Origin of the sequence: Streptomyces griseus, from assembly GCF_001715295.1 — a bacterium.
GTDB lineage: Bacteria > Actinomycetota > Actinomycetes > Streptomycetales > Streptomycetaceae > Streptomyces > Streptomyces griseus_G.
The window spans coordinates 1-57,671 of the sequence record NZ_MDKB01000004.1 but is presented as its reverse complement, the minus strand read 5'-3'; the positions used below and the strand labels follow the sequence as shown (position 1 = coordinate 57,671).

47 protein-coding genes (1 of these 47 running past the window's edge) are annotated in these 57,671 nt (G+C 73.1%); 31 read left to right on the top strand and 16 right to left on the bottom strand.

Annotated elements, in window-relative coordinates; translation table 11 throughout:
- From ribD to BA175_RS21815, 10 genes are all read left to right on the top strand, one after another.
- A protein-coding gene (gene ribD, locus BA175_RS21860) for a bifunctional diaminohydroxyphosphoribosylaminopyrimidine deaminase/5-amino-6-(5-phosphoribosylamino)uracil reductase RibD (RefSeq protein WP_069173206.1) crosses the window boundary here: on the top strand, positions 1-384 show its end. The gene continues 717 nt to the left of window position 1, outside the view; 384 of the gene's 1,101 nt are visible here — the last part of the coding sequence; its start codon lies off the left edge, out of view; it ends in the stop codon at positions 382-384.
- Positions 385-1,080, top strand: a complete 696-nt coding sequence (locus BA175_RS21855) for a riboflavin synthase (RefSeq protein WP_069173205.1) — start codon at positions 385-387, stop codon at positions 1,078-1,080.
- Positions 1,077-1,721: a nicotinamide mononucleotide transporter family protein gene (locus BA175_RS21850; protein WP_069173204.1), complete on the top strand. Its 645-nt coding sequence runs from the start codon at positions 1,077-1,079 to the stop codon at positions 1,719-1,721. The genes BA175_RS21855 and BA175_RS21850 overlap by 4 nt, the downstream gene beginning before the upstream one ends.
- The gene (locus BA175_RS21845) at positions 1,718-3,007 is read left to right on the top strand and encodes a bifunctional 3,4-dihydroxy-2-butanone-4-phosphate synthase/GTP cyclohydrolase II (protein ID WP_069173203.1); all 1,290 of its coding nucleotides are present in this window, start codon (positions 1,718-1,720) and stop codon (positions 3,005-3,007) included. The genes BA175_RS21850 and BA175_RS21845 overlap by 4 nt, the downstream gene beginning before the upstream one ends.
- Before the next feature lie 72 nt (positions 3,008-3,079).
- Complete coding sequence (gene ribH, locus BA175_RS21840; protein WP_069173202.1) at positions 3,080-3,565, top strand: 6,7-dimethyl-8-ribityllumazine synthase; 486 nt, start codon at positions 3,080-3,082, stop codon at positions 3,563-3,565.
- 35 nt (positions 3,566-3,600) lie between these two features.
- Positions 3,601-3,873 (top strand): phosphoribosyl-ATP diphosphatase, encoded by a 273-nt coding sequence (locus tag BA175_RS21835; protein WP_031097852.1) that lies wholly within the window; start codon positions 3,601-3,603, stop codon positions 3,871-3,873.
- A gap of 83 nt (positions 3,874-3,956) precedes the next feature.
- On the top strand, positions 3,957-4,805 hold the full coding sequence (hisG, locus tag BA175_RS21830; RefSeq protein WP_069173201.1) for an ATP phosphoribosyltransferase: 849 nt from the start codon (positions 3,957-3,959) through the stop codon (positions 4,803-4,805).
- Positions 4,806-4,875: 70 nt separating this feature from the next.
- Positions 4,876-5,355, top strand: coding sequence for a PH domain-containing protein (locus tag BA175_RS21825; RefSeq protein WP_069173200.1), 480 nt, complete (start codon positions 4,876-4,878; stop codon positions 5,353-5,355).
- A gap of 185 nt (positions 5,356-5,540) precedes the next feature.
- Positions 5,541-6,929, top strand: coding sequence for a hemolysin family protein (locus BA175_RS21820; protein ID WP_069173199.1), 1,389 nt, complete (start codon positions 5,541-5,543; stop codon positions 6,927-6,929).
- Positions 6,926-8,011 carry a hemolysin family protein gene (locus tag BA175_RS21815; RefSeq protein WP_069173198.1) on the top strand — a complete coding sequence of 362 codons (1,086 nt, stop codon included), beginning with the start codon at positions 6,926-6,928 and terminating at the stop codon, positions 8,009-8,011. Before BA175_RS21820 ends, BA175_RS21815 begins: the two co-directional genes overlap by 4 nt.
- A 274-nt stretch (positions 8,012-8,285) precedes the next feature.
- On the opposite strand, the gene BA175_RS21810 is transcribed toward BA175_RS21815, so the two are convergent.
- Entirely contained in the window at positions 8,286-10,196 is a 1,911-nt protein-coding gene (locus BA175_RS21810; RefSeq protein ID WP_069173197.1) for an AAA family ATPase, read from the bottom strand.
- Positions 10,197-10,570: 374 nt separating this feature from the next.
- Positions 10,571-11,185: a uridine kinase family protein gene (locus BA175_RS21805; protein ID WP_069173196.1), complete on the bottom strand. Its 615-nt coding sequence runs from the start codon at positions 11,183-11,185 to the stop codon at positions 10,571-10,573.
- A gap of 203 nt (positions 11,186-11,388) precedes the next feature.
- On the opposite strand from BA175_RS21805, the gene BA175_RS21800 reads away from it, so the two are divergent.
- Positions 11,389-12,759, top strand: coding sequence for a peptidase C39 family protein (locus BA175_RS21800; RefSeq protein WP_069173195.1), 1,371 nt, complete (start codon positions 11,389-11,391; stop codon positions 12,757-12,759).
- Positions 12,760-12,839: 80 nt separating this feature from the next.
- Here BA175_RS21800 and BA175_RS21795 read toward each other — a convergent pair whose 3' ends face one another.
- A complete protein-coding gene (locus BA175_RS21795; RefSeq protein WP_069173194.1) occupies positions 12,840-13,463 on the bottom strand; it encodes a TetR/AcrR family transcriptional regulator in 624 nt (207 codons plus the stop codon).
- A 133-nt stretch (positions 13,464-13,596) separates the two neighbouring features.
- Here BA175_RS21795 and BA175_RS21790 point away from each other — a divergent pair, with 133 nt between their 5' ends.
- The gene (locus tag BA175_RS21790; protein WP_069173193.1) at positions 13,597-14,442 is read left to right on the top strand and encodes a class I SAM-dependent methyltransferase; all 846 of its coding nucleotides are present in this window, start codon (positions 13,597-13,599) and stop codon (positions 14,440-14,442) included.
- Between the two features lie 514 nt (positions 14,443-14,956).
- Positions 14,957-16,129 carry an acyl-CoA dehydrogenase family protein gene (locus BA175_RS21785; protein ID WP_069173192.1) on the top strand — a complete coding sequence of 391 codons (1,173 nt, stop codon included), beginning with the start codon at positions 14,957-14,959 and terminating at the stop codon, positions 16,127-16,129.
- Between the two features lie 351 nt (positions 16,130-16,480).
- Here the strand turns inward: BA175_RS21785 and BA175_RS21780 are convergent, their stop codons facing one another.
- On the bottom strand, positions 16,481-16,876 hold the full coding sequence (locus tag BA175_RS21780; protein ID WP_069173191.1) for a hypothetical protein: 396 nt from the start codon (positions 16,874-16,876) through the stop codon (positions 16,481-16,483).
- Positions 16,877-17,080: 204 nt separating this feature from the next.
- Between BA175_RS21780 and BA175_RS21775 the strand changes: the two genes are divergently transcribed.
- The 4 genes from BA175_RS21775 to fxsA all read left to right on the top strand — a co-directional run bounded on the left by BA175_RS21775 (position 17,081) and on the right by fxsA (position 21,239).
- On the top strand, positions 17,081-17,521 hold the full coding sequence (locus tag BA175_RS21775) for an Lrp/AsnC family transcriptional regulator (RefSeq protein WP_069173190.1): 441 nt from the start codon (positions 17,081-17,083) through the stop codon (positions 17,519-17,521).
- A gap of 67 nt (positions 17,522-17,588) precedes the next feature.
- The gene (locus BA175_RS21770; protein ID WP_069173189.1) at positions 17,589-19,229 is read left to right on the top strand and encodes an amidohydrolase; all 1,641 of its coding nucleotides are present in this window, start codon (positions 17,589-17,591) and stop codon (positions 19,227-19,229) included.
- A gap of 537 nt (positions 19,230-19,766) precedes the next feature.
- On the top strand, positions 19,767-20,534 hold the full coding sequence (locus tag BA175_RS21765) for a polyprenol monophosphomannose synthase (RefSeq protein ID WP_069173188.1): 768 nt from the start codon (positions 19,767-19,769) through the stop codon (positions 20,532-20,534).
- A 102-nt stretch (positions 20,535-20,636) separates the two neighbouring features.
- Positions 20,637-21,239 carry an FxsA family membrane protein gene (gene fxsA, locus BA175_RS21760; RefSeq protein WP_069173187.1) on the top strand — a complete coding sequence of 201 codons (603 nt, stop codon included), beginning with the start codon at positions 20,637-20,639 and terminating at the stop codon, positions 21,237-21,239.
- A gap of 134 nt (positions 21,240-21,373) precedes the next feature.
- Here fxsA and BA175_RS21755 read toward each other — a convergent pair whose 3' ends face one another.
- From BA175_RS21755 to BA175_RS21740, 4 genes are all read right to left on the bottom strand, one after another.
- A complete protein-coding gene (locus BA175_RS21755; RefSeq protein WP_014044757.1) occupies positions 21,374-21,748 on the bottom strand; it encodes an RNA polymerase-binding protein RbpA in 375 nt (124 codons plus the stop codon).
- Between the two features lie 265 nt (positions 21,749-22,013).
- Positions 22,014-23,378 carry an MFS transporter gene (locus tag BA175_RS21750; RefSeq protein WP_069173186.1) on the bottom strand — a complete coding sequence of 455 codons (1,365 nt, stop codon included), beginning with the start codon at positions 23,376-23,378 and terminating at the stop codon, positions 22,014-22,016.
- Between the two features lie 43 nt (positions 23,379-23,421).
- Positions 23,422-24,186: a glycerophosphodiester phosphodiesterase family protein gene (locus tag BA175_RS21745; RefSeq protein ID WP_069173185.1), complete on the bottom strand. Its 765-nt coding sequence runs from the start codon at positions 24,184-24,186 to the stop codon at positions 23,422-23,424.
- A gap of 39 nt (positions 24,187-24,225) precedes the next feature.
- Positions 24,226-24,897, bottom strand: coding sequence for a YczE/YyaS/YitT family protein (locus BA175_RS21740; RefSeq protein ID WP_069173184.1), 672 nt, complete (start codon positions 24,895-24,897; stop codon positions 24,226-24,228).
- 101 nt (positions 24,898-24,998) lie between these two features.
- On the opposite strand from BA175_RS21740, the gene BA175_RS21735 reads away from it, so the two are divergent.
- Positions 24,999-26,498 (top strand): PLP-dependent aminotransferase family protein, encoded by a 1,500-nt coding sequence (locus BA175_RS21735; RefSeq protein ID WP_069173183.1) that lies wholly within the window; start codon positions 24,999-25,001, stop codon positions 26,496-26,498.
- A 12-nt stretch (positions 26,499-26,510) separates the two neighbouring features.
- Here BA175_RS21735 and BA175_RS21730 read toward each other — a convergent pair whose 3' ends face one another.
- Together BA175_RS21730 and BA175_RS21725 are read right to left on the bottom strand one after the other, a co-directional pair.
- Positions 26,511-28,118, bottom strand: a complete 1,608-nt coding sequence (locus tag BA175_RS21730; RefSeq protein ID WP_069173182.1) for a hypothetical protein — start codon at positions 28,116-28,118, stop codon at positions 26,511-26,513.
- Between the two features lie 37 nt (positions 28,119-28,155).
- Positions 28,156-28,350, bottom strand: coding sequence for a hypothetical protein (locus BA175_RS21725; RefSeq protein WP_014044751.1), 195 nt, complete (start codon positions 28,348-28,350; stop codon positions 28,156-28,158).
- A gap of 357 nt (positions 28,351-28,707) precedes the next feature.
- Between BA175_RS21725 and BA175_RS21720 the strand changes: the two genes are divergently transcribed.
- The 6 genes from BA175_RS21720 to BA175_RS21695 all read left to right on the top strand — a co-directional run bounded on the left by BA175_RS21720 (position 28,708) and on the right by BA175_RS21695 (position 41,981).
- The gene (locus BA175_RS21720) at positions 28,708-29,100 is read left to right on the top strand and encodes an ankyrin repeat domain-containing protein (RefSeq protein WP_069173698.1); all 393 of its coding nucleotides are present in this window, start codon (positions 28,708-28,710) and stop codon (positions 29,098-29,100) included.
- Positions 29,101-29,338: 238 nt separating this feature from the next.
- Complete coding sequence (locus tag BA175_RS21715) at positions 29,339-30,757, top strand: hypothetical protein (protein ID WP_069173181.1); 1,419 nt, start codon at positions 29,339-29,341, stop codon at positions 30,755-30,757.
- 251 nt (positions 30,758-31,008) lie between these two features.
- A complete protein-coding gene (locus BA175_RS21710; RefSeq protein ID WP_069173180.1) occupies positions 31,009-34,620 on the top strand; it encodes a hydantoinase B/oxoprolinase family protein in 3,612 nt (1,203 codons plus the stop codon).
- Between the two features lie 57 nt (positions 34,621-34,677).
- Positions 34,678-36,204: a hypothetical protein gene (locus BA175_RS21705; protein WP_069173179.1), complete on the top strand. Its 1,527-nt coding sequence runs from the start codon at positions 34,678-34,680 to the stop codon at positions 36,202-36,204.
- 70 nt (positions 36,205-36,274) lie between these two features.
- Entirely contained in the window at positions 36,275-37,186 is a 912-nt protein-coding gene (locus BA175_RS21700; protein WP_069173178.1) for a hypothetical protein, read from the top strand.
- A gap of 64 nt (positions 37,187-37,250) precedes the next feature.
- Positions 37,251-41,981, top strand: coding sequence for a hypothetical protein (locus BA175_RS21695; protein WP_069173177.1), 4,731 nt, complete (start codon positions 37,251-37,253; stop codon positions 41,979-41,981).
- Positions 41,982-42,102: 121 nt separating this feature from the next.
- On the opposite strand, the gene BA175_RS21690 is transcribed toward BA175_RS21695, so the two are convergent.
- Entirely contained in the window at positions 42,103-42,564 is a 462-nt protein-coding gene (locus BA175_RS21690; protein ID WP_069173176.1) for a hypothetical protein, read from the bottom strand.
- 461 nt (positions 42,565-43,025) lie between these two features.
- Between BA175_RS21690 and BA175_RS21685 the strand changes: the two genes are divergently transcribed.
- From BA175_RS21685 to BA175_RS21670, 4 genes are read left to right on the top strand one after another with little or no spacing between them, the layout of a single operon-like run.
- The gene (locus BA175_RS21685; protein WP_069173175.1) at positions 43,026-45,842 is read left to right on the top strand and encodes a nitrate- and nitrite sensing domain-containing protein; all 2,817 of its coding nucleotides are present in this window, start codon (positions 43,026-43,028) and stop codon (positions 45,840-45,842) included.
- Positions 45,839-46,279: a roadblock/LC7 domain-containing protein gene (locus tag BA175_RS21680; protein ID WP_069173174.1), complete on the top strand. Its 441-nt coding sequence runs from the start codon at positions 45,839-45,841 to the stop codon at positions 46,277-46,279. Before BA175_RS21685 ends, BA175_RS21680 begins: the two co-directional genes overlap by 4 nt.
- Before the next feature lie 9 nt (positions 46,280-46,288).
- Positions 46,289-46,726 (top strand): DUF742 domain-containing protein, encoded by a 438-nt coding sequence (locus BA175_RS21675; protein WP_069173173.1) that lies wholly within the window; start codon positions 46,289-46,291, stop codon positions 46,724-46,726.
- Positions 46,707-47,312, top strand: a complete 606-nt coding sequence (locus BA175_RS21670) for a GTP-binding protein (protein WP_069173172.1) — start codon at positions 46,707-46,709, stop codon at positions 47,310-47,312. Before BA175_RS21675 ends, BA175_RS21670 begins: the two co-directional genes overlap by 20 nt.
- Before the next feature lie 138 nt (positions 47,313-47,450).
- Here the strand turns inward: BA175_RS21670 and BA175_RS21665 are convergent, their stop codons facing one another.
- Complete coding sequence (locus tag BA175_RS21665) at positions 47,451-47,798, bottom strand: DUF962 domain-containing protein (protein WP_069173171.1); 348 nt, start codon at positions 47,796-47,798, stop codon at positions 47,451-47,453.
- Between the two features lie 149 nt (positions 47,799-47,947).
- Positions 47,948-48,754, bottom strand: coding sequence for a M15 family metallopeptidase (locus BA175_RS21660; protein WP_079159727.1), 807 nt, complete (start codon positions 48,752-48,754; stop codon positions 47,948-47,950).
- Between the two features lie 75 nt (positions 48,755-48,829).
- On the opposite strand from BA175_RS21660, the gene BA175_RS21655 reads away from it, so the two are divergent.
- Positions 48,830-49,327: an NUDIX domain-containing protein gene (locus tag BA175_RS21655; protein WP_079159775.1), complete on the top strand. Its 498-nt coding sequence runs from the start codon at positions 48,830-48,832 to the stop codon at positions 49,325-49,327.
- On the opposite strand, the gene BA175_RS21650 is transcribed toward BA175_RS21655, so the two are convergent.
- Positions 49,318-51,681: a glycoside hydrolase family 31 protein gene (locus tag BA175_RS21650; RefSeq protein WP_069173169.1), complete on the bottom strand. Its 2,364-nt coding sequence runs from the start codon at positions 51,679-51,681 to the stop codon at positions 49,318-49,320. The two genes, BA175_RS21655 and BA175_RS21650, sit on opposite strands and share 10 nt — an antisense overlap.
- 240 nt (positions 51,682-51,921) lie before the next feature.
- Between BA175_RS21650 and BA175_RS21645 the strand changes: the two genes are divergently transcribed.
- Positions 51,922-53,898, top strand: coding sequence for an acetoacetate--CoA ligase (locus BA175_RS21645; RefSeq protein WP_069173168.1), 1,977 nt, complete (start codon positions 51,922-51,924; stop codon positions 53,896-53,898).
- Positions 53,899-53,970: 72 nt separating this feature from the next.
- Positions 53,971-54,933, top strand: coding sequence for a hypothetical protein (locus BA175_RS21640; RefSeq protein ID WP_069173167.1), 963 nt, complete (start codon positions 53,971-53,973; stop codon positions 54,931-54,933).
- A gap of 89 nt (positions 54,934-55,022) precedes the next feature.
- On the opposite strand, the gene ptsP is transcribed toward BA175_RS21640, so the two are convergent.
- Positions 55,023-56,693: a phosphoenolpyruvate--protein phosphotransferase gene (gene ptsP / locus BA175_RS21635; RefSeq protein ID WP_069173696.1), complete on the bottom strand. Its 1,671-nt coding sequence runs from the start codon at positions 56,691-56,693 to the stop codon at positions 55,023-55,025.
- A 100-nt stretch (positions 56,694-56,793) separates the two neighbouring features.
- A complete protein-coding gene (locus tag BA175_RS21630) occupies positions 56,794-57,243 on the bottom strand; it encodes a PTS sugar transporter subunit IIA (RefSeq protein WP_069173166.1) in 450 nt (149 codons plus the stop codon).
- Between the last annotated feature and the right edge of the window lie 428 nt (positions 57,244-57,671).

Below are 57,671 nucleotides of genomic sequence, written 5' to 3'. Positions count from 1 at the left end.
ACCGCGCCCACGCTGATCGCCGTCGCGCAGGACGCGGACACCGCGCACCTCCCCGAGGACGCGGTGCTGCGGCTCCCGCGCGCCGCCACCGGCCCCGGACTGGACATCACCGCCCTGCTCGCCGCCCTGCACACGCGCGGCGTCCGCTCCGTACTCCTCGAAGGCGGCCCGGTCCTGGCCGGCTCCTTCGTCGCCGCGGGAGTGGTCGACACCGTCGTCGGCTACCTCGCCCCGGTCCTTCTCGGTGCGGGCCCCGCGGCCCTGGCCGACGCCGGAATCTCCACCCTCTCGCAGGCGTTGCGCCTGGATGTGACCGAGACCGCCCGTTTCGGCCCGGATCTGCGCATCACCGCCGTCCCCGTTCCTCCTCGGAAGGGAAACTGAGTGTTCACCGGAATCGTCGAAGAACTGGGTGAGGTCACCGCCGTCGAGAAACTCGGCGACGCCTCCCGCTTCCGCCTGCGCGGCCCCGTGGTCACCGAAGGTGCCAAGCACGGTGACTCCATCGCCGTCAACGGCGTCTGCCTCACCGTCGTGGACCTCGGCGACCACGAGTTCACCGCCGACGTGATGGCCGAGACGCTGAAGCGCTCCAGCCTCGGCGCGCTGGAGACCGGCTCCCGGGTCAACCTGGAGCGGCCCATGGCGCTCGGCGGGCGGCTCGGCGGGCACATCGTCCAGGGGCACGTGGACGGCACGGGCCGCATCCTCGCGCGCACGGTCTCCGAGAACTGGGAGATCGTGAAGATCTCCCTCCCCGCGGAGCTGACCCGCTACGTGGTGGAGAAGGGATCGATCACCGTGGACGGCGTGAGCCTGACCGTCGTCGACGCCGGGCCCGACCACTTCACCATCAGCCTCATCCCGACCACCCTCGCGCTGACGACGCTCGGCATCAAGCAGCCCGGCGACCCCGTCAACCTCGAGGTGGACGTGCTCGCGAAGTACGTCGAGCGGCTGCTCGGCCCGAACGCCGGCACACCGGCCGCCGCGGCCCCGGTCCCGGACGCCGGGACCGCGACTGCCGCGTCCTCGAGCCCGGCGGCCTCCGCCGCAGAGCCCGGGGAGCCGGTCGCATGAGCACCCTCGACTGGCTGAACGCGGAGGCCTTCACCGCCTTCGGGCAGCACATCATCTGGTCGGACATGATCGGCAACACCGTCGGCCTGATCGCCCTGGCCCTCGGCTGGCTGCGCTCCGTGTGGACCTGGCCCGCCCAGCTCCTGTCCGGCCTCGTCCTCATCGCCGCCAACGTCTCCGTGCAGCAGGCGGGCAGCGTCGGCAAGCAGCTGATCGTCGTCGCCGTCGCCGTGTGGGGCTGGCAGCAGTGGACCCGCGGCAGGCAGCGGGCCCAGGACGGCTCCATCGCCGTACGCTTCGCCACCTGGCGCGAACGGGCGTACCTGGTGGGCGGCGCCGCGCTCGGCACCCTCGCCGTGGGCGGCCTGTTCACCGCCTTCCCGTCGCTCTCCTGGAGCCCCTGGGCGGACGCGTACATCTTCGCCGGCACGCTCGTGGCGATGCTCGCCCAGGCCCGCGGCATGGTCGAGTTCTGGTTCGCCTGGCTGCTCGTCGACGTCGTCGGCGTCCCGCTCAACTTCCACAGCGGGCTCGCCTTCTCCGGTCTCATCTACGTCGTCTACGGCGCCCTCGTCCTGTGGGGCATGCGCGACTGGTGGCTGCGTACCCGGACACCCGCTCTGGAAGGAGCCACGGCATGACTGCCCAGCCCAGCTGGTTGCACGGCCTCGCCTCCGAGGACCTCTCCCTCGACCCCGTCGAGCAGGCGATCAGGGACATCGCCGCCGGACGGCCCGTCGTCGTCGTCGACGACGAGGACCGGGAGAACGAGGGCGACCTCGTCATCGCCGCCGAGAAGGCCACCCCCGAGATCGTCGCCTTCATGATGAGCGAGTGCCGCGGCCTGATCTGCGCCCCCATGGAGGACGACGAGCTCAACCGCCTCCAGCTCCCGCAGATGGTCGAGCACAACACCGAGTCGATGAAGACCGCCTTCACCGTCTCCGTGGACGCCTCGGCCGCCCACGGGGTGACCACCGGCATCTCCGCCGCCGACCGGGCCACCACCCTGCGGATGCTGGCGGGCGGTGTCGCGGGCCCCGGTGACTTCGTGCGCCCCGGCCACGTCTTCCCGCTCCGCGCCCGCACGGGCGGCGTCCTCGTCCGCAACGGCCACACCGAGGCAGCCGTCGACCTGGCCCGGCTCGCCGGACTGCGCCCGGCCGGCGCCATCGTCGAGATCGCGGGCGAGGACGGCGTGATGCTGCGCCTGCCCGAACTCGTCCCCTTCGCCCGCAAGCACGGCCTCACGATCATCTCCATCGAGGACCTCATCGCCTACCGGCGCAGCGCCGAGCCGACCGTCCGCCGGGAGGCCGAGGTCCGACTCCCCACCGCCTTCGGCCTGTTCACCGCGTACGGCTACCGCTCCACCGTCGACGGCGTCGAACACGTCGCGCTCGTCCACGGCGACATCGGCGACGGCGAGGACGTCCTCGTACGCGTCCACTCCGAGTGCCTGACCGGCGACATCTTCCAGTCCCAGCGCTGCGACTGCGGACCGCAGCTGCACGCCTCCATGGAACGCGTCACGGCGGAGGGCCGCGGCGTCATCGTCTACCTGCGCGGCCACGAGGGGCGCGGCATCGGGCTGCTGTCCAAACTGCGGGCGTACGAGCTCCAGGAGCGCGGGGCCGACACCCTCGACGCCAACCTCGAACTCGGCCTGCCCGCCGACGCGCGGGACTACGCGGCCGGCGCCCGGATCCTCGGCGACCTCGGCGTCCGCACCCTCCGGCTGATGACCAACAACCCGGAGAAGACGGCCGCCCTCGTCCGGTACGGCCTCGGGATCACCGGACGCGAACCCATGCCCGTCCAGGCCGGCGAGCACAACCTCCGCTACCTGCGCACCAAGCGCGACCGCATGGGCCACGACCTGCCCTGGCTCGACGCCACCACCGCGTCGACCTGCGGCAACCAGTGACCACCGGCGGAACGACCCACCGGCGACACACCTCACCGGCGCGACACTCATCGACGAGACACCAGGAGAGACATGAGCGGCAAGGGCGCACCCGAACTGTCCGTACGCAACTGCGGTGACCTGCGGGTGGCCGTCATCGCGGCCCAGTGGCACGAGAAGGTCATGGACGGCCTCGTCGACGGCGCGCTGCGCGCCCTGCACGACCTGGGCATCGACGAGCCGACGCTGCTCAGGGTCCCCGGCAGCTTCGAGCTCCCGGTGGTCGCCAAGGTCCTCGCCGGCCGCGGGTACGACGCGATCGTCGCCCTCGGCGTGATCATCCGCGGCGGCACCCCGCACTTCGAGTACGTGTCCCAGGGCGTCACCAGCGGCCTCACCCAGGTCACCGTCGACACCGGAGTCCCCGTCGGCTTCGGCGTCCTCACCTGTGACACCGAGGAGCAGGCACTGGACCGGGCCGGGCTCGAGGGGTCCCACGAGGACAAGGGGCACGAAGCGGTCACCGCGGCCGTCGCCACCGCCGCCACCCTGCGCACCGTCAGCGAACCCTGGCGCTGAGCGGCGGCCCGGGACCCCGTATTCTAAGGACCATCATGGCGAACAAAACCTTCGAAGAGCTCTTCGCCGAGCTCCAGCTCAAGGCCGCCGACGGCGACCCCTCCACCTCCCGCACCGCCGAACTGGTGGACAAGGGCGTGCATGCCATCGGCAAGAAGGTCGTCGAGGAGGCCGCCGAGGTCTGGATGGCCGCCGAGTACGAGGGCAAGGAAGCCGCCGCCGAGGAGATCTCGCAGCTGCTCTACCACGTCCAGGTGATGATGGTCGCCCGCGGCATCTCCCTCGACGACGTCTACGCCCACCTCTGAGCCTCCGGTATCCGCACCGCGGCCCCTCCCGGGCCGGATTCCGCACGTTCCCGCACATCACTCCGCACAAAGGACACCGCCCTATGCTGCGCATCGCCGTCCCCAACAAGGGTTCACTCTCCGGGCCTGCGATGGCGATGCTCCATGAGGCCGGCTACCAGCAGCGCAAGGAGTCGAAGGAGCTCGTCCTCGTCGACCCCGCCAACGAGGTCGAGTTCTTCTACCTCCGGCCGCGCGACATCGCGATCTACGTGAGCTCCGGCCGGCTCGACATCGGCATCACCGGCCGCGACCTGCTGCTGGACTCCGGCGCCGAGGCCGAGGAGATCCTCCAGCTCGGCTTCGCACGCTCCACCTTCCGCTACGCCACCAAGCCCGGCACGGCCGACGGTCCCCAGGACTTCGGCGGCATGACGATCGCCACCTCCTACGAGGGCATCGTCGCCAAGCACCTCGCCGACGTCGGCGTCGACGCCTCCGTCGTCCACCTCGACGGCGCGGTCGAGACGGCCGTCGAGCTCGGCGTCGCCCAGGTCATCGCCGACGTCGTCGAGACCGGCACCAGCCTGCGCAACGCCGGACTGGAGGTCATCGGCGAACCGATCATGACCTCGGAAGCCGTCGTGATCCGCCGCAAGGGAGCCCCGGCCGACGAGCCCAAGGTGCAGCAGTTCCTGCGCCGCCTGCAGGGCGTCCTCGTCGCCCGCAGCTACGTGATGATGGACTACGACTGCCGCGTCGAGCACCTGGAGCGTGCCGTGGCCCTCACCCCGGGCCTGGAGTCGCCGACCATCTCCCCCCTGCACCACGAGGGCTGGGTCGCCGTCCGCTCCATGGTCGCCGCCAAGGAGGCCCAGCGGATCATGGACGACCTGTACGAGCTCGGAGCCCGCGCCATCCTCACGACGGCCATCCACGCCTGCCGTCTCTGACAGCCCCGCCCGGTCCGCACCCGCCGCCCCCGGGGGCGGCGGGGACCACAGCACACCGAAGGACGACAGCATGTCCGCCCCCGCGCCCCGGCCCCCCGGACTCCCCGCGCTTCCGGCCACCTTCAGGCCCACCCGCAGCCGGCTGGTCCTGCTCACCGTCGGGGCGGCGATGTTCGTCGTCATCACCGCGATCGCGCTGATACTGGAGCAGCTGAGCCCGGGGGAGCGGACCAGCTTCATCTTCGTCGCCCTGCTCTTCTCCGGTGTGCTCGCCCTGCTCAGCAGGGCCCGCATCGTCGCGGACGAGGCCGGGGTCACCGTCGTCAACATCACCCGTACGCGCCGGCTGGCCTGGGCGGAGATCCTGCGCGTCAACCTGCGCGCCGGCGACCCCTGGGTCTTTCTCGACCTCAGCGACGGCACCAGCCTGCCCGCCCTCGGTATCCAGCCCGGAATCGCCAAGGAACACGCCATCCGTGACGCCCGTACACTCCGCGCGCTCGCCGAATTCCACGGCAGCGGAGTGAACGGGAGCACGGAGAACGGCTGAGCCCCCTGCCCCGCACGGCCCCTTCTTGATTACTCTGGAGGGCGGCGGCGCCCCGCGCGCGCCCCGCCCCGCACCGGAGGCCACGAGGCCCGCGGGGCTTTCCTGCGACCCAAGGAGTGACTCCCTCCAGCAATGGACGGATCGTCCGGTAGTACCCGCGCCGCCCTCCCCCCGGAGGCGGCGGCATGATCACCCCCCTGTTGCTGCTCACCGCGGCATTCCTTCTCATCCTCGCCAACGGCTTCTTCGTGGCGGCCGAATTCGGGCTCGTCACGGTGGAACGGCCGGACGCCGAACGCGCGGCCGCCGAGGGCGACCGCCGGGCGGGCACCGTCGTCGCCTCCCTGCGCGAACTCTCCTTCCAGCTCTCCGGCACCCAGCTGGGCATCACCATCACCTCATTGGTCGTGGGCATGCTCGCCGAACCCGCGCTCGCCCGGCTGCTGGCCGGACCGCTCACCGCCACGGGCCTGCCCCGAGGGGTCGTCTCCGGGGTGAGCGTCGTGACCGGCATGCTGCTCGCCTCCGCCGTCCAGATGGTGATCGGGGAACTCGTACCGAAGAACTGGGCGGTCTCCCGGCCGCTCCAGGTCGCCCGGTTCGTGGCCGGCCCCCAGCACCTCTTCTCCTCCGTCCTGCGCCCCGTGATCACCGTGCTGAACACGGTGGCCAACCGGCTGGTACGGCTGCTGGGCGTCGAACCCACCGACGAGCTGGCGTCCGCCCGGACCCCCGGTGAACTCGTCTCGCTGGCCCGGCACTCGGCCGAGGCCGGCACCCTGGAACAGGACACCGCCGACCTCTTCGTACGGACGCTGTCGCTGGCCGGTCTCACCGCCCAGCACGTCATGACGCCCCGGGTGAGGGTCAGCGCGCTGCAGTCGTCCGCGACCGCGGCGGACGTCCTCAACCTCACCCGCGCCACCGGGCTCTCCCGCTTCCCGGTCTACCGCGAGCGCATCGACGAGGTCGTCGGGATGGTCCACCTCAAGGACGCCCTCGCCGTCCCCGCCCAGGACCGGCTGCGCACCCCGGCCGGCCGCATCGCCGTGCCGCCGCTCCTGGTACCGGAGACGCTGCCCGTCGAACAGCTGCTCCAGAGGCTCCGCGACGAGCAGCCGATAGCCGTGGTGGTCGACGAGTACGGAGGCACCGCCGGCGTCGTCACCCTCGAGGACATCATCGAGGAGCTCGTCGGCGAGGTCCGCGACGAGCATGACGCGGAAGGCGCCGACCGCCCCGACCTGACCCCCGTGGTCGCCGACGACGGACGGCCCGGCTGGGACGTGGAGGGCAGCTGCAGGGTGCTGACCCTGCGCCGCATAGGCCTCGAGGTACCCGAGGGGCCGTACGAGACCGTGGCCGGACTGGTCGCCGACCTGCTGGGCCGCATCCCCGCCCCCGGCGACCGGGCCGAACTGCCCGGCTGGCGGGTCCTCGTCCGCCAGGTCGGCCACTACCGCGCCGAACAGGTCCGCTTCGTCCGCCTGGCCGACCTCGCGCGGCCCGTGCCGGCCGGACCCCGGCCCGAGGCGGCCGAACTCACCCAGGAACTGCTGGAGGCCGTGCGATGAGCGTCGTACAGCTCCTCCTGGCCGGGTTCCTCGTGCTGGCGAACGGCTTCTTCGTCGGCGCCGAGTTCGCCCTCGTCTCCGTACGCCGCAGCCAGGTGGAACCCCTCGCCGCGAAGGGATCCGGCCGGGCCGCACAGGTCCTGTACGGCCTGGAGAACCTGCCGCAGATGATGGCCGCCGCACAGTTCGGCATCACCGTCTGCTCCCTGACCCTCGGCGCCGTGGCCGAGCCGACCGTCGCCCACCTGCTGGAGCCGGTCTTCCACGCCGTGCACCTGCCGGAGGCGCTGATCCACCCCCTGGGCTACGCCCTGGCCCTCGTCCTCGTGGTCTTCCTCCACCTCGTCATCGGCGAGATGGTCCCGAAGAACCTGGCGATGGCCGCGCCCGGGAAGACCGCCCTGTGGCTCAGCCCCGGCCTGGTCGGCTTCGCCCGGATCTGCCGGCCGGTCACCGCGGCGCTCGGCGCCTGCGCCCGGCTGGTGCTCCGGCTCTTCGGCGTCGAACCGAAGGACGAGGTCGAGGCCGTCTTCACCAGCGAGCAGCTGAACCGGCTGGTCGAGGACTCCGGGCAGGCCGGACTGCTGGAACCGGAGGCGCAGGAACGCCTGGAGGACGCGCTGGAGCTGGGCAGCAGGCCCGTCACCGACGTGCTGCTCGACCGGGCGGCCCTGGTGACGGTCGACCCGTCCGTCACCCCGCGCCGGATCGAGGAGCTGACCGTACGGACCGGCTACTCACGCTTCCCCGTCTGCGCGGAGGGCGGCGGCCCCTTCATGGGCTACCTCCACGTCAAGGACGTCCTGGAGCTGGAGGACGGCGAACGGGCCGTTCCGCAGCACGTCTGGCGCCCGATGGCGACCGTACGGGCGGAGCTCCCGCTGGACGACGCCCTGACCGTGATGCGGCGCGCGGCGACGCATCTGGCACAGGTCGCCGACGCCTCGGGCAGGGTGCTCGGCCTCGTCGCCATGGAGGACGTCCTGGAGATGCTCGTGGGAGAGGTGCGCGACCCGGCGCACCGCGTCTCGGTGGCCCGCCGTCCGGCGGAGGTGCCGAAGGCCATGGCCCCGCTCGGCTGAGCCGCGACGGCAGCCGCCGGGCGGGCCACGGCCTCGCCCGGCGGCTCCGGTGTCTCACCGGCGGCTCCGGTGTCTCACCGGCGGCTCCGGTGTCTCACCGGCGGCCCCGGTGTCTCACCGCGCCCCCGGCCCCGGCGCCTCACCCCGGCCCCGGCGCCTCATCGCGCCCCCGGCGCCTCACCACGCCCCGGCCCCGGTGCCTCCCGGCGCCTCATCGCGGCCCCGGCCCCGGCGCCTCATAGCGACCCCTGCGCCTCACCGCGGCCCCGGCGCCTCATCGCGCCCCCGGCTCCTGCGTCCCCCGGTCCACCGGGCCCCGCCCGGACAGCACCTCGCCGTACGCCTGCATCAGGTCGGCGAGCCGCAGGGTCGACAGATCGTCCCGGGCCGGCGCCACCGAGTACCCGGAGAGCCGCAGGTCCCGGTAGGCGCAGCTCTTCTCGTACAGCGTGCGCAGGAAACGGCCGTTGCCCAGCTCGTCGATCCAGCCCTGCTCGACCACGTGGCCGCTGATGCTGCGCAGCTCCTCCAGGGACTCCTCGTCCCATCTGTCGCCGTTCTCGGCCGCCAGCACCTCGCCTATCGCGGTGAGTTCCGGCGGGCGGTAGCTCGGGAAGTCGACCCGCGTGGTGAAGCGGGAGGAGAGGCCCGGATTGGTGGACAGCAGCCGGTCCATGCCCTCGGGGTAGCCCGCCAGGATGACGACGAGATGGTCCCGGTTGTCCTCGGCCCTCTTGAGGAGGACCTGCAGTGCCTCGTCACCGTACGCGTCGCCCTTGCTGTAACCGGAGTTGGAGAGGCTGTACGCCTCGTCGACGAAGAGCACCCCGCCGAGTGCCGAATCGATCAGCTCGTTGGCCTTCACGGCGGTCTGGCCGAGGAACTCGCCCACCAGGTCGGAGCGCTGGGCCTCCACGAGATGATCGCCGCCGAGCAGCCCGAGCGCGTAGAACACCCGGCCCAGGATGCGGGCGACCGTGGTCTTTCCCGTCCCGGACGGGCCGGAGAACACGAAGTGCCGCTTCGGCGGCTGTACGGGCAGGCCCTGCTCGGCCCGGAGACGCGCCATGTTCAGCTGCGCCGACAACGCTTTGACCTGGCGCTTCACGGGTTCGAGGCCGACCATGCGCTCGAGCTCCGCCAGCGCGTCGGCGAGCAGCACCGGATCGCTCGGCCCCGCCGGGACGGCGCCGCGCGCCTGTCTGCGGGACGTCCCTGACGTCTCCCGCACACCCTCGGGCCGGGCCGGTGGCGCGGCCGACCCCGGCAGGTCCAGCGGGTCCCCTCCGAGCCAGGGGTCCCGGCCGTCCACCAGGTCGGTGCCCAGCGCCGCCTCGCCGTCCGGCTGCGCCTCCGCGCCCAGGACGTCCGAGACCGGCCCCGTCAGGGAGAGGGCGGCCAGGCCGGTGGCCTCGTCGTAGCCGTCACCGTCGGAGATCGCCGCGAGCCGGGCGGAGGTGTCCATGAACGCCGGGTCGACGCGGTGCACCGCCCGGTACAGGGGGAGGGCCGCCGCGCTGCGCCCGGTGCCCTCGTGGGCCCGGGCCAGCCAGTAGCGCAGCTCCTTGCGCTGGGGCTGCTCGCTCCGGCAGCGCATCAGGGCAGCGGACAGCAGGGGCTCGGCCTGCCCGTACATCTCCAGGCGCACCCGGGCCATGCCGCCGAAGAGGCCCGACTCGATGCCGAGGAGCGGATCGTCGACGAGCGGCTCGGTGGTGCGTACCAGCTGTTCCCAGTCCTTGACCAGATACGCGCGACAGGCGTGCAGGAAGCGCACGTGCCGGTCCGTGTCGACCGGCGGCAGGCCCGCGAGCGCCCGGTCCAGCTCCGGGACATGACGGCCGTCCAGCCAGTGGGAGGCGTGCGCCAGCAGCAGGTCGCGCGGGCTCTCCAGTACGGGCTGCACCCACCAGCCCAGCCAGTACCAGGAGTTGAGCGTGCGGCGGTACCGGGCGCGCTGCTCGCCGAAGCGGTCGCGGTGGCGGTACATGCGCAGCAGCGCCGTGGACGTGTCGACGCGCAGGGCGTGGAGGCCGAGCCAGCCGTCCGCCATGCCGGGGTCGATGCGCACGGCGGTCCTGAACTCCTCCTCGGCCTGCGGGTACGCGCCCATCGTGTAGGCGTCCACGCCCCGCAGCCAGGCGAGGTCGGCGGGGGCCTGTGTGCCCTGCGTGCCGATGTCCATCAGGTCCCCCACAAAACCGTGCCCCCAGAATGCCCTGCCCGCACAGCATGCCCATCGGAGCGTCGCTAATCACCGTGCCGGGGGCGGGAATTGACCACAGCCGGAGGCGCCGTACCTGCGGGGAGGGCGCCTCCTGAGGGCGTCACCGGCACCCGGTCCGGTGACCCAGGGTGAGCGCGGAGAGCCCGTCCGGGTCCCGGGGAGGACGCGCGAGGGCAGAACGAAGCCCCCGGTCACGGGGGAACAACCGGGGGCTTCGTGTCCGCGGGGCTCCGAAAAGCCGCACAATGAGAACGTAGAACCTCTCCGGCCCCTCGGTCAAGCCGAGTTGAGGTACGTCCGGCACGAATTCCGGCTGACCGGCAAGGCAACCCTCACTCTTCACTCTCCGTGAGGGGGTGACTCGTCCCCGCTGTCGCACGGGGTCCGTCCAGCCACGCGTACCCGCCCGGCACCTGGCGTATCACCGTGTCCGCGAACGGATATGAGGGGTCGTCGGCGAAATGCCGCTCCTCCGCGACGGTCCAGCCGTCCCAGAACTCCGACAGCGCGGGCCCGTCCCGCCGCCTGCCCCGCTGCCAGGACCGCTCGCTGTCCCCCTCCAGCCACAGCAGCTCCGCGAGGTAGGGCCGGACGGCGGCGCGGCCCGCGCCCACCCCCTCCATCAGCACCACCGGCGCGAGCCCGAGCACCCGCGCCGCACCGAAGCGCCGGGCCGTCCAGTCGTACGGGGCGTACCGCGCGGCCTCCCCGCGCGACAGCGGATCCAGCACCTGTGCCCGCAGGCGGCCCGTCCAGGCGAAGAGTTCCTCGTGGGTGGCCAGGTCGTCCAGGTGCAGCACGGGGGCACCGCCGAGCGCGGAGGCGAGACGGCCGGTGAAGGTGGTCTTGCCCGACCCCGCGTGCCCGTCGACGGCGATGATCCGCACGGCCCCGCAGGACGGCGGCAGGGAGCGCAGACGGCGTGCGTGGTCCGCCAGGTCGTTCATCCCCCCAGCGTACGAGAGCCGCCCCGGCCGGCAGGAGGGCGGAGCCGGACCGTCCCTCCCCGCAGGTCACGCCAGTGGATCAGACCAATATTGCTCCTGCGGCACGGGGCGAATCGCTGGCAGGATCCGGCCCCCACCCGCGATAGTTGGCGCACCGATCGGCACCCGCAGCCCCAATCCGCTCACGACCGGGGGTCTCGCCCATGACCAGACCGACCACACGCAGGACCGTGCTCAGTGCCGCGCTCGCGGCAGCGGCCGGGGCGGGCACGGCGGCCTCCGCCGGCCCCGCCGCGGCCGCCCCCGCCCGTACCTCCACCACCTCCTCATCGCCGGCGGCCGCCTCGCTCGTGGACAACCGTTTCTGGAGCACCTACACCGACTGGCGCTGCGGCTCGGCGGCCGGAACCCGTGCCGTCGCCGGACCGCGGCCGGGCCTGGTGATCGCCGCCGCCGTCGGCAGCACCGAGTACACCGACCCGCACACCGGCACGACCACCGCCTGGGAGTACGCGACCTGGACCTCCCCCACCCACCGCTCGGGCGTGCCGGCCACCGAGGTGATCGCCTCCTGGAACGCCCTGACACCGGCCGGCACCTGGCTCCAGGTGGAGCTCCGCGGCCGGTATGCGGACGGGACGGACACCCCCTGGTACGTGATGGGCAGGTGGGCGGCGGGCGACGCCGACATCCGCCGCACGTCCGTCGACGACCAGACCGACGGCAGAAGCACGGTCTGGACGGACACCTTCTCCGTGGACGACGCGGCGAGCGGGCTCCGGCTGGTCTCCTACCGGCTGCGGCTCACCCTCTACCGCACCCCGGGCACCGCTCTCACGCCCACGGTCCACCGGATCGGTGCGATGGCCTCGGACGTCCCGGACCGCTTCACCGTCCCACCGAGCACACCCGGGCTCAGCCGGGAACTGACGGTGCCCCGCTACTCGCAGAACATCCACATGGGGGAGTACCCCGAGTACGACAACGGGGGCGAGGCCTGGTGCAGCCCCACCTCCTCGCAGATGATCATCGAGTACTGGGGGCGCCGGCCCACCGCGGAGGACCTCGCCTGGGTGAAGCCGGGCATCGCGGACCCGCAGGTCTGCCACGCGGCCCGCCACACCTACGACCACCAGTACGAGGGGTGCGGCAACTGGCCCTTCAACGCCGCCTACGCGTCGACGTACCAGAACATGAACGCGGTCGTCACCCGGCTCGGTTCGCTCACCGACGTGGAGCGACTCGTCGGTGCGGGCATCCCCGTCATCACGTCCCAGTCCTTCCTCGAGGAGGAACTGACCGGCGCCGGTTACGGCACCTCCGGCCACCTGATGACGGTCATCGGCTTCACGCCCGACGGCGACGTCATCGCCAACGACCCCGCGTCCCCGGACAACGACGCGGTCCGCCGCGTCTACCGCCGCTCCGAGTGGGAGAACATCTGGCTGCGGACCAAGCGCTACGACGCGAACGGCAAGGTGAGGAGCGGCACGGGAGGGGTCTGCTACATCTACTGGCCGACAGAGCCGTCCCCGGCCCGGTACCGCGTCCTGAGGTCGCTCGGGCTGGCCTGAGCATGTGAGGCCCTACGGCCGCCTCGACGCCCCGACGGCAGCGCTTCCCGGCCGTCCCGGGGGGCGGCCGTACCGGCCCGCTACGGTGCCTCCCGGCCCGCGGACGCTCCGCTGCCGGACGCGGCACCGACGAGCAGGCCGACGAGCCGTTCCGTCTGGGCACGGGCGTCCGGCGCACCGGGCCGGCTCGTCATCAGGAGATGGTGGACGGTCCCCACCAGGCCGAGTGCGACCGCAGCGGTGTCGGCGCCCTCCGCGAGGCGCCCCAGGCGCTGTTCGGCGTCCAGGTAGGCGGTGATCGAGTCCTGGATCGCGGTGAAACCGGGCGCGCCCGCCTCCAGTGCCAGGCGGATCCGCTGTGAGGCGGCGGGCCGCGTCAGCGCGAGGCCGGTCACCGTGGGGTCCAGCGAGTTCAGCAGAGCGAGCGCGACCGTGCCGAGGTTCCCGGCCACCGTTCCCTGCCCCGCCTGTGCGGGAAGCAGCCCGGCCCGCTCCGCGACGCGCGCGAACCGGTCGAGGACCAACTCGGCGACGAATGCGTCCAGCCCGTCGAAGTGGGCGTGCAGCAGCCCCTTCGCGCACCCGGCCTCGCCGGTGATCGCCCTGCTGGTCAGGGCGGCCGGCCCCTCGCGCGCCAGCACCCGCTCCGCGGCGTCGAAGAGCCGTCGGCGCACATCCGGAATCGCTACTCCACGCGGTGACATCAGGCCTTCTCCCGGTACGAGACACGGCGGACCCCCAGGGCAGGGGGATTGCCAGTATGGGCAAGCGCCCATACTGTATGGGCGCTTGCCCATACTAATCCCGGGCAGACATCCGTCCCGCAGGAGACTCCGCATGCAGCACATCGTGAACACCGATCAGGCCCGGGCGTGGAACGGCTACGAGGGCACGCACTGGGCCCGCAACCACGACCGCTGGAACGCCGTGAACGAGCACTTCGACGCGCCCCTGCTCGCCGCCGCCGCGATCCAGGAGGGCGACCGCGTCCTCGACATCGGCTGCGGGGCGGGGCAGACGACCCGGCTGGCCGCACGCCGGGCCGGGAGCGGCCGGGCCACCGGCGTGGACCTGTCGGCGCCGATGCTGGAGCGCGCACGCGCGTGCGCGCTCCACGAGGGCGTGGGCAACGTGACCTTCGAGCAGGGGGACGCCCAGGTCCACACCTTCGAGCCCGACTCCTTCGACGCCGCGATCAGCCGCTTCGGGGTCATGTTCTTCGCGGACCCGGTAGCCGCCTTCGCCACCGTCGGACGCGCACTGCGACCCGGTGGCCGCCTCGCGTTCGTCTGCACCGCCGACCCCGGGCGCAACGAGTGGCTCCAGGCCCTCGGGGCCCTGCGGGGCATCCTGCCCGTCGGCGACTTCGGGACGCCCGACGGCCCCGGAATGTTCTCCCTGGCTGACCCCGACCGGATCCGTGAGGTGCTGTCCACCGCCGGATACGGGCGAATCGGCGCGGCACGCCTGGAGGTGCGCGGGTCCTGGGGCCGGGATGCCGACGAGGCGGCCTCCTTCCTCCTCGACTCCGGACCGGGCCGCCATCTGACCGGCCAGGTCGACGCCCCCACCGCCGCCCACGCCCGCCGGGTGCTCAGGGACAGGCTGCGGGCCCACGAGGAGCACGGCGCGGTGCGCCTGCGGAGTGCCGCCCTGCTGGTCACCGCCGTCCGTCCGGGCTGACCCCACCGGGCCTCCGTGGCAGGACGGGAGCGGGGGAGAACGACGGAGGGGCGGGAGGCGGGGCGCCCGCCCGGCACCCCGCCCCTGACGGCCCCGGCCAAGGGGCCGCTCACCCGCCCGGCGTGCGTGTACCCCGCCGTGGCCGGTCGATGTCCCTCCGGTTCGCCGTTCGCCCGCGCGGACCCCCGGCTCCCGTCCGGGGCCCGTCGGCGTACCCGGCACCGCCCCCTCGGCCGCCCCGCGCGAGGAGACGCCGTTACCACCCCCGGCGGCCTTTGTCGACGGTCCGGGCCAACTTCCCCGGCGACCGGGCGCCTTGCCCCCGGTGACGGCGGCGCTCCGATCGGGCATACTCATCCCGCCACAGCCTCTGGCCAGCACCTCTCGTGATCCGAGCAGGGCAGGATCGGCTGGGAGCCATACCTTTCCGGGCGAGACCCGGGACCACCCGGCGGCGCCGCGCCCACCCCGCGACCGCGACCGCCGCAACGCCCGACAGGGAGGAGAGCGCGTCATGTCCGACCGTGCCCCGCAGCCGGTGGAACGCCGCCTGCCCACCGAGGAGTCCCGGCAGCTCGTCGAGCTCGTCCGCGACATCGTGTCCAAGGAGATCGCACCCCGGGCGGCCGAGGAGGAGGACGCGGGTCAGTTCCCGCGCGCCCTCTTCACCCTGCTCTCCGAATCCGGACTCCTCGGCCTGCCGTACGACTCCGCGTACGGCGGCGGCGACCAGCCGTACGAGGTCTACCTCCAGGTCCTCGAGGAACTGGCCGCCGCCCGCCTCACCGTCGGTCTCGGCGTCAGCGTCCACTCGCTGGCCTGCCACGCCCTCGCCGGCTACGGAACCGAGGAACAGCGGGCCTCCCACCTCCCGGCGATGCTCGGGGGCGGACTGCTGGGCGCCTACTGCCTCTCCGAGCCTGCCTCGGGCTCCGATGCGGCCTCGCTGCGCACGAAGGCCGTACGGGACGGCGACGACTGGGTCCTGACCGGAACCAAGGCCTGGATCACGCACGGCGGCATCGCCGACTTCTACACGGTCATGGCGCGCACCGGGGCGGAAGGCCCCCGGGGCATCACGGCGTTCCTCGTGCCCGGCGACGCCGAGGGACTCGGCGCCGCCCTGCCGGAGAAGAAGATGGGCATGAAGGGCTCGCCCACCGCCCAGATGCACTTCGACGGTGTACGGATCTCCGGGGACCGCCGCATCGGCGACGAGGGGCAGGGCTTCGCCATCGCCCTGTCCGCACTCGACTCGGGTCGCCTGGGCATCGCGGCCTGCGCCATCGGCGTCGCCCGGGCAGCCCTGGACGAGGCCGTCGAATACGCCACCGGGCGGCGCCAGTTCGGCCGTCCCGTCGCGGACTTCCAGGGCCTGCGCTTCATGCTCGCCGACATGGCCACCCAGATCGAGGCCGGCCGGTCGCTCTACCTCGAGGCGGCACGGCGCCGCGACGCCGGACTGCCGTTCTCCCGGCAGGCGGCGATGGCGAAGCTCTTCTGCACCGACGCGGCCATGCGGGTGACCACGGACGCCGTCCAGGTGCTCGGAGGCTACGGCTACACGCTCGACTTCCCCGTCGAGCGGCTGATGCGCGAGGCGAAGGTGCTGCAGATCGTCGAGGGCACCAACCAGATCCAGCGCATGGTCATCGCCCGCCACCTCGCGGGTCCCGAGACACGCTGACCCCGCGGGCGTCGTCATGATCCGGTCCGCTCCGGGTCATGACGGTCCGGCAGCGTCCGGCCCGCGCCCTTCCCACGGCGTACCACGGGCCGGTGGACGGGCGGGTCGGCCGCGAGGAGCGGGGACCGCCGCGCGGCACGGACGGGCCGGGGGACCGCTTCTCGGCGTGCCGGAGCGGCGGGACGGCCAGGAACGCGGCCGGGCCCCGCACGTGCGGGCCTACGGAACCGTCGCCGGACCTGAGTCCGCCGACGCGCGATCGTCTCCCGGGTACCGCAATCCGGCCGGCGCCGGGGAGGGCCCGCGCCGCAACCGGGTCACGGTAGGGGCCGGGGAGTGCCGCGGGACGGCTCAGGCGGCCTGACGCCGCAGCGGCGGTACGGGCAAGGGCCGCGAGCCGGGGCCGCCGGCGTGGGAGAAGGGCTGCATCCGCCAGTCGAAACCCTGAGGGAGCGTCAGGAGCAGTGCGGTCTCCTGCTCCTGGACCTTCAGCGACTCGCCGGCGGGACGGGCCTCGGCGGCCGGACGGCTCGTCCCGGCACACACGGTGAGCACGAACGGATTCCACGGCGTGGGGCACAGGGCGTGCTCGGGCAGGACGTCCTCGTCCGCCAGCAGGGCGATCGGCTGCGCACAGTCCGGGCAGATGACCCGGTACATCTCGAACGTGTCGTACGCGTCGTCGTCGTGAGCGGCGTATTCGACGGGCTCCGGTTCGGTGCGTCCGGTGAGCTTCATGCTCTGCATGGGATGTTTCCCCCCTCGGATGGGCCGGCCGGGCGCCACGGCCTCGGCCACAGCAACCACTTCCCGTGGGGAGCCGGCCGTAACCGCGAGCCCGTCGGCTACCGGTCGGCAAACATGTGGTATTCGTCACATGCCCCTCGAACGAGCCCCTCCGGGGGCTCCGCGACTGTGCCTGGAGGCACCCGGGGCCATAGGTTGATCCGCATGGAGGAGCTGGACCGTCAGATCGTGGAGTTGCTCGTCAAGGACGGGCGGATGAGCTACACCGACCTGGGCAAGGCCACGGGCCTGTCCACCTCGGCCGTTCATCAGCGCGTCCGCAGGCTGGAGCAGCGCGGGGTGATCCGGGGCTACGCCGCGGTCGTCGACCCCGAGGCCGTCGGACTGCCCCTCACCGCGTTCATCTCGGTGAAACCGTTCGACCCGAGCGCCCCCGACGACATCGCCGAACGGCTCGCCGGCGTACCGGAGCTGGAGGCCTGCCACAGCGTCGCCGGTGACGAGAACTACATCCTCAAGGTGCGCTGCTCCAGCCCCCTGGAGCTGGAGCACCTGCTGACCCGGATCCGTTCCCTGGCGGGCGTCTCCACCCGTACGACCGTCGTCCTCTCCACCCCCTACGAGGCGCGTCCGCCGCGCATCTGAGGACCCGCGGCCCTCGTGCGAGGGGGCCGCGGACAGGAGCGCTCCCGGCAGGCGCGAGACTGGTCCCATGACCGAGAGCACCGCCCCCCAGAGCGAACACCGCACCGTGCTGCTGCGCGGTGGAGACGTCCACAGCCCCGCCGACCCGTTCGCGACCGCGATGGTCGTCGAACGCGGCCATGTCGCGTGGGTGGGATCGGAGGGGGCGGCCGACGCCTTCGCCGGCGGCGTGGACGAGGTGATCGACCTGGAAGGGGCTCTGGTCACACCGGCCTTCACCGACTCCCACGTCCACACCACCTCGACGGGGCTCGCCCTCACCGGGCTGGACCTCTCCGGCGCACGCAGCCTCGCCGACGCCCTCCACCTCCTGCGCGCGTACGCGAAGCGCGAAGCCGGACAACGGGTCGTCCTCGGCCACGGATGGGACGCGACGCGCTGGCCCGAGCAGCGGCCCCCCTCGCGCGCCGAGCTCGACGAGGCCGCCGCCGGCCTGCCGGTCTACCTGCCGCGGGTGGACGTGCACTCCGCCGTGGTGACCACCGCCCTGCTCGATCTCGTCCCCGGTGTCACGGCGCTGGCCGGATACCACCCCGAGGGCCCCCTCACCGGCGCCGCCCACCACGCGGTGCGCTCCGCCGCACACGGCGCCGTCACCCCGCGGCGCCGCGCCGAGGCGCAGCGCGCGGCCCTGGCGCACGCGGCCTCGCTCGGCATCGGGACCGTGCACGAGTGCGCCGGACCGGAGATCTCGGACGAGGAGGACTTCACCGGGCTCCTGGAGCTCGCCGCCGAGCTGCCGGGTCCCCGCGTCTTCGGATACTGGGCCGAGCGGATCACCGACGAGAAGGGCGCCCGCCGCATCCGCGAACTCGGGGCCCTCGGCGCGGCCGGTGACCTGTTCGTCGACGGCTCCCTGGGCTCCCACACGGCCTCGCTGCACGAGCCGTACGCCGACGCCCCGCACAGCGGTACCGCCCACCTGGACGCGGCCCGCATCGCCGCGCACGTCACCGCCTGCACCGAGGCGGGTCTGCAGGCCGGCTTCCACGCCATCGGCGACGCAGCGGTCTCCGCCGTCGTCGCCGGCGTCCGGGCCGCCTCCGAGACGCTCGGCCTCGCCCGTGTCCGCGCCGCGCGGCACCGGGTCGAGCATGCCGAGATGCTCACCCCCGAGACGATCGCCGCGTTCGCCGAGCTCGGTCTGACCGCCTCCGTCCAGCCCGCCTTCGACGCGGCCTGGGGCGGCCCGGACGGCATGTACGCCCGGCGGCTCGGCGCGGAACGGGCCGCCACGCTCAACCCGTACGCGGCGCTCCTGCGCGCCGGGGTACCCCTGGCGTTCGGCTCGGACAGCCCGGTCACGCCCTCGGACCCGTGGGGAACCGTGCGGGCGGCGGCCTTCCACCGCACGCCCGAGCACCGCGTCTCCGTGCGGGCCGGTTTCACCGCGCACACGCGTGGCGGCTGGCGGGCCGTCGGACGCGACGACGCCGGGGTGCTCGTGCCCGGCGCCCCCGCCGACTACGCCGTCTGGCGGACCGGGGAACTCGTCGTCCAGGCGCCCGACGACCGGGTCTCCCGGTGGTCGACCGACCCCCGCTCCGGCACCCCCGGCCTGCCGGATCTCACCCCCGGCACGGACCTTCCCGTCTGCCTGCGCACCGTGGTCGGGGGCCGGACCGTCTACGTGAGGCCGAACGAGTGACGTCGAGGCGCTCCGTACCGCCGATCGAAGGTGGGCGCACTCCGGCGTGACCCGGCCAGCCCCGGCACTGACCTGGCGCTTTGGGTGAAAACCGCAGGTGGAACGGGTGTTGACAGGAAGCGCCCACCGGCCGGTAGGTTCGGCCGGGTCCACCACTGGACGTCCGACCGGTCGCACCTCCACGCAGTCGTCGAACGCCGCTGGGTCATGGGGTGGTGCGCCGCACCGGCGCACCACCGCTGACAGCCAGGTTCAGCGCCCGCACCTCGGGGGCGAGGGAGCGTGTCGTCCGGACGGCAGGTGTGACCCGGGTGGGGCCCGGAGGTTCAGTAGACAACGGCTTTCGGTCGACCCGCAGCCAGCGGGTCCCAGGTCGGCCCGAAGGACACCGGGCCCCGACCCGCAGATCTGTCCGCAGTTCCGTCCTTCTGTCCGGTACGACGGTGTGCCTGCCACGCCCGCTCGTGACCGCGTAGGTATCCGGCCGCGATGCGCTGGATATGGTGTGCACCTGCGTACGGACTTTAAGGGGCAGTAGTGAACGACGGCGGACAGAGGCAGTTCGGCCCGCTCGGCAGAGTCTTGGTGATCATTCCGACCTACAACGAGGCCGAGAACGTCAAACTGATCACCGCCCGGGTGCGCGCCGCCGTTCCGGACGCGGACATCCTGGTCGCCGACGACAACAGCCCCGACGGCACCGGCAAGGTCGCCGACGAACTCGCGGCGGCGGACAGCCACGTGCACGTACTGCACCGGAAGGGCAAGGAAGGGCTCGGCGCCGCCTACCTGGCCGGCTTCCACTGGGGCACCGAGCACGGTTACGGAGTCCTGGTCGAGATGGACGCCGACGGCTCCCACCAGCCCGAGGAGCTCCCGCGGCTGCTCACCGCGCTCAAGGGCGCCGACCTGGTCCTCGGCTCGCGCTGGGTCCCCGGCGGCCGGGTGGTCAACTGGCCGCGGCACCGCGAGATGATCTCCCGCGGCGGCAGCCTGTACTCCCGGATGCTGCTCGGCCTCTCGGTCCGCGACGTCACCGGCGGCTACCGGGCGTTCCGCACGCCCACCCTGGAGGGCCTCGGCCTCGGCGAGGTCGCCTCCCAGGGATACTGCTTCCAGGTCGACCTGGCCCGCCGTGCCGTCGAGGCGGGCTACCACGTCGTCGAGGTGCCCATCACCTTCATGGAACGCGAGATCGGCGACTCCAAGATGAGCCGCGACATCCTCGTCGAGGCGCTCTGGCGGGTCACCGGCTGGGGGATCACCGGCCGGGCGAACAAGGTGCTGGGCCGCAGGAACGCCTGACCTCCGCCGGGCATCCGCACGCGCCGGGCCCGGCCCTCCCGGCGAGGGGTCCCAAGATCACCCTCTTGCGCCGCCGCACACCGGGACAGGCACACTGGGGGTATGACGACCGGCACACCGCCTCAGAACCGTCCACGGCGCTCACGCGCCCGCACCCTCCTGCCGCTCGGCCTCGCCGCCTGGCTGGTACTGGAGATCTGGCTGCTGACCGTGGTGGCCGAAGCGACGAGCGGCTTCGCCGTGCTGCTGATCCTGGTCGCCGGCGCCGTGCTCGGTGCCGCGGTGATCAAGCGGGCGGGGCGGCGGGCCTTCCGGAACCTCTCCGAGACCCTGCAGCGGATGCCGGGACAGCCCGGCGCCTCCGGCGACCCGGCGGCAGCCCCGGCCGGCAGCAGGGGCAACGGCTTCCTGATGCTGGGCGGCCTCCTCCTGATGATCCCCGGCGTGATCTCCGACGCGGCGGGTCTCCTCCTCCTGCTGCCTCCCCTCCGCTCGATGCTCAGCCGCTTCGCGGAGCGCTCGCTGGAACGCCGGATGCGTCAGGCCGCGCCGGGAACCCTCTCCGACGCCTTCCAGCAGGCCCGCATGCACCAGCCCGACGGGAAGGTGGTCCAGGGCGAGGTCATCCGCGAGGACGGCACCCAGGCCTCCCGCCGGTCCGACGACGGCCCGGGGAGCGCGCCCCGCCCGCCGCTTGCCCCCTGACCGCGGGCCTGGCGGGGCTTCCCCCGGACGGGCGTCACCCGTCCGGGGGAAGCCCCGGAACGCAGAGAGCCGCGGGCCGTGACACACGTTCTGTGTCACGGCCCGCGGCTCTCGATCTGTGCGGTGATGCGCGGTCAGGCAGACTTCCTGCTGTCCCGCGGATGCACGGCGATGTTCATGGCTCCGGAGCGCAGAACCGCCAGCCTCTCGGCCAGCACCTCCTCCAGCTCCTCGCGGGTGCGCCGCTCCATGAGCATGTCCCAGTGCGTACGCGCAGGCTTGCCCTTCTTCTCCTCGGGGCCGTCCCCGTCCACCAGGAGTGCCGTGGCGCCGCACGCCTTGCACTCCCACTCCGGCGGAATTTCCGCCTCTACCGAGAACGGCATCTCAAAACGATGTCCGTTCGGGCATGCGTACTCCACCGCCTGGCGCGGGGCCAGATCGATGCCGCGGTCCGTCTCGTAGCTGGTAACCACGAGTCGCGTGCCGCGGAGAGCTCGCTCACTCATGAATCGTGCCTCCCGGGCTTGTCGCCCACAGGACAGGTGTCGCTGTCGTCGTCATCCGGTCAACGTCCGGTCGGCGGTAAAGATTCCCGTTGCCGGTCATGCGTCGCCCGTCGTGCCGCTGCTTTGTCTGGGTTGAGTACCCATCGGTGCCCGGTTTGTCACCTCTGGTCGAAGTTGTCACCCAGCGGTTCAGCTTCTTCCCCCTGGCAGTAACGGTCCTCCGGGCAGGCCAAAGACGTACACTACCGGCCTTTCACTTCAACGTCTAAATTCTGTCCGGCACGGGATTGCCCGCGGCGGCCACGGCGGCCCGGACGGGCACCCGCGCCAGGAGCACGGAACCGAGCGCGAAGAAGATCACCAGGGACAGGATGGCGTCCCGGTAGCTGCCGGTGAGCTGGTAGCCCAGACCGAACACCAGCGGGCCCAGCCAGCTGAGTCCCCGGTCGCTCATCTCGTACGCCGAGAAGTACTCCGCCTCCTTCCCCCGCGGCACCAGGTGCGAGAACAGGGAGCGGGAGAGCGCCTGGCTGCCGCCCAGCACCAGGCCGATCGCGGCCGCCAGCGTGTAGAAGAACACCGGCGCGCCGGCCGGCAGCACGTAGGCGGCGGCCAGGATCAGCGTCCAGACGGCCAGCGAGCCGAGAATCGTACGCTTCGCGCCGTACAGCCGGGCGAGCCGTCCCATGCCGAGGGCCCCGGCCACCGCGAGCACCTGCACGAGCAGCACCGCCGTGATGAGGGTCGTCTGGTCGAGACCGAGCTCCTCCGAGCCGTACACCGAGGCCTGGGAGATCACCGTCTGGATGCCGTCGTTGTAGACCAGGTAGGCGAGCAGGAACGAGAGCGTCAGCGGGTGGTGGCGCATGTCGCGCAAGGTCGCCGCCAACTGGCGCCAGCCCGAGCCCACCGCGCCCTCACCGCCGGGAGCGACCCGGCGGTCGCGCAGCCTGCGCAACGGCACGAGGGTGAACGCGCCCCACCACACGCCCGCCGAGGCGAGGCAGACGCGGACCGCGTCGGACTCCGAGAGGCCGAAGGAGTCGTGGCCCGTGTAGAGGACCAGGTTCAGGACGAGGACGAGCGCGCCCGAGGTGTATCCGAAGGCCCAGCCACGCGAGGAGACCGCGTCCCGCTCCTGGGGGGTGGCGATCTGCGGCAGGTAGGCGTTGTACAGCACCATCGACACGGAGATCGACGCGTTCGCCACGACGAGCAGGAAGGCGCCCAGCAGATAGCGCTGCCCGTCCAGGAAGAACATGCACGCCGTCGCCGTCGCGCCGGTGTACGCGGCAGCCGCGAGCAGCGGCTTCTTGCGCCCCGTACGGTCCGCGGCGGCGCCCGCCAGCGGCATCAGCAGGACCGCCACCACCACGGAGACGGACACGGCGTACGGGAAGAGCGATCCCGCCCGCACGGGTATCCCCAGCGGATGCACGTAGCCGTCCGCGTCGGCGGCGGCCTTGGCTATCGACGTGAGGTAGGGCCCGAGGAAGACCGTGAGCACGCTGGTGGAGTAGACGGAGCAGGCGAAGTCGTAGAAGTACCAGCCCCGTTGCTCCCTCTTCCGGCCGGCCTCCTCCGCCGGCCGCTGTTCCGGATCGGCCGTCTCCGCAGTACCCGTGCTCACCGCGCCCCCTCGCTCGTCCCCTGCGGGCGCGGCGGGCCCGGCGTCAGGACCAGGCGCCCCGCTCGCTCAGCACCGTGCGCAGCGCCTCGATGTGATCGGTCATGATGCCATCCACCCCGAGGTCCAGGAGGGCCGCCATCCGTTCCGGTTCGTTCACGGTCCAGACGTGGACCTGCAGGCCGCGTGCGTGCGCGGTGCGCACGAAGGCGCGGTCGACCACGCGGATGCCGTTCTGCGTCTCCGGGACCTGGGCGCACACCGCTCCCACGCGCAGCGCCGCCGGTATGCCGTACGAGCGCAGCCGCAGGCCCAGCACCCCGCGCACCCCGTACGAAGTGGCCAGCCGCGGACCCGCGAGGCGGTGCGCGCGGGCGACCCGTGTCTCCGAGAACGAGCCCACGCACACCCGGTCCCAGGCGTCGGTCCTGCGGATCAGCTCGACGAGCGGGACCAGCGCGGAGCCGGCCTTGAGGTCCACGTTCCAGCGGGCCTCGGGGAACTCCTCCAGCAACTCCTCGAAGAGCGCCAGCGGTTCGCTGCCGGCCACCCTCGCCCGGCTCACCTCGCTCCAGGGCAGATCGGCTATCCGGCCCCGGGAGTCCGTCACGCGGTCCAGGGTCGCGTCGTGGAACGCGACCAGGCGGCCGTCCGACGTGGTGTGCACATCGGTCTCGAAGTACCGGTAGCCCGCGCCGGCCGCGCGCCGGAAGGCGGCTGCCGTGTTCTCCCTCCCGTCCGCCGCCCCGCCGCGGTGGGCGAAGGCGAGGGGCGAGGGGTGGTCCAGGTAAGGATGGCGTCCAGAAGTCACGGCGGAAGTATCGCCCCTCCGGGTGAGCGGCCGGCAACGTCAGGGAGTGACGTGCTCCGGAGCACTGCCGCCCGGTACGGGGCCGTCCGGGGTCCGGTCGTCCGGCGCGGGGACGGCGAAGACGCGCAGGAAGAACTGGGCGAGCGGCCCGATCGCCAGGGCGTAGAGCACGGTGCCGGCGCCGAGCGAGCCGCCGAGGGCGAACCCGGTCACCACGACGGCCACCTCGATCGCCGTGCGCACCAGCCTGATCGAGCGCCCGGTGACCCGGTGCAGACCGGTCATCAGCCCGTCGCGCGGCCCCGGGCCGAAACGGGCCGAGATGTACAGGCCCGTGGCGACACCGTTCAGGACGATGCCCGCGGCCATGACCGGTATCTGCGCCCAGAGCCCCTGCACCTCGGGTACGACGGCGAGCGTGCCGTCCATCGAGATGCCGACGGCGAAGACGTTGGAGACGGTCCCGAGCCCGGGGCGCTGCCTGAGGGGGATCCACAGGAGCAGCACCACCGCGCCGACGGCTATCGAGACGACGCCGATGGACACCCCGGTCCGCAGGGCGAGGCCCTGGTGCAGCACACCCCACGGTTCGAGTCCGAGGCCGGCACGCACCAGGAGCGCCGAACTCGCCCCGTACAGGGCCAGACCCGCGTACAGAAAGGTCAGCCGCCGGGTGAGACGGGTCCCGCTCCGGGCGGTGGTGTCGGACAAGTGGTGCTCCCTGTGTGGTGGTGGTGGACTGCCGCATGTCACTCTGTGGCGGGGGATTGGCATACAACTATGGCCAATCCGAGGAAGGTGGACTGATTTCCATGGCGCAGTGGACCTCGACCGTCGGTGCGGGACAGCTCGCCCGCCAGCTCCGGGCCCAGCAGCCCCGGCCCACGGCCCCGGGCAGCCGCAAGCCGCCCGCCTACCGTGCGCTCGCCGACGGGGTGCGCCTGCTCGTCCTGGAGGGCCGCGTACCGGTCGCCGCCCGGCTCCCCGCCGAACGGGAGCTCGCGCTCGCCCTGTCGCTCAGCCGCACCACCGTCGCCGCCGCCTACGAGGCACTGCGGTCGGAGGGCTTCCTGGAGTCGCGGCGCGGGGCCGGCAGCTGGACGGCGGTCCCGGCGGGCAACCCGCTGCCCGCGCGCGGCCTGGAGCCCCTGCCGCCGGAGTCGCTCGGCTCGATGATCGACCTCGGCTGCGCCTCGCTGCCCGCCCCGGAGCCCTGGCTGACCCGGGCCGTCCAGGGAGCCCTGGAGGAACTGCCGCCGTACGCGCACACCCATGGGGACTACCCTGCCGGGCTGCCCGCCCTGCGGCAGATGATCGCCGACCGCTACACCGCGAGCGGCATCCCCACCATGCCCGAACAGATCATGGTCACCACCGGGGCGATGGGCGCCATCGACGCGATCTGCCATCTGTTCGCCGGGCGAGGCGAGCGCATCGCCGTGGAGTCGCCGAGCTACGCCAACATCCTCCAGCTCATGCGCGAGGCGGGCGCCAGGCTCGTGCCCGTGGCGATGGAGGAGGGCCTCGGCGGCTGGGACATGAACCGCTGGCGCCAGGTGCTGCGCGACGCCGCGCCCCGCCTCGCCTACGTCGTCGCGGACTTCCACAACCCGACCGGTGCCCTGGCCGACGAGGAGCGGCGCCGGGCCCTGGTGGAGGCCGCGCGCTCCGCCGGAACCGTCCTGGTCGTCGACGAGACCATGCACGAGCTGTACCTGGACGACGAGATCCGGATGCCACGCAGGGTCTGCGCGTTCGACCCGGCGGGCAGCACGGTCCTCACCGTCGGATCCGCGAGCAAGGCGTTCTGGGCCGGCATGCGGATCGGCTGGGTGCGGGCGGCGCCGGACGTCATCCGCAGCCTCGTCGCCGCCCGCGCCTACGCCGACATGGGGACACCTGTCCTGGAACAGCTCGCCATCAACTGGCTGCTGCGCACCGGCGGCTGGGAACAGGCCGTGGCCGTCCGGCGCGAGCAGGCCCGGCAGAACAGGGACGACCTGGTGCGCGCGGTCCGGCGCGAGCTCCCGGAGTGGGAGTTCGAGGTCCCGCACGGCGGTCTCACCCTCTGGGTGCGCACCGGCGGCCTCTCCGGGTCGCGGCTGGCCGTGGCGGGGGAGCGCGTCGGCGTACGGGTTCCGTCGGGGCCGCGGTTCGGGGTCGACGGCGCCTTCGAGGGATATGTGCGGCTGCCCTTCACCGTGGGCGGCCCGGTGGCCGAGGAGGCCGCTCTGCGGCTGGCCGCGGCAGCCGAACTGGTCGGGTCCGGGGCGGGCGCGGGAGCCGATACGCCACGGACGTTCGTGGCCTGAGGCCCCGGCGCCTCACCCCTCGGCGGCGGCCGGGGCCGAGACCAGCGCGTCCGCCCGTACGGGCGGTGGCGCGGCGGCGACGCCGTCCTGCGGTGCCTCCTGCTCCACGACCTGCGGCGCGCCGGGCAGCAGGTCGAGCACCGCCTGCCGGTGCGCCTCGCTCGTGGCGTCGTCGTACGGGTCGGGGGTGGCCGGGACCTGGAGCCGTAGGACCGGTCCGGTGCCGAGCCGCGCGTAGCCACGGCCCGGTGGGACGTCGGGGGTCGGGGTGGTGGGCGGCCGGCCGCCCACCACGGCCTCGACCTCCTCGCGGGTCGCGGGGCCGAGGACGGCCCGCGCCCGGGTGTGGGTCCGTACGGTGTCCGTGAGGGCGTCGAGGCAGTCCACGTGGTCGGCGACGACGACCGTCACCCCCGCGGCCCGCCCGTGGAGCAGCGGGACCTGGAGCAGTTCCTGAGGATCGGGTCGGCCGTCGGCGGCCGCCAGGTGCCCGAGCGCGCACGGGCGGTCCAGCAGGATCCAGAGCGGGCGCTTGATGTCCTCGGGCTCGGGGTGCCCGGCCTGGCGGGCGCGGTTGGCCGCGATGAGCCGCCGTTCGGTCTCGTGCGAGGCCCATTCGAGCGTCGCCAGGGTCCCGGCCAGGCCGCACTCCACGGCGAGTACGCCGTCGCGCCCGGTCAGGCACCCGTACTCGCCGTGGCCGCTCCCGTCGACGACGAGGACGTCGCCGTGCTGGAGGGCCTGGAGGGCGAGGGAGCGCACCAGGGTGGTGGCGCCGCTGCCGGGGTGCCCGGCGACCAGCAGATGGGGTTCGGTGGAGCGGGCGCCGGTGCGCCAGATCACGGGTGAGGCGTCACGCGTGGTGTCGCCGGCCCGGACGGGCACGGTGCGCCGGACCGCGTCGGCGTCGGTGAAGCCCAGCACGGTCTCACCGGGCGAGGTGACGAAGCGCTGGGCGGCGATCGTGGTGGGGAGGGCGTCCAGGACCGTCATGACGAGCCGGTTGCCCTCCTCGTCCCACGCGAAGTGGTATTCGCGGCCCCGGCCCGATTTGGCGTGGAGCACCTGTTCGACGCGGGCCCGCGAGGCGGGGTCGCCGTCCGTGAAGTAGGCGGGGTAGTTCACCTCGAGCCGGGTGAGGCGCCCGTTCCCGTCGAACGCGTAGGACGTGCCGAAGGCCTTCTCCCAGTCGCCGCCGTGGGAGAACAGCGGACCGGGGTCGTCGGACACGGAGAAGTGCGGCACCAGGGCCTCGTACAGCGCCCGGAGCCGGATCTCCTCCGCCTCGGTGGGGCCGGTCCTCACCGGGGCGCGCTCGCGGCCCCTCCACGCGGCGGCGCCCATCACCGAGACGAGGGCCAGCAGGGGCCCGTACGGGATGAGCGCCACCACGAGGACGCAGGCCGCCCCGAGGAACAGCGCGTGCCCGCGCCGGTCCTTGGGCGTCGCGGCCCATTTCAGCCGTCCCGCCCCGGCCAGCAGCCGCAGGCCGCGGATGACCGTGATCAGCGGATGCAGGACGTCGGTGGCGCTGTCGGCGGCCGTGCGCGCCCTCTCTCGACTACGGGTGAGCGAAGCGCTGCCGCTGCGCAGGATGCGGGGGAGTGGTCGCCGGGCCACGTCGGTCTCCTGAAGGGGTGGGAGCGGTTGCGGAGCGTCAGAACTTGATCCCACCCAGCATGCTGGCGAGGCTCGCCCCGCCGGCCGTGATGCTCGGCGCGATGGCGGTGCCGGCCAGGTAGAAGCCGAACAGGGCGCAGATGAGGGCGTGGGACGCCTTCAGCCCGTCCTTCTTGAAGAAGAGGAAGACGATGATGCCGAGCAGTACCACGCCCGAGATGGAGAGGATCATGAGCGGTTCTCCTGGTTGAGGGGGACAGTCACCATGAGTACTTCCAGCATCACAAGATGTATCTATACGATAAAAGGTGCAAGCGGGTGAACACGGGGTGATTTCACCCGATCGGCTGGGAGGGGGGGAAACGCCGCGGGGCGGTGGGTGGTGGGCGGAAGGTGAGATTCCACATGATGGTGCCGCGCCGGAGCCGGGCAGGCTCATGTCGATCGCGGAGCAGTACCCTGTCGATTCACTCGTACGGCCTCCCTGCCGTACCCCCCACGCGCCCGTGGGCCGGCCGTCATCACGCCGGGCCGCGGCACACAGCCATGGAAGGCGGTTCGTGCGATGAGCGAAGCCCCCGGACCCGAAGTGGGCGAAGCCCTCGACCCCGAGGTGGTCGAGTTGGCGGCCAGGGTCTTCGATCTGGCCCGCCGCGGCGAGACCGACGCGCTCGCCGCCTACGTCGACGCGGGTGTGCCCGTGAACCTCACCAACGACCGGGGCGACTCGCTGCTGATGCTCGCCGCCTACCACGGGCACGCGCCCGCCGTCAGTGCCCTCGCCGACCGCGGCGCCGATCCCGACCGGGCCAACGACCGGGGGCAGACCCCGCTCGCCGGAGCCGTCTTCAAGGGCGAGCGCACGGTGGTCGACGCGCTGCTCGCCGCAGGGGCCGACCCGGCCGCGGGAACACCGTCCGCCGTGGACACCGCGCGGATGTTCGGCAAGGGCGACCTGCTGGAACTCTTCGGTACCCGCTGAGACGCGCTCCGCGGCGCCGGCTGACCGGTCCGCCGTAAATGTGGTCGCGTCGGCGAAATGGCTGGGTCATCATGACGTCGCAGGTCCGCTCAGGACCACCGACGAGAGGCAGAGGAAGATGAGCACCAAGCAGAAGACGGCGGTCGGCCGATCATGTAGCTGCGCGGCATAGTGCCCTCCCGGCACTCGGAACAGCACAGTCCCGGTTGCGTCGACAGCTTGATGTGAGGCTTTCCCCATGTTCGATCCGTTCATAGCGCCGAGCGGCACCCTGCTCGGCCTGCTGCAGAGGGGCCGCGGCGACGGCACGCTCCACGCGCTCGCCGCACCCCGTACCGAGGCCCTCGCGGCCCTCAACCACTGCGTACTGAGCGATCCGCGTCACGACTGGCAGGTCGAGAACCGCTCCCTCTACTACGCACGCCTGTACCTCGATCTCGACGGCGGCACGGAGGAGATCGAGCGGCATCTGTGGGACCCCGAGGACGCCCTCGACACCGACGACTCACGTACGGGCCTCGCGCTCGCGGTGCTCGGCCACCTCGCCTCCTACGGCCGCGACGACGCCCTCCGGCTCCTCCGGCGGTACGCGGCGACAGGGGCGAACTGGGCCTGGGCCCTGGACGAGCTGGCCCTGCGCGACGACGACGCCGGACTGCGCTCACTCGCCGAGCCCGTACTGGCCCGTTTCCCCGCCACGGCGCAGGGCGCGGCCGATCTGGCCGCCGTGGTACGCGACGCCTTCGAACCGCGACCCTGGCGGCTGTGGGCCGACGACCCCCGGGTGTCGGTCGGCGCCCGTGTCAGGGCCGCGACGGAACAGGGGTCCTTCGACCGATGGCAGCGGCAGATGCGGCCCGGCGGCCCGCGCCCCGGCTGGAGTGTCCGGGCGGTCTTCGACTGGGCCCAGGAGGGACTGGAGCGGGGCAGCGTGCTCCACGTACCGGCGGCCCGCTGCCTCTCCGCCGTCGCCGGGGCCGGGGACCGCCCCCTGATCATTGAAGCCGCGCGCAGCGGCTCCGACGGTGCCCGCTCCGCGGCCCTGCACTACCTGGCCGGAGTGCGGGACCCCGCCGTGCTCGACCTGATCGAGCAGGCCGTCGCCTGCCCGTCGCGCACCGTCGCCGACGCGGCCGTGGCCGCGTTCGAGCGCATGTGCGGGGAGGACGCGGTGCGCCGGGCCCGGCGCTGGGTCCGGCGGCCCGACGCCCTCGGGGCGTCGGCGGCCGGCGTGCTGGCCTGCCGCGGCGGAGCGCAGGACGCACCGCTCGTCCTCGCCGCCCTGCGCGAGGCCGTCCGGGGCGAGGGCACCGACACGGCACGCCTGGGAACCCTCGTCGACGGCACCGGCCGGCTGGGCATCGCCTGCGCCGCGCCCGTACTGCGCCACGTCTACCGGGAGACCTCCTCCTCCCACCTGCGCGGACGGGCCGCCCGCGCCCTGGCCGTCACCGACCCGTCCTTCGCCACCGGCTTCGCCGTCGAGTGCCTCTGGGACTGCGAGGAGACCACTCGCGAGCTGGCCGCTCTCCATGCCGAGACCGGGGACGTCCGGGTCGCCGAGCGCCTGCGGCGGCTCGCCGCCGACCCGGCCGAGGAGGCCGAGGTGCAGACGGCGGTACGCAGCAGGATCGGCCCGGACGCCCCGGCCGTCTGACGTCCGGCCCGGCCCCCTCCGCCGCGGAGTCCGGCCCGGGACGAACGCCCGCCGGACGTCCCCCGGCCGGAACGCCCGGGATCCGGCGGCGGCACGGCGGTGCGGGGGCGTCACCGTGCGTGCCTCCCGCGTCGGTGCGCGGTGCGGGCCGCCCCCGTCCGGCGGCCCGCCGAGCGGAGCTTCCCGAACACACCCGCCGACCTCGCGCACACGTCCTTCCTGCGGGAGCCCGTCCACGCCAGAATGGGGGGATGACCGGACGCTGGGAGTTCTGGATCGACCGCGGCGGCACCTTCACCGACGTCGTGGGACGCGACCCCGACGGGCACCTGGTCAGCCGCAAACTCCTCTCCCACGACCCTGACCGCTACCGCGACGCCGCCGTCGCCGGCATCCGGCTGCTGCTCGGCCTCGGGCCCCGCGAACCGGTGCCCGCCGACCGGGTCGCCGGAGTCAAGATGGGCACCACCGTCGCCACCAACGCCCTGCTGGAGCGGCGGGGCGAGCCGACCGTCCTTGTCATCACCGAAGGCTTCCGGGACGCCCTGAGGATCGCGTACCAGAACCGGCCGCACCTCTTCGACCGCCGCATCCTGCTCCCCGAGGCCGTGTACGACCGGGTGATCGAGGTCCCGGAACGGATCGACGCGAACGGCCGGATCGTGCGGCCCCTCGACCGGGCCGCCGTCGCGGAACGGCTCGCACAGGTGCGGGGGGAGGGTGTCCGCAGCGCCGCGATCGTCCTCATGCACGGCTACCGCCACCCCGACCACGAGAAGGCCGTCGCCGCGGAGGCCGGGGACGCGGGCTTCACCCAGGTCAGCTGCTCGCACGAGGTCAGCCCGCTGATCAAGCTCGTACCGCGCGGCGACACCACGGTCGTCGACGCCTACCTCTCCCCCATCCTGCGCCGGTACGTCGAAGAGGTGGCCGCCGAACTGAGCGGCATCCGGCTGATGTTCATGCAGTCCAGCGGCGGACTGCGGGAGGCCGCCCACTTCCGCGGCAAGGACGCGGTGCTCTCCGGGCCCGCCGGGGGCGTCGTCGGCATGGTGCGCACGTCCGAACAGGCGGGCTACGACCGGGTCATCGGCTTCGACATGGGCGGCACCTCCACCGACGTGTCCCACTACGCGGGCGAGTTCGAGAGGGAGCTCGGGACACAGGTGGCCGGCGTGCGGATGCGCGCACCCATGATGAGCATCCACACCGTCGCCGCCGGCGGCGGGTCGATCCTCCACTTCGACGGACGGCGCTACCAGGTCGGTCCCGACTCCGCGGGCGCCGACCCCGGCCCCGCCTGCTACCGCCGGGGCGGACCGCTCACCGTCACCGACGCGAACGTGATGCTCGGCCGGATCCGTCCCGCCCATTTCCCCGCCGTCTTCGGGCCGGACGGCGACCTCCCGCTGGACGAGGACGTCGTACGGGAGGGCTTCGAGGAGCTGGCCCACGAGGTCGCAACCGCCACCGGGCAGCCCCGCACCGCGGCGGAGGTCGCCGCGGGCTTCCTGGAGATCGCCGTCCTCAACATGGCGAACGCCGTCAAGAAGATCTCCGTCCAGCGTGGCCACGACATCACCCGCTACGCGCTCACGAGCTTCGGCGGGGCGGGCGGCCAGCACGCCTGCGCGGTCGCCGACGCCCTGGGCGTCGACACCGTCCTCGTACCACCGCTCGCCGGGGTCCTCTCCGCGTACGGCATCGGTCTCGCCGACGCCACCGCGATGCGCGAGCAGTCCGTCGAGGCCGAACTGAGCCAGGAGACCAGGACCCAGGTGGGCGCCCTCTGCGACGACCTGGCGAAGCGCACCCGGGCCGAACTCCGTGCCGACGGGATCCCCGACACGGCCATCGGCACCCGGTCACGCGTCATCCTGCGCTACGCGGGCACGGACGCCGGCCTGCCCGTCGACCTGGACACGGTCACCGCCATGACCGAGACGTTCACGTCCGTCCACCGGGCCCGCTACGGCTTCACGATGCGCAAGCCCCTCGTGGTGGAGGCGGTCACCGTGGAGGCGACCGGCACGGCCGGGCCGCCCGCTCCCCACCCTTCCGGCGAGCCCTCAGGCGGAGGCGCGACGCCACGCCCCCTCCGGACCGTGCGGATGTACATCGGGGGCCGATGGCAGGAATCCGGCCTGTACCGGCGCCGGGACCTACGCCCCTCGGACACCGTGACCGGCCCGGCCGTCGTCACCGAGGACGACGCCACCACGATCGTCGCCCCCGGGTGGCGGGCCGTCCCCGGTCCTGCCGGGCACCTCGTGCTGGACCGGGTGAGCCCGCGCCCCGAACGGACCGCCGTCGGCACCCGGGTCGACCCCGTCCTGCTCGAGGTGTTCAACAACCTCTTCATGTCGATCGCCGAACAGATGGGAGTGCGTCTGGAGAGCACGGCCCACTCCGTCAACATCAAGGAGCGGCTGGACTTCTCCTGCGCGCTGTTCGCCGCGGACGGCAGCCTCGTCGCCAACGCCCCGCACATCCCCGTACACCTCGGGTCGATGGGGGAGTCCATCCGGGAGGTGCTGCGGCGCAACGCGGGCTCCCTGCGGCCCGGCGACGTCTACGCCGTCAACGACCCGTACCACGGCGGCACGCACCTGCCCGACGTCACCGTCGTGACACCCGTGTTCGACGAACCGGAGGACGGACGGCAGCGCCGGCTGCGCTTCCTGGTGGCGTCCCGCGGCCACCACGCCGAGATCGGCGGGATCACCCCCGGATCCATGCCCGCCTTCAGCCGCACGATCCACGAGGAAGGCGTGCTGTTCGACAACTGGCTGCTGGTACGCGACGGCGAGCTTCGCGAGGCCGAGACCCTGGAACTGCTCACCACCGCCGCGTACCCCTCGCGGGACCCCGCCGCCAACCTGGCCGACCTGCGCGCCCAGATCGCGGCCAACGAGAAGGGCATCGCGGAACTTCGGCGCATGGTCCGGCAGTTCGGACAGGACGCCGTCGAGGCCTACATGGGCCACGTCCAGGACAACGCGGAGGAGTCCGTACGCCGGATCGTGGCCCGGCTCGACGACGGAACCTGCCGTTACCGGACCGACAGCGGCGCGGTCATCGAGGTCGCGGTGACCGTGGACCGCGCCGCACGCAGCGCCGTCCTCGACTTCACCGGCACCTCACCGCAGCAACCCGGCAACTTCAACGCCCCGACATCCGTCGTCATGGCAGCCGTGCTGTACGTCTTCAGGACGCTCGTCGCCGAGGACATCCCGCTCAACAGCGGGTGTCTCAAGCCCCTGGACGTACGCGTCCCGGAGAGGTCCATGCTGGCACCCGTCCACCCCGCGGCGACCGTCGCGGGAAACGTGGAGACCTCCCAGGCCGTCACCGGCGCCCTCTACGCGGCTCTGGGCGTCCAGGCGGAGGGATCGGGCACGATGAACAACCTCACCTTCGGCAACGAGCGCGTCCAGTACTACGAGACGGTCGCGAGCGGATCCGGGGCCGGTGACGGATTCCACGGCGCCGACGTCGTGCAGACCCATATGACCAACTCCCGGCTCACCGACCCCGAGATCCTGGAATGGCGGTACCCGGTCCTGCTGGAGAGCTTCGGGGTGCGTGCGGGCAGCGGCGGAACCGGCCGGTGGCACGGCGGGTGCGGGGCCGAACGCAGGCTCCGCTTCCTCGAACCCGTGACCGTCGCCCTGCTCTCCGGACACCGCCGGGTGGCACCGTACGGCATGGCGGGCGGCGGACCCGGAGCCCTCGGGGACCAGCACATCGAGCGGGCCGACGGGACCCTCACCCCCCTGAACGGCTGCGACACCGCCGAACTGGACACCGGGGACGTGCTGGTGCTGCGCACCCCGGGCGGGGGCGGCTACGGGGCCCCGTAGCCGGTCGCTTCTGCGCCGTTTCGACCGTTGTCGGTCCGAGGACCTAATCTGTGCAGCGTGACTTCGCCCGCCGACACCGACACGGCTCCGCCCCAGCTCAGCGCCGGACCGCGGCCCGCCCCGGGCCCCGCCGCCGACGAGGGGCTCTCGCGTCGGCTGCGCGCGCTCGCCTGCACCGCCCCGCTGCACGACCTCGACGTGCGCAAGGCGAATCTCGCCGGCGAGTACACGGTCTACGCGATGGCCGAGGTCGCCCTCGCGGCGATCGATCTGGTCACGCTCACCATGGATTTCGACACCGGCGCCGACCACGACCAGATAGTGGCCAGACTCCTCCCGCGGGTGGCGGCCCAGGCGCCCGGCAGACCCGTCGCCGAGCACGAACGGGTCGCCCGCTGGGTGCTGGAGAACCTGATCAACGTGGGCAGCGTGGACCGCGGCTTCCGTGCGGTGTACGGCACCTTCGGACCGGACGGCGTCTACGTCCGCAGGGACTACGACTTCAAGCTGGTCGAGGAAGTACCGGGCCACGGCGGCAGCGTCTATCTCCGGGCCACCGACGAGGCGGTCAACGTCCTGGTCGGCGCGCTGGACACGGACGTCACCAGCGCACAGATCGCCGCCGAGGTGAAGCTGGAGGTCCTCGTCAGCCGGGGACGCCTCGCCGACGCCCAACTCGCCGCCGAACAGGCCCGTTACCGCACCGTGCAGTACGCCGAGACGCTCCGCAGGACGCTCGAGGCGACCCGGCGCAACGTCCGTGCCGTCGACTGGCTCCACGCCGTCCCCGACATGATCGCCGAAGCGCTCGACCACGTGGCCGACCGCTACCGCCACGAGAACGCGATCCTCACCAACATCCGCAAGGCCAGGGACGAGGCCGGGGAGCCGGAGAACAAGCGGCGCGCCGCCGAACTCGTCGACATCGTCAAGGACTGCATCCGCCGCCACACCCAGCTCCAGTCCAGGCTGCTGGAGGCCGGACCGCTCTTCCGCGCCGAACAGGACCGGCAGGCGTTCGCCGCCCCCACGGCACGCGGCGGACCCGACCTGTACGGACAGCTCCTCGCACCCCTGCTGCCGCTCCCCCTCGAACAGGCCAGCCGGGCCACCGACGCCTTCTTCGCCCACGGCACAGGACTGCGCACCCCCTCCTCGGCCCGGCTCGGCGACCTCGTCGACATGCTGCTCATGCCACCGGTGGAGCGCGAGCACCTGGGCGCGGAGATGCCCGAACCCGACCTCGTCGCCACCCCCGACGACAGCAGGTTCAGCGAGGAGCAGCTGGCGAACGCCATGGAACTCCTCGACCTGGAGCACGACGCGCCCCGCAGGCTCTCCGGACTCCTCGCCGACGCCAGACGCCGCGACCCCGACCTGCCCTACCTCGTCGCCCTGCTCGCGGTGCACGCGGCGAGCCCCCCGGTCGGCACCGCCTACCGCCAGGGCGAGCGCCGGCTGCTCTTCGCCGTCGACGACGGCACCCCGCTCGAGGACGCCGAGTTCGGCGGGGCCGACCTGATAGTGGGCACGGCACTGCTGGACGCCGCGGGCATGGCCGCGGACCGGAAGGACGCCTCGTGACGGCCCCCCGGCCGGCCACCGCCTTCCCGCCGCACCCCGAGCACCCCACCCGTACCGAGGAGTCCCCGAGTTGAGCGAGCAGTACGCCGAGCACACCGAAGCGTGGGACGAACCGTCGCCCGCACCCGCCGACGGCGCCGCACCACCTGCCGCTCCGGCCGCGGTCACCCCCGCGGACGCGGCCGACGCGGCCCGGCTCGTCTCCTTCGGACTGCAGCCCAAGCTCCTGCCGGCCCGCGATGCCACGTATGCCGACCTGCTGCGCCGCTACCGCGAGGAGCCGGCCTTCGCCCGGCTCGCGGACGCCGTCGCCACCGGGCTCGGACTCATCGTCCTGGAGGTCTCCACCCGTGCCGGGATGGCGGTGACCGCCGCGGAGGACTCGGTCTTCGCGGTGCGCATGGGCGACTACGCCCGGCGGGCCTCGTCCGACGCCGCCGACCGCTTCCTGCACGGGCTGGCCCACCTCGCCGTCGCGGCCATGGCCTTCCCCCGCCCCGAGGACCTCGCCGACGACGCGTACATCGGCCGTATCACCGTCAACGGCGTCGACGCCTTCGTCCGCCAGGCATGCCACCGCCTGGAGGAGCGCGCCGAGCAGCAGGGCGACAACACCGACCCGGCCACCGACGCCCCCGGACTGGAGTCGGGGTGGCGCATCTACGCCCGCCGCAGTGCCACGGGCGCCACCAAGGACGCCCGCAGGCTCGCCGGTTCCACCACCGGCATCATCGGCAAGGCCGTCGCCTTCCTCACCGACTCGGGATTCCTCCAGCGCACCGGGGACGACGCGGGCGGCGCGTACCGCACCACAGCCCGCTACCAGCTCCAGGTTCGGGACATGGCGGCCGGCGCCGCCATGGCCGAACTGCTGGAACTCGGCGTCGTCCCGGTCACGGACGGCTCCGCCACCCTGCTGCCCCCGCCCGACGCCGACGGCCTGGAGCTGGCCGCCGACGCGGGGCTGCCGTTCCACTCCTGACCCCGCCCCGCCCGCTGCCGGAGCAGCCGTCCCCCCGCCGCCCGAACCACGAGAGTCCGCCGCCATGTACGAGTTGTCCCGGGTCCGCCTCTACTCCATCGGGCCCGCCGGTGCGCGCTACGCCGACACCGTGCTCGACCTGCGCGGAGTAGGGGAGCCCGTGCCGCGCCCCGCCCCGGCCCAGGCGGAGTTCTTCGAGGACGAACCCGTAGGCCCGCCACGCCGCCCGGCGCCCGCGGGGGTGCTCTTCCTGGAGAACGGCGGCGGCAAGTCCGTCCTGCTCAAGCTGATCTTCTCCGTGATGCTGCCGGGGCACCGCAACACCCTGGGCGGGGCCAGCTCCGGCGTCCTGCGCAAGTTCCTGCTCGCCGACGACTGCGGGCACGTCGCCCTGGAATGGCAGCACACCCTCACCGGTGAGTGCCTCGTCGTCGGCAAGGTCAGCGAATGGCGCGGACGCCAGGTCTCCAACGACCCCCGCAAGTTCGCGGAGGCCTGGTACTCCTTCCGCCCCGGCCCGGGCCTCAGCCTGGACAGTCTGCCGGTCGCCGAGGCCAGCGCCGTGGGCCGGCCCGCCGAGGGCGTCTCCGGCGCCCAGGGCAGGCGCCGCACGATGAAGGGCTTCCGGGACGCCCTCACCGACGCGGGCAAGTTCTACCAGCACCTCGACGTGCACTGGGAGGAGATCCACGACCGCTGGAACGAACACCTCGGCGAGCTCGGGCTCGACCCCGAACTCTTCCGCTACCAGCGTGAGATGAACGCCGACGAGGGCGAGGCCGCCGGACTCTTCGCCGTCAAGAAGGACTCCGACTTCACCGATCTGCTGCTGCGCGCGGTCACCGACACCCGCGACACCGACGGTCTCGCCGACCTCGTCAGCGGCTTCGGCAACAAACTGGGCCGTCGCGCCGAGCTCACCGCCGAGCGCGACTTCACCGCCGGCTCAGTCGAACTGCTCGGCCGGATCGTCGACGCCACGGCAACCAGGGCCCGCAGCCGCGACATCCACGCGGGTGCCGAGCGGCGCACCCGCACCCTCGTGCGCAGGCTCTCCGCCCGCGCCGAGGAGGAACGCGGCCGCACCGCGGAGCTCGCCGAGCAGGTCACCGCAGCGGCCCGCACCGTCACCGAGGCCGAGGCGGACCGCGGCCGGCGTGCCCTGATCGCGGCCGAACTGGCCTACCGGCACGCCTCGCTGGCCCTGACCGCCGCCGAGAAGGGAGCGGGGGCACAGCGCCGCGAACTGGGCGAGGCACGCACCCTGCACGCCGCCTGGCAGGCCGCCGAGGCGGTCCTGCGCCACCGTGCGGCGGCGGACCGCTCCGCACGCGTCGCCGTGGCCATCCGGGAGGCCGAGCGTGACGCGGCCCCCGCCCTCGCCGCCCGCGCCACGGCCGCCGCCGACCTCGTACGCGCCCTGCACACGGCCGCGGAGGCGGGCGAGCGCCTGGCCGACGAGGAGGAGGAGCGCTCCGCCACCCTCCAGGTCACCGGCGAGACGGCCCACCGCGACGCGACCACCGCCGCGACCGAGGCCCAGCGCGCCCGCAGCGAGGCCGGGCACCTGCGCCAGCGCCTCGCCGAGGTCGAGCAGGAGACCGCCGAAGCCGTACGGGCGGGCTGGCTCGACGACACCGCGCCGGACGCCGACCCGGCCCGCGCGGCGCTCGCCGCGAACGACGCGGAGCAGTCCGCGGTCGCCGCCTGGGACACCGCCAGGGAAGCCGCCCGCGCCGCGGCCGACCACGCACGGGAAGCCGCCGCGGCCGAGAGCCGCGCCGAACTCGGCGCCGCACGCGCCGCCGACGCCGCCCAGGCCGCCGAACAGTCGTACGAAGCCGAGCGCAGGGCCGCCGAGTCGATCGCGGCCGACCACCGCCTCACCGACCTGCTGGGTCTGCCGGGCGCGCCCGGTGCCGGCCTGCCGGGCTCCCGCCGGTCCGCCGCCGATACGGGGGAGACGGACGGGAGCGCACCGCGCGGGGCGGGCCCCGCCGCCCACGACCCGCACGCGCTCACCGCCGAGGAATTCGACGCGGCCGCCGACGAGCTGCGAGAACTCCTCGACCAAGGCGTCGCGTCCGCCGAACGCAGGCTCTTCGACCTGCGGACAGCGGCCGCCGACGACTCCCGCATCCTCGGGGCCCTCGGTGACGGAGGACTGCTGCCGCCCGGCCCCGACGTCCTGGCGACCGTCGAGTACCTCGGTGAGCACGGCATCCCCGCACTGCCCGGCTGGCGCTACCTCGCCCAGGCCGTCGACCCCGCGGACCACGCCGCCGTACTCGCCGCACGCCCCGAACTGGTCGACGGCGTCGTCATCACCGACCCGGACGCCCACCTCCGCGCCCGGGAGGTCCTGGCCGCCGCCGCGCTGCTGCCCCGCTCCGCCGTCGCCGTCGGCACGGCCGCCGCGCTCCTCGCTCCCGTGCCGGCGCCCGGCACCGGCAGCGGGAGCGGGAGCGACGATGTGTTCCTGGTCCCGCCCAACCCGGCGATGCACGACGAGCACGCCGCCGACGAGGAACGCCAGGCCCTCAGGACCCGGGCCGCCGCCCGCGACGAGGACATCCGCACGCTCGCGGCCCGGCTCACCGCCGACCGGGCCCTCGCCGCCCGTATCGCCGCGTGGCGCGCCGACTGCCCGCCCGGCATGCTCGGCGAGCTCGCCGAGGGCGCCCGTACCGCCCGCACCGCCGCCGAGACCGCCGAAGCCGTTCTCGCCGAGGCCCGCACCGTCCGCGCCGAGGCCGACGAGGCGGCCACCGACGCCACCCGGGTCCGCGAGGAGCGGCAGGAGACCGCCCAGCGCGCCCGCCGTGCCGCCGACGCCCTCGCCGGTCTCGCCCACCGCCTCCGCGACCGCGCGGCCTGGCAGGCCCGGCTCCGCGAACTCACCGACGAGGCGGCCGAGTCCGAGGCACGCGCCACGGCCTGCCTGGAGCGCGCCCGCGCCGCGGACGAGGACCGCCGGGCAGCTCAGCGCGCCGCGGACGACGCCCACCGCACCGCCCGGGCCCTGCGGGCCGAGCGTGCCGAGATCGCCGGCGCCCCGGAGACCCTTCCGGAGCCGGCGGCGGGCAGCGCACGCACCTCGCTGCCCGCCCTGCGCGAGGCGTACCGGGCGGCCTCCCAGCTCTACGAGAAGGTCGGCGTCGGCGCCGACCTGCGGGCCGAGCAGGCCCGTGCCGAGAGCGACGAGAGCGCCGCCCTGGCCGAGCTGGACCGCCTCACCAACAAGGTCCGTACCCGCGCCGCCCAGCTCCTCGAAGGCACCGACGGCGCCGACGGGCCCTCCCGGCAGGCGGCCGCGGCACGCGCGGAGAGGCTCGTCCAGCTCCTGGAGACGCGGGCGTCCACGGCCAGCGAGCAGCTCGGCAGGCTGCGCGGGGAGGCCGAGCGGCTCGCCCCCGGCGACGACGCGCCCCACCACACCGAGCTCCCCGCGGACCTCTCCCCGGCCGACGCCGACCACGCCCAGCACCTGCTCCGCACGGCCACGGCCGAACTGGCCTCCGCCACCGAGGCCCTGGACACCGCCCGCGCCGCCCACGCCGAACTCCTGCGCGCCCACCGGACCGCCGAGGACTCCGCCGGCGGGTTCGACGAGACCGCGGCCCTCCTGCGCGACCTGCTCAGGGACCACGGCACGGACGACGGAGCCGAGGACCCCGTCCCGTACACCGGCACCCTGGAGGAGGCCCGGCAGTCCGCCGCCGAGGCCCGCCGCTCACTGCGCGGCTGCGCCACCGAGCTGTCGGCGGCGGAGAGCTCCGTACGGGAGGCGAGCGACGTGCTCGTACGCCATGCCAACTCCACCCGCTACGAACAGGTCCGGACTCCGGCACGGCAGCAGATCAGGGAACTGCCCGCGGCCGCCCTGCCCGACCACGCGGAGAAGTGGGCGACGGCCTTCGCCCCCCGGCTGCGCGTCCTGACCGACGAGCTGGCCCAGCTCGAACGCAACCGCGACTCCATCGTCGACCGGCTGCGCGGTCTCGTGGAGTCCGCCCTCACGACTCTCCGTTCCGCCCAGCGGCTCTCCCAGCTCCCCGAGGGACTCGGCGAATGGTCCGGGCAGGAGTTCCTCCGGATCCGCTTCGAGGAACCCGACCAGGCCACCCTCACCGAACGGCTCGGCGAGGTCATCGACGAGGCCACCCACGCGGCGCTCAAGAAGAACTCGGACCTGCGCCGGGACGGCATGTCCCTGCTGCTGCGCGGCGTGCAGGCGGCCCTGCGGCCCAAGGGAATCGCCGTGGAGATCCTCAAGCCGGACGCGGTACTGCGCGCCGAGCGGGTCCCGGTCGGACAGATGGGGGACGTCTTCTCCGGCGGTCAGCTGCTCACCGCGGCGATCGCCCTGTACTGCACGATGGCGGCCCTGCGCAGCAACGACCGGGGGCGCGACCGGCACCGGCACGCGGGAACGCTCTTCCTCGACAACCCCATCGGCCGGGCCAACGCCACCTATCTGCTGGAACTGCAGCGCGCCGTGGCCGACGCGCTGGGCGTCCAGCTGCTCTACACCACCGGGCTGTTCGACACCACGGCCCTCGCCGAGTTCCCGCTGGTCATCCGGCTCCGCAACGACGCGGACCTGCGGGCCGGACTGAAGTACATCAGCGTCGAGGAGCACCTTCGCCCCGGGCTTCCGCAGCAGGACCCCGAGGGGGAGACCGTCCACGGGGAGATCACCGCGACGCGCATGTTCAAGCGGTCCGCGCAGACCTCCGAGACCGGAGGCGGTGCACAGGTCCCGGAGATGCGTACGGAGACGGCACTCCACTGACACGGACCCCCGCCCCACCCGGCCGGCCACCCCGGGTGGGGCCCCGCGCAAGCCGGGGACCGGCGGCCCCGCCCGGACAGGACACCGCCGCTCCGCTCCCCGGCCGCCGGTGCGTGCGCTGTCAGGCCCGGGAGAGCCCGCCCGCTCCCCGGCGGCGTATCCGGGCTTCCTTGCGGGCCCGGCTCCGGGCCTCGCGCCGGGCAGCCCGCCGCTCGCGGCGCATCCGGCGAGCCGTGCTGCTCGGCACCGAGACCACGCCGTGCCGCTGGTTCCACACCTGCCGGGTGACCCACACGTCCAGCACCGACCACGTGGCCACCACCGTGCTGGCCACCCCGCTGACCACCATGGGAAAGGCGAGCCACGAGCCCGCCAGCGTGCACAGGAACGCCACCACGGCCTGGATGATCGTGAGCGACATGATGAGCACGGCGCGCACGGCAGCCGTCCGCACCGGATCAGGCATCCGCCGTCGCTCCGCGGGTTCCTCCACCCACAACTGCCGAGGGACCCGTGCCCTGCCCGCCGGTTCCGGCGCCGCGGCTGCCGCCCGCACCCCACTCCGGCGCTCGTCCGTTTCCACAGACCTTCAACTCCCCACCACTGTCGGACCGAAGGGTGGCTGCCCGGCTTGCGCCCGTTCTACGCGGGCGGTGCCCGCCGACGCGCCGCACGAGCCCCGTCCTGTCCTCTGCCCCGTACAGAGGGACGAACGCAGGGCGAGGAAGATTCCCGGGAACGTACGCAATCGGCCCCGCGAGGTCGCGGACCGCACACTTCCGGCCAACTGACTCACGCGGGTACGCGGCCGACGGTCCGGCGCTCTCTGTCGCTTTCGCGAATTTCTTCGTAGGGAATACCAGGACAACTGGTGGTCAACTCCGGGATCTACGGCCGAAAAGCGGCCGGAAGCGCCGTCGAGTTACCCGTAGGTCAGTAGTAGGCTCGCGCCGTTTGTTGACGGAACACCGACGGACCTTCGGTGAACCACCACGGAGCACCGGACAACCACCCCCGCGGTGCGGGGTCGAGCTGGGGGAGGCCATGCGCTTTCGCGGGAAGTCCATCCGCAGGAAGATCGTGGCGTTGCTCCTGGTGCCGCTCCTCTCACTCACGGGCCTGTGGGTCTTCGCCACCTACATCACCGGGCGCGAAGCCGGTGCGCTGATGGGCGCGAGCGCCATCGTGGAGAAGGTCGGCCACCCGCTGGAGGAGACCGTCCGCGCGGTGCAGGGTGAACGCCGCCAGACGCTCGTCTTCCTCGCCGACCCCCGGGCCTCCGACGCCCTGCCCCTCCTGCGCCGGCAACGCGCGGCGACCGACCGGGTCGTGGCGGACGTCCGCCGGAGCGCCCGGCGCGACGACATCCGCGACGCCCTCAGCGCGGACGCCGAGTCGAGGCTCGACTCGATCCTCGGCGAGATCGACGGACTGGACGCGCTGCGCGACTCCGTCGAGAAGCGCACCATCGACCGGACCAGGGCGCTCGACTTCTACAACGGCCTCGTCGACCCCTGCTACCGCTTCCTCAACGGTCTCCACACGCGGGAGAACGTCTCGATGGACAAGCAGGTCCGGGCCCTGGTCGGCGTCTCCCGGGCCAGGGAGATGCTCTCCCGCGAAGACGCCCTGATCACCTCGGGGCTCGTCGCGGGACGGCTGGGCGCCCCCGAACTCCGCGCCGTGTCCGACCTCGTCGCCAACCGCGGACTCCTGTACGAGGTCAACCTCGAGCTCCTGCCCGCGGCCGAACGCACCCGCATGGAGCAGTACTGGGGCGGCCCCGACACCGAACCGCTGCGCACCACCGAACAGCAGCTCATCGCGGCCGGCCCGTTCAGGAAGACCGGTGCCGTCGACGCCGTGCGCTGGCAGGAGGTGGCCACCCCGGTCCTGGACAGCCTGGCCCACGACGGCACCGAGATGTCCCACCGCTTCCAGGACCGGGCCGAGCCCGCCGGCTACCGCGTCCTGATCAAGGCCGGAGTCGCCGGCGTCCTCGGCTTCGTCGCCCTGCTCGTGTCCGTCTTCGTGTCCGTGCGCGTGGGACGGGAACTCATCCGCGACCTCTCCCGGCTGCGCAAGGACGCCCACGAGGTGTCCGGGGTGCGGCTGCCCAGCGTGATGCGGCGGCTTGCGGCGGGTGAACAGGTCGACGTCGAGACCGAGGCCCCGCACCTCCATTACGAACGGGACGAGATCGGCCAGGTCGGCCAGGCACTCAACACCCTGCAGCGGGCCGCCGTCGAGGCCGCCGTCAAGCAGGCCGACATGCGCCGCGGGGTCTCCGAGGTCTTCGTGAACCTGGCCCGGCGCAACCAGGTGCTCCTGCACCGCCAGCTCACGCTCCTGGACACCATGGAGCGCCGTACCGAGAACAGCGACGAACTCGCCGACCTCTTCCGCCTCGACCACCTCACCACCCGCATGCGGCGCCATGCCGAAGGCCTGGTGATCCTTTCGGGCGCGGCCCCGTCCCGCCAGTGGCGCAAGCCCATCCAGCTGATGGACGTCGTACGTGCGGCGGTCGCCGAGGTGGAGGACTACGAACGGATCGAGGTCCGCCGCCTGCCCAGGATCGGCGTGGGCGGCCCCGCGGTCGCCGACCTCACCCACCTGATCGCCGAACTCCTCGAGAACGCCACCATGTTCTCGCCCCCGCACACCGCGGTCCAGGTGCACGGCGAACGCGTGGCGAACGGCTTCACGCTGGAGATCCACGACCGGGGCCTCGGCATGGCCCCGGAATTCCTGCTGGACGCCAACCTGCGCCTCGCCGAGACTCCCGACTTCGAACTCTCCGACACCGACCGGCTCGGCCTCTTCGTGGTCAGCCGGCTCGCCCAGCGGCAGAACGTCAGGGTCTCCCTGCAGACCTCGCCGTACGGAGGCACGACCGCCGTCGTCTTCATCCCCGCACAACTGCTCACCGACGCACCGGACGTCCACGGCACGGGCTTCCGCCTCGACCGCCGGGCCGAGAAGGCCATCGGCGGCCGCCGGGACGGCGCGGTGGACGGCGCCGGCAGGTCCTCCGGGCTCGGGCCGGCCCCCAGCGGTCCCACCGACCCGGCGGTCCTCGACGGCCCCGTGGAGCTCGAGGGCCCGGTGGGCGGCCTCGGCCTCGACGACGCGGCACTCGACCGGGCACTCGACCCGGCCCTGGCCCCCGTCCTCGACGGGGTGTCGGACCTGGAGGACACCGAGAGCGAGCGCGGAGGTATCTTCCGCGCCCGTGACCTGCGTCGGGACGACGACCGCGAACAGCATCAGCAGGCCGGCGACCGGACGGACGGGCCCATGGCCGACGTCCGCCCCATGCGTCCCTCGGGCCCGGCCCCCCTGCCCCGTCGCACCACGCCCACGCTGGTGACCGACAGGGGCCGCCGGGTCGGCGAGCCCGGCCGCTCCCATCCCACGCCACCGGACGACTCCCCGGTCCGCCCCGCGGGCTTCCCGGGGTCCCCGGGCCGCGTCCCCGCACCCGCGGCCCCCGGGACCTCCCGGCAGGCCCCCGGAGCGGGCGAGGGCTTCGCGGCGCCCGCCGACGAGCCGGCGGCCCGCCCGCCGCAGCGCGGCTCCGCCCCCCGGCCGGCCGCACCGGACACGGTGGGCGGGCTGCCCCGCAGGGTCCGCCAGGCGAACCTGGCCCCACAGCTACGGGAGGACTCCGCAGGACGGACCCCCGGCAACACCCCCGCCGTCACCGACGAGGACCTCGAACGTGACGCGGACGACGTACGCAATCGCATGGCTTCGCTTCAACGCGGCTGGCAGCGCGGCCGTCGGCAGAACGCCGAGGACGGGACCGGCCACGGCGAGACAGCACCAGGAACGACTCCGGGAGGGGACGGTCGATGACCGCACCGAACGCCGCACACCGCACCGCACGCCAGGGCTCCGGCGAACTCGACTGGCTCCTCGACGAACTGGTCGAGCGCGTCGCGAGTATCCGCAAGGCCCTGGTGCTGTCCAGCGACGGCCTCGCCACCGGCACGTCGCAGGACCTCACCCGTGAGGACAGCGAACACCTGGCTGCCGTCGCCTCCGGGTTCCACAGCCTCGCCAAGGGAGTCGGCCGCCACTTCGACGCGGGCCGCGTCCGGCAGACCGTCGTCGAGCTCGACGACGCCTTCCTCTTCGTCACGGCGGCCGGTGACGGCAGCTGCCTCGCCGTCCTGTCCGACTCCGACTCGGACGTCGGCCAGGTGGCGTACGAGATGACCCTGATGGTCAAGCGCGTGGGGGCCCACCTTGCCAACTCCCCCCGGACGACCGGTACGCCCGCCGGAGGGTGAGGGGATGGCATGAGCGCCGACTCCGTCCGGGACGCCGCTTCCGGTCCGCCGCAGGCTCCGGCGGCCGCTGATCCCTCCCGCTGGTACGACGCCGAGGCCGGCCCGGTGGTCCGCCCCTACGCGATGACCCGGGGGCGGACCAGCAGCGCGTCCCGGCACCGTCTCGACCTGATCGCGCTCGTCGTGCCCGAACCCGCGGCCGACGATCCCGGCCGTGACCAGACGCTCTCCCCGGAACACGTGGAGATCGTCGAACTGTGCAGCGACATGCCCCAGTCGATCGCCGAGCTCGCCTCCGGACTCGACCTCCCCGTCGGGGTGGTCCGCGTCCTGGTGGGTGATCTCGTCGAGGACGAACTGGTGCACGTCACCCGTCCCGTTCCGCCGGCCGAACTGCCGGACGTGAGCATTCTTCGCGAGGTGATCAATGGCCTTCGGGCGCTCTAGCCGCAGGAAGCGGCCCGTCGAGCCCGTCACCCTGAAGATCCTGGTGGCGGGTGGCTTCGGCGTGGGCAAGACGACACTCGTGGGGGCGGTCAGCGAGATCAGGCCGCTGCGCACGGAGGAGACGCTGAGCGAGGCGGGCCGACCCGTGGACGATCTCGCCGGGGTCGAGGCCAAGAACACCACCACGGTGGCCATGGACTTCGGGCGGATCACGCTCAGAGAGGATCTGGTCCTCTACCTCTTCGGGACACCGGGCCAGGACCGCTTCTGGTTCCTCTGGGACGAGCTGGCCCAAGGCGCCCTGGGGGCGGTGGTGCTGGCCGACACCCGTCGGCTGGAGGACAGCTTCGCGGCGGTCGACTACTTCGAGCGCCGCCGGATCCCGTTCGCCGTCGCCGTCAACCTCTTCGAGGGCGCCGAGCAGTTCCCCGTCCCCACGGTGCGGGCGGCACTCGACCTCGACCCCGAGGTGCCGGTGCTGCTCTGCGACGCGCGCGACCGCCCGTCCGTCCGGGATGTGCTGGTCGCGGTCGTCGAACACGCGCTGGCGCGGGCCGACCTGCGCCGGGAACCCGCCAGGGCCTGAGTACCGGCGGCACCGCACACGGCCCGTACCCCCGCCGACCGGGGTACGGGCCGTGTGGACGGCACGTACGGGCGACGGCCGTGGCAGGAGTGTTCACCCTGGCTGACGGCCCGTCAATCCTGCGCGGCGGTAAGGGTCTCAGGTATTCCGGGCGAGCCACCCGGCCGCCGTCTCCGCCAGCTCCCGGTCCCGCCCCGCGAGCATCGTCCGGATCATCCGCACGTCGCCGCGCAGCGACCACACGGGGTGCCCGAACGTCGCCGGGTTGTTCCTCTCGATGAGCAGATGCGCGGGCCACGCCGTGCCGTACCCGATCAGCGGCAGTGCCGCGGCGTACCGCTTACGGCCCCGCGCGAGCCCGTAGGCGGTGACGGCGAGGCCGGTCAGCGTCCCCGTCAGATGGACCCACCGGGTCGCCGCCCTGGAATGCATGGCGACGTAGTAGGGCCAGAACTCCTCGAACGAAGCGAACGTCTGTTGTGGCATGAGGGCACCGTAACGGCTGATCCGGCAACCGGATACGGCAGTTCCGCGTCCGAGAGGGAGAACGGGTGGCCGGAGCCCACGGGGGTGGTCCCGGCCACCCGTTCCCCTGCCCGAGGCCCCCCCGGTCGGGCCGCCTCCGAACCGGGGCGTCAGTGGCCGGCGACCGAACGCCGGGCGACCGGGAAGTCGAAGTACGTGTCCGGGAAGGGCTCGGGCTTGTACGTGTAGTGCCACCACTCCTCGGCCAGGTTCACGAAGCCGAGGCCGGCGAGCGTCTCCTTGAGGAACTGCCGGTTGGCGCGTTGCACCCCCTGTACCCGTGGGTCGTCGGTGTGCGACAAGGTGTCGAAGCAGTCGTAACCGGTGCCCATGTCGACCGAGTTGTCCGGGAAACGCTCGTCCTGCGGCGCGTAGCAGGGTGCGAGGTCCTCGCCCGGCACGTAGGGGCGGGTGGGCTGCGCGGGCAGTTTCACCAGCGTCAGGTCCACCGTGCTGCCCCGGCTGTGACCGGATTTCTCGGCAATGTAACCGTCCTCGAACAGACGCGTCTTGTCGACGTGCGGATAGAACTCGCCCTTCATGGCCTGGTCGTCGAGATCCTTCGCCCACCGCACGAAGTGGTCCACCGCCCGCTGCGGCCGGTAGCAGTCGTACACCTTGAGCGAGTACCCCCGGCGCAGGAGCGCCGTCTGGGCCGTGTGCAGCGCACGGGCCGCGGGCCGGGTCAGGACACAGACGGGCCGGCGGTAACCGTCCACCGGCTCCCCCATGAAGTTGTGCGCGGTGGTGTACCGCATCTCCGTGATGATCGTCGGATCGACGGACCGCAGGTCGACGAATTGCCGGGGAGCCTTGGGCTCCGGCTTCGCCACGGCCGCCGGAGCGGCGGCGGTCACGGTGAGCAGGGCGGCGGCAGCGGCGGCCGAGGCGCGGAGCATGGAAGCAATTACTGTCATGGGCACACCGTCTATCAGTTCCGGGGCCGCAGGAGAAGAGTGATCGGATACAGTCCGCCCGTGAAGGACCTGCCCGTGAAGGACTCCCACTGCGGCTTCTGCGGAGCTCCGTACGCCGACCACGCCTGGCCCCGCACCTGCACGTCCTGCGGCCGCACCGCCTACCGCAATCCGCTGCCGGTGGCCGTCGCCCTGCTGCCCGTCACCGGCCCCCAGGGCCCCGGACTCGTCGTCATCACCCGCACCGTCCCGCCGCATCGGGGCGGCCTCGCACTCCCGGGCGGATACATCGACGACCGCGAGGACTGGCGCCACGCCGTCGTACGGGAACTGCGCGAGGAAACCGGTATCGAGGCCGACAGGACGGACGTGCGGCTCGCCGACGCCCTCAGCTCACCCGACGGCCACCTCCTGCTGTTCGGTCTGCTCCCGCCCCGGCCCGCCGACACCCTCCCGCCCTCCGCGCCGACGGACGAGACCGCGGGCCACACCCTGCTCCACGCCCCCGGGACCCTCGCCTTCCCCCTGCACACGGAAGCCGTACGCGCCTGGTTCGCCGGCCGCTACCGCTGACGCGCCGACGGCAGTCCCCGCACACGGACCGGATACGGCACCCGCTCCCCGCCGTCCCGCTCCACCACCACGCACCCGTCCACGAGCCGCGACGTGTACCGCTCCACATCCGCCCGCGCCCACCCGTCACCCACGTCACCCACGACCGTGCCACCCCCGGTCCGGCCCGCCACGGGCGCCCAGACCTCCAGTTCCGGCCGCCCGTCCGCACCCCGTACCAACAGCACGGAACCCGCCCGCGCCAGCACCGGGATCCGGGACACGGGGGCATCCAGCACGACCCGCCCAGGACCCTCGAACGCCTGGCCGGTGACCGTGTCGTACCAACGCCCTTCGGGCAGCCGCACGCTTCTCCTGTCCACCCCGCTCTCCAGTACCGGGGCCACCAGCAAGGCGTCACCCAGCAGAAACGCGTCCTCGCAGTCCCGCAGCGCCCGGTCCCCGGGCGCCTCCCACCACACCGGCCGCACGTACGGCGCGCCCGTCAGGCGGGCCAGCTGCGCCAGCGTCCCGAAGTACGGGCGCAGCCGCTCCCGCTCCTCCAGGGCCGACCTCGCGTGCGCCAGCACCTCCGGGCCGAACTCCCACGGCTCCCGCCGCCCCGTCCCGAGGGCCGCACGCGTCCGGAACAAGGGAAGATACGCGCCCAGCTGGAACCACCGCAGGTACAGCTCGGGCGACGGTGTGCCCTCCGACCCCCCGACGTCGGGCCCCGCGTACGGCACCCCGCACAACCCGAGACCGAGGACCATGGCCAGCGAGGCCCGCAGCCCCGGCCACCCGGTGCCCACCTCCCCCCACGTACCGCCGTAGCGCTGCATCCCCGCCCACCCGGAACGGGAGAGGAGGAACGGCCGCTCGTCCGGCCGCAGCCGGCGCAGCCCCTCATGACCGGCCCGCGCCATGGCGAGGCCGTACACGTTGTGCGCCTCGCGGTGATCCCCGCCCCGCCCCTCCAGCGAGTGCCGTGCCGAACGCGGCAGCGACGGATCGCCGAACGCGGCGAACGACACCGGCTCGTCCCCGTCGTGCCACACCCCGGAGAATCCCTGGCCCAGACAGTCCTCGTACCACGTCCCCCACCACTCCCGCACCTGCGGATCGGTGAAGTCCGGATGGACGCACTCGCCCGCCCACCCCTCGCTCCGCACCGGACGGCCCCACGCGTCCCGGACGAACGCGCCGGCCGCCCCCACCGCCGCTCCGGCGTCGAACACCGCGTTGCCCGGCGACGCCCGGACCGCCGGATCCACCACCGCGACCAGCCGGACGCCCTCCTCGTACAGCTCCTTCGCCAGCCGGGGCAGACCGGGAAACCCGCCGCGGTCCACCGTGAACACCTGATGGCCCGCCAGGTGGCCGCGGCCCAGATGCAGCCCCGAGAGCGGCAGACCACGCTCCCGGTACCCGGCCACGACCTCCCGGACCTCGCGCTCACCCCCCGCGCCCGGCCTGGCGTGCTGCGGACCCAGCGCCCACGAAGGCGGCACCGCGGGCGCACCGGTCAGCGCGGTCCAGCCCTGCAGCACCCTGGCCGGCGTGCCGACGACCACCCAGCACCGCAGCGGACCCCCCTCCATCCGCACCTCACAGGTCCCCGGCCGGTCATGGCCGGAGCCCGCGCCCTCCTCGCCCTCGCGCAGCGTCACCCGGCCCGGCCACGTGCTGTCGTGGAACGCCAGATGGGTGCCGGCGTCCGACACCACCACCTGGACCGGCATCGTCAGCGACCCCGGATCCTCCCCGTACCCGGACGGGACGCCCGTACCGGTGTTCCACAACCGGTACGACCCCTCCCGAAGCCGCGGGCCCCCCGCCCGCGCGCCCAGCCCGAAGAACCGCGCGTCGGCCGGCACCTCGGACTGCTGCACCCACCGCGCCACACCCCCTTCCACGGGCTCCCACCAGCGCGGCGGCAGCTCGCGGCGCAGCAGCACCCCACCCGGGGTGCGCAGCTCCACCGCCCCGCGCCGCGACACCGCCACCGTCAGCCGCTCCGACACGACCTGCCAGCCACCGTTCGTGTCCGGCTCCAGCTCCGCCCGCGGATCCGGCTCCGGCACGTCCTCCGGCACCGCGTACGACGGCAGCGGCCCGGCGCCGTCCCAGGACCAGAACACCGCGCCGCCGGCACACACCCGGATCCGCAGCTCCGAGCGGGCGAACCGCACCGTGCCCCCGCCCGGCCCCGGCTCCGCACTCACCAGCAGGCCGGGCACCCGCGCACGCTCCGCACCCCGCCGAACCGGCGCCCGCGCGTCCACGCGCCGGCGCCGCCAGGCCGAACGCAGCGTACGCATCCCCCGTACGGAACCGACCAGTCTCACCGAGCGCACCAGGTCACGACCATCCATGCGGGCCACCCTGCCATCCGCCCGGCACGGAACGGACGCCGTTCAGCTTCCGTTCATCTGCGCCCGCACCGCACCACCCACCTGTGGCCGCACCACACAGCCGGACACGCGGCCATGGGAGCTGGACCCTGGTGCGAAAGACGATCACATGGCATCGTCCGGGATGCCGCTCACGCGCACACCCCAGCCCGTGCGCGCGACGCACGCACACCCGCGTACCCGAAAGGCCAGGGAGCCCCCATGACCTCAGCAGCCGGCGAAGCCCCCCTCTGGCAGCCCGACCCCGAACGCGTCGAGGCCGCTGCCGTCACCCGCTTCCAACGCTGGGCGGCGGGCCGGTACGGGGCACCGGCCGACGGCGGTTACGCGGCGCTGCACCGCTGGTCCGTCGACGAGCTCGACAGCTTCTGGGCGGCCGTCGCCGACTGGTTCGACGTACGCTTCTCCACCCCGTACGAGCGCGTGACCGGCGACCGCTCCATGCCCGGCGCCCAGTGGTTCCCCGGCTCCACCCTCAACTACGCCCAGCACGCCCTGCGCACCGCCGACGACCCGCTGCGCGCGGACGCCCCCGCCCTGGTGTACGTCGACGAGACGCACACCCAGGTCTCCGTCAGCTGGTCCGAGCTCCGGCGCCAGACCGCCTCGCTCGCCGCCGAACTCCGCGCCCTCGGTGTCACCCCCGGCGACCGGGTCAGCGGATACCTGCCCAACATCCCGCAGGCCGTCGTCGCCCTCCTCGCCACCGCGGCGGTCGGCGGCGTATGGACCTCCTGCGCCCCCGACTTCGGCGCCCGCAGCGTCCTCGACCGCTTCCAGCAGGTCGAGCCCGTCGTGCTGTTCGCCGTCGACGGCTACCGCTACGGAGGCAAGGAGCACGACCGCGCCGGCACCGTTGCCGAACTCCGCCGCGAACTCCCCACCCTGCGTGCCGTCGTCCACATCCCGCTCCTGGGGACGGACGCGCCCGAGGGAGCCCTCGAATGGTCCGCCCTCACCGCCTCCGACCCCGAACCGGTCTTCGAACAGGTCCCCTTCGAGCACCCGCTGTGGGTGCTGTACTCCTCCGGCACCACCGGACTTCCGAAGGCGCTCGTCCAGTCGCAGGGCGGCATCCTCCTCGAACACCTCAAGCAGATCGGCCTGCACTGCGACCTCGGCCCCGAGGACCGCTTCTTCTGGTACACCTCCACCGGCTGGATGATGTGGAACTTCCTTGTCTCCGGCCTCCTCACCGGCACCACCGTCGTGCTGTACGACGGCAGCCCCGGCCACCCGGACATCAGCGCCCAGTGGCGCGTCGCCGAACAGACCGGCGCGACCCTCTTCGGCACCTCCGCCGCCTATGTCATGGCGTGCCGGAAGGCCGGCGTTCACCCCGGCCGTGACCACGACCTCAGCCGTGTCCAGTGCGTCGCCACCACCGGCTCCCCCCTGCCGCCCGACGGCTTCCGCTGGCTCCACGACGAGGTGGCCGACGACCTCTGGATCGCCTCCGTCAGCGGCGGCACGGACGTGTGCAGCTGCTTCGCCGGAGCGGTGCCCACCCTGCCCGTGCACATCGGGGAACTGCAGGCCCCCTGCCTCGGTACGGACCTGCGGTCCTACGACCCCGCGGGCGAACCACTGATCGGCGAGGTCGGCGAGCTCGTCGTCACGAACCCGCTGCCGTCCATGCCGATCCGCTTCTGGAATGACCCCGACGGCAGCCGCTACCACGACAGCTACTTCGACATGTACCCCGGCGTCTGGCGCCACGGGGACTGGATCACCCTCACCGACCGAGGCTCGGTCATCATCCACGGCCGATCCGACTCCACGCTCAACCGGCAGGGTGTGCGGATGGGATCCGCCGACATCTACGAGGCCGTGGAACGGCTCCCCGAGATCCGGGAGTCCCTCGTCGTGGGCATCGAGGAGCCCGACGGAGGCTACTGGATGCCGCTCTTCGTCCACCTCGCTCAGGGCGCCACGCTCGACGACGCACTCCGCGACCGCGTCAAGCGGACGATCCGCGAGCACCTGTCCCCGCGCCACGTACCGGACGAGATCATCGAGGTCCCCGGCATCCCGCACACCCTCACGGGCAAGCGCATCGAGGTGCCGGTCAAGCGGCTCCTCCAGGGAGCAGACCTGGACAAGGCGGTCAACCCGGGCTCCGTCGACAACCTGGAACTCCTCCACTTCTACGAAGCACTGGCCCGCGAACGCCGCTGACCCGCCGGAAGGCCGTTGTCAGTCCCCCTGATTACGCTGAGTGAGCATCGATCACCATGCACAGGGGGACTCATGGCGTACACCGGGCGGACGAAGAACACGGCCGAGCCTGTCGGGCGGGCCGAGCACGGCAGGCGGACCGGCCACGGGCGGCACCGGCCCGGCACCTCCCTGCGACGCACGCTGCGCCGCGAAGCGCCCACCACCGTCGGCCTCCTGGTCGACGCCGAGGACTTCGCGACGATGCGCCGCTACCGCAGCTTCGCCTTCGACGACCACACCGTCTACCTCCAGCAGGTCGAAGGCCTGCTCAGGACACTCGCCGCGCAGGGCATGCACACCACGGTCGCCCTCTTCGACCCCGAGGACTACGCGGACTTCTGCCGGGAATCCGGCCTCGACCCCGACGAGCGCGGGAGCCGCAGCCGCTTCACCGCCGAAGTCGCCGCCACGGGCGCCACCGTGGCGTACACGGGCCAGCCCGTCGACGCACTGATCACGCTGCTCGTCTCCCGAGCCGTCCGCCGGGCGACCTGGGAGTACGCCACGATGCTCCTGGCCGGCCTCGGGGACTGCGCGGACTGCGGACAGGACGTCGGGCGCGCCGCCTTCGACCGGGCCTCCCACCTCCTGGCGAGGCTGCTGGAGACGGCCGGCGCCGGCACCCACCACGTGGTCTGCAGCACCCCCACGGAGCACGAACAGCTCCTCGCGGTCCTTCACCTCACCCAGGAGACGGGCGGCCACGCCCGTCCCGATGCCTCGGAGGGGACCGAGTTCACCACCGTGCTCGCCGTGGGCGTCGCGCTCGGCGCCCCGGCCGGTGTCGTCCTGCGCACCAGCGTCCCGCACCGCCCGGACCGGGTGCACGGCTGGCGCCTGGCCCGCGGCGGTCTCGCCCCCCTCACGGCCGGAGAGGTCTTCAGCGCCTACTGCACCGATGCCGGCACGGGCGAAGCCGTACCACCGGAGCCCGGCGTCGAGTACCTCGCGGGTTTCGACCTCGGCGCCGACGAACCGGGGGAGCACCCCTGACACGCCGAAGGGGGCTCCCGCCGTGACCGGCGGAAACCCCCTTCCACTCCGGAGACGGTCGGCGCGCGCCGCGCGCCGACCGTCCGGACCTATTCGCCCGACAGCACCGCCTGGGCGGCGAGGCGCGCCTCCTCGGCGGAGTCCGCCGCCCGCGCGGCGGACGCGGCGCGCTCACACTGCGCCAGCGTGTGCTTCGCGAGCGTCGCGCGCACGTAGGGGATGGACGCGGCACCCATGGAGAGGGAGGTGACGCCGAGTCCGGTCAGCACACAGGCGAGCAGCGGGTCCGAGGCGGCCTCACCGCAGACACCGCAGCTCTTGCCCTCGGCCCTGGCGGCTTCGGCCGACAGCGCGACCAGATCCAGGAGGGCGGGCTGCCAAGGGTCCTGCAGCCGGGACACGGCTCCCACCTGACGGTCGGCCGCGAAGGTGTACTGCGCCAGGTCGTTGGTGCCCAGCGAGAGGAACTCCACCTCCTGCAGGAGGGAGCGCGCTCGCAGTGCGGCGGACGGGATCTCCACCATCGCACCGAACTTCGCCTCCAGCCCGGCCTCCCGGCAGGCGTCCGCGAACGCCCTGGCGTCGGCGCGGTCGGCCACCATCGGGGCCATGACCTCGAGGTACACCGGCAGTCCCTCGGCCGCCTTGGACAGCGCCGTCAGCTGGGTGCGCAGGACGTCGGGGTGGTCGAGCAGACTGCGCAGACCGCGGACACCGAGCGCGGGGTTCGGCTCGTCCGCCGGGGTCAGGAAGGCCAGCGGCTTGTCCGCCCCGGCGTCCAGCACGCGCACCACGACGCGCCCCTCGGGGAACGCCTCCAGCACCGCGCGGTACGCGGCGACCTGCTTCTCCTCGGACGGCGCCCGCTCGCTGTCGTCCAGGAACAGGAACTCCGTACGGAAGAGCCCGACGCCCTCCGCCCCGGCCTCCACCGCCGCGGGCACGTCCCCGGGGCCGCCGACATTGGCGAGCAGCGGAACCTTGTGACCGTCGGACGTGGCGCCGGGACCGGTCGTGGCGGACAGCGCCGCCTTGCGGGCCGCGGCGGCGCTCCGCATCTCCGAGCGCTTGCTCTCGCTCGGTTCGACGAAGATCTCGCCGGTGCTGCCGTCGACCGCGACGACCGTGCCCTCGGCGATCTCCCCGGCTCCGGGGAGGGCGACGACCGCCGGCACACCGAGCGCCCGGGCGAGGATCGCGCTGTGGCTGGTCGGCCCGCCCTCCTCGGTGACGAAGCCCAGGACGAGCGCAGGGTCGAGCAGCGCCGTGTCCGCCGGAGCCAGGTCACGGGCGATCAGGACGTACGGCTCGTCGCTGTCCGGCACGCCCGGCATCGGGACACCGAGCAGCCGTGCGACGATCCGGTTCCGTACGTCGTCGAGGTCGGCGACCCGCCCTGCGAGGTACTCCCCGGCGTTGGCGAGCAGCGCCCGGTAGGCGGCGAACGCGTCGTACACGCCCCGCTCGGCGGTGCTGCCCACGGCGATACGGCGTTCCACATCGGCGATGAGCTCGGGGTCCTGCGCCATCATGGCCTGGGCCTCGAGCACGTGCTGAGCCTCGCCCCCCGCCAGATTGCCGCGTGCAATCAGGTCGGCGGCCACAGCTTCCACAGCCTGGCGGGCGCGCCCCTGTTCGCGCTCGGCCTCCTCCGCGGGAATCTGTTTGGCGGGCGGCTCCAGGACCGCCGTGCCCATGTGCCGAACCTCGCCGATCGCCACCCCGTGGCTCACGCCGACGCCTCGCAGCGTTGTCTCCATTTCACCCGTCTCCGATTGTGCGGCGGCGGCGCCGCCGCGGTGGATGCCCAACTGGCCGATTACCGCGACTCCTGGTCGGCGTGTTGCTTCGCCGAGGGTGTCACTGCCAGCCGAACAGGGTCTCGCCGGCCTTCACGTCGCCGTCCTCGAGGACCTCGGAGAGGGAGTCGGCAGTGGCTTCGAGCGCCACGACCGGACAGATCGCCGACTTGCCGGCCGCCTCCACGCCTGCCGGGTCCCAGCGCACGATGCCCTGGCCACGGGTCACCGTGTCCCCCTTGTTGACGAGGAGCTCGAAGCCCTCGCCGTTGAGCTGGACCGTGTCGATGCCGAGATGCGTGAGCACCCCGTGTCCCCGGTCGTCCACGACCACGAAGGCGTGCGGGTGCAGGGAGACGACGATGCCGTCGACCGGCGAGACGGCCTCGGACGGCTCGCGCACCGGGTCGATGGCGGTACCGGGTCCCACCATCGCGCCGGAGAACACCGGGTCGGGTACCGCGGTGAGTCCGATGACGCGGCCGGCAAGAGGGGACGTCACTGTGGTCATGGAGAGCCTCCCAGGGGGCGGAGATTTCTGTGTCGCCGCCGTACTGACGAAAGACGGCGTACTGGTCAGCAGAGTAAGTCATATGAAGTCCCGGTTCCGCCCGAGAGCAACCGGTTGACAGAGCGACGGCGCACCGCACGGGATTTGCCTCGCCGCATCGGTGCCTGTACTGTCGTACTCCTGCCTGGCCCCAACGCGACCTCGAGTCGGGGGACGGCAGCGACTCCCAAGCGCAGACTGTATCTCCGACTGTGGTTCCGCATGCCTGCGGGGCCTGGTCAGGGAATAGGGAAATTGCTGATAGAGTCGGAATCGCCGGAAAGGGAAACGCGAAAGCGAGGAACTGGAAAGCAGCCCGCTTCGACCGGGAATCGGACGCGAAAGAGTCTGATAGAGTCGGAAACGCAAGAACGAAGGGAAGCGCCCGG

Bases quoted from the DNA above. Each gene is read 5' to 3' on its own strand.
- BA175_RS21850 (WP_069173204.1), top strand. From the start codon at position 1,077: ATGAGCACCCTCGACTGGCTGAACGCGGAGGCCTTCACCGCCTTCGGG.
- BA175_RS21845 (WP_069173203.1), top strand. From the start codon at position 1,718: ATGACTGCCCAGCCCAGCTGGTTGCACGGCCTCGCCTCCGAGGACCTC.
- ribH (WP_069173202.1), top strand. From the start codon at position 3,080: ATGAGCGGCAAGGGCGCACCCGAACTGTCCGTACGCAACTGCGGTGAC.
- BA175_RS21835 (WP_031097852.1), top strand. From the start codon at position 3,601: ATGGCGAACAAAACCTTCGAAGAGCTCTTCGCCGAGCTCCAGCTCAAG.
- hisG (WP_069173201.1), top strand. From the start codon at position 3,957: ATGCTGCGCATCGCCGTCCCCAACAAGGGTTCACTCTCCGGGCCTGCG.
- BA175_RS21825 (WP_069173200.1), top strand. From the start codon at position 4,876: ATGTCCGCCCCCGCGCCCCGGCCCCCCGGACTCCCCGCGCTTCCGGCC.
- BA175_RS21820 (WP_069173199.1), top strand. From the start codon at position 5,541: ATGATCACCCCCCTGTTGCTGCTCACCGCGGCATTCCTTCTCATCCTC.
- BA175_RS21815 (WP_069173198.1), top strand. From the start codon at position 6,926: ATGAGCGTCGTACAGCTCCTCCTGGCCGGGTTCCTCGTGCTGGCGAAC.
- BA175_RS21810 (WP_069173197.1), bottom strand. From the start codon at position 10,196: ATGGACATCGGCACGCAGGGCACACAGGCCCCCGCCGACCTCGCCTGG.
- BA175_RS21805 (WP_069173196.1), bottom strand. From the start codon at position 11,185: ATGAACGACCTGGCGGACCACGCACGCCGTCTGCGCTCCCTGCCGCCG.
- BA175_RS21800 (WP_069173195.1), top strand. From the start codon at position 11,389: ATGACCAGACCGACCACACGCAGGACCGTGCTCAGTGCCGCGCTCGCG.
- BA175_RS21795 (WP_069173194.1), bottom strand. From the start codon at position 13,463: ATGTCACCGCGTGGAGTAGCGATTCCGGATGTGCGCCGACGGCTCTTC.
- BA175_RS21790 (WP_069173193.1), top strand. From the start codon at position 13,597: ATGCAGCACATCGTGAACACCGATCAGGCCCGGGCGTGGAACGGCTAC.
- BA175_RS21785 (WP_069173192.1), top strand. From the start codon at position 14,957: ATGTCCGACCGTGCCCCGCAGCCGGTGGAACGCCGCCTGCCCACCGAG.
- BA175_RS21780 (WP_069173191.1), bottom strand. From the start codon at position 16,876: ATGCAGAGCATGAAGCTCACCGGACGCACCGAACCGGAGCCCGTCGAA.
- BA175_RS21775 (WP_069173190.1), top strand. From the start codon at position 17,081: ATGGAGGAGCTGGACCGTCAGATCGTGGAGTTGCTCGTCAAGGACGGG.
- BA175_RS21770 (WP_069173189.1), top strand. From the start codon at position 17,589: ATGACCGAGAGCACCGCCCCCCAGAGCGAACACCGCACCGTGCTGCTG.
- fxsA (WP_069173187.1), top strand. From the start codon at position 20,637: ATGACGACCGGCACACCGCCTCAGAACCGTCCACGGCGCTCACGCGCC.
- BA175_RS21755 (WP_014044757.1), bottom strand. From the start codon at position 21,748: ATGAGTGAGCGAGCTCTCCGCGGCACGCGACTCGTGGTTACCAGCTAC.
- BA175_RS21735 (WP_069173183.1), top strand. From the start codon at position 24,999: ATGGCGCAGTGGACCTCGACCGTCGGTGCGGGACAGCTCGCCCGCCAG.
- BA175_RS21725 (WP_014044751.1), bottom strand. From the start codon at position 28,350: ATGATCCTCTCCATCTCGGGCGTGGTACTGCTCGGCATCATCGTCTTC.
- BA175_RS21715 (WP_069173181.1), top strand. From the start codon at position 29,339: ATGTTCGATCCGTTCATAGCGCCGAGCGGCACCCTGCTCGGCCTGCTG.
- BA175_RS21710 (WP_069173180.1), top strand. From the start codon at position 31,009: ATGACCGGACGCTGGGAGTTCTGGATCGACCGCGGCGGCACCTTCACC.
- BA175_RS21695 (WP_069173177.1), top strand. From the start codon at position 37,251: ATGTACGAGTTGTCCCGGGTCCGCCTCTACTCCATCGGGCCCGCCGGT.
- BA175_RS21685 (WP_069173175.1), top strand. From the start codon at position 43,026: ATGCGCTTTCGCGGGAAGTCCATCCGCAGGAAGATCGTGGCGTTGCTC.
- BA175_RS21680 (WP_069173174.1), top strand. From the start codon at position 45,839: ATGACCGCACCGAACGCCGCACACCGCACCGCACGCCAGGGCTCCGGC.
- BA175_RS21675 (WP_069173173.1), top strand. From the start codon at position 46,289: ATGAGCGCCGACTCCGTCCGGGACGCCGCTTCCGGTCCGCCGCAGGCT.
- BA175_RS21670 (WP_069173172.1), top strand. From the start codon at position 46,707: ATGGCCTTCGGGCGCTCTAGCCGCAGGAAGCGGCCCGTCGAGCCCGTC.
- BA175_RS21665 (WP_069173171.1), bottom strand. From the start codon at position 47,798: ATGCCACAACAGACGTTCGCTTCGTTCGAGGAGTTCTGGCCCTACTAC.
- BA175_RS21660 (WP_079159727.1), bottom strand. From the start codon at position 48,754: ATGACAGTAATTGCTTCCATGCTCCGCGCCTCGGCCGCCGCTGCCGCC.
- BA175_RS21650 (WP_069173169.1), bottom strand. From the start codon at position 51,681: ATGGATGGTCGTGACCTGGTGCGCTCGGTGAGACTGGTCGGTTCCGTA.
- BA175_RS21645 (WP_069173168.1), top strand. From the start codon at position 51,922: ATGACCTCAGCAGCCGGCGAAGCCCCCCTCTGGCAGCCCGACCCCGAA.
- BA175_RS21640 (WP_069173167.1), top strand. From the start codon at position 53,971: ATGGCGTACACCGGGCGGACGAAGAACACGGCCGAGCCTGTCGGGCGG.
- ptsP (WP_069173696.1), bottom strand. From the start codon at position 56,693: ATGGAGACAACGCTGCGAGGCGTCGGCGTGAGCCACGGGGTGGCGATC.
- BA175_RS21630 (WP_069173166.1), bottom strand. From the start codon at position 57,243: ATGACCACAGTGACGTCCCCTCTTGCCGGCCGCGTCATCGGACTCACC.